This window comes from Mycoplasmopsis bovirhinis (assembly GCF_900660515.1).
Classification (GTDB): Bacteria; Bacillota_I; Bacilli_A; order Mycoplasmatales; family Metamycoplasmataceae; genus Mycoplasmopsis; species Mycoplasmopsis bovirhinis.
This window is the reverse complement of the sequence record NZ_LR214972.1, coordinates 807,400-865,070: the sequence shown is the minus strand read 5'-3', so window position 1 is coordinate 865,070 and position 57,671 is coordinate 807,400. Positions and strand designations below refer to the sequence as shown.

The 57,671-nt window shown below is 28.7% G+C and carries 50 protein-coding genes, 3 tRNA genes and 2 rRNA genes (2 of these 55 only partly in view); 16 read left to right on the top strand and 39 right to left on the bottom strand.

What is annotated here, in order from left to right; genetic code table 4:
• Positions 1–761 carry the 5' end (the start) of an endopeptidase La gene (gene lon / locus EXC44_RS03645; protein WP_129621867.1) on the bottom strand. The gene continues 1,882 nt to the left of window position 1, outside the view, so 761 of the gene's 2,643 nt are visible here — the first part of the coding sequence; it begins with the start codon at positions 759–761; its stop codon lies off the left edge, out of view.
• Positions 762–1,061: 300 nt separating this feature from the next.
• Here lon and nadE point away from each other — a divergent pair, with 300 nt between their 5' ends.
• The 7 genes from nadE to EXC44_RS03610 all read left to right on the top strand — a co-directional run bounded on the left by nadE (position 1,062) and on the right by EXC44_RS03610 (position 8,942).
• A complete protein-coding gene (gene nadE / locus EXC44_RS03640) occupies positions 1,062–1,853 on the top strand; it encodes an NAD(+) synthase (protein WP_129621866.1) in 792 nt (263 codons plus the stop codon).
• 9 nt (positions 1,854–1,862) lie between these two features.
• Positions 1,863–2,597, top strand: a complete 735-nt coding sequence (locus EXC44_RS03635) for a YebC/PmpR family DNA-binding transcriptional regulator (RefSeq protein ID WP_099309471.1) — start codon at positions 1,863–1,865, stop codon at positions 2,595–2,597.
• Positions 2,597–3,631 carry a ZIP family metal transporter gene (locus EXC44_RS03630; protein WP_129621865.1) on the top strand — a complete coding sequence of 345 codons (1,035 nt, stop codon included), beginning with the start codon at positions 2,597–2,599 and terminating at the stop codon, positions 3,629–3,631. The genes EXC44_RS03635 and EXC44_RS03630 overlap by 1 nt, the downstream gene beginning before the upstream one ends.
• A 104-nt stretch (positions 3,632–3,735) precedes the next feature.
• Entirely contained in the window at positions 3,736–5,736 is a 2,001-nt protein-coding gene (locus EXC44_RS03625; protein WP_120161424.1) for a GGDEF domain-containing protein, read from the top strand.
• Entirely contained in the window at positions 5,717–6,178 is a 462-nt protein-coding gene (rplI, locus tag EXC44_RS03620; protein WP_120161426.1) for a 50S ribosomal protein L9, read from the top strand. Before EXC44_RS03625 ends, rplI begins: the two co-directional genes overlap by 20 nt.
• A complete protein-coding gene (locus tag EXC44_RS03615; RefSeq protein ID WP_129621864.1) occupies positions 6,165–7,646 on the top strand; it encodes a DnaB-like helicase C-terminal domain-containing protein in 1,482 nt (493 codons plus the stop codon). The genes rplI and EXC44_RS03615 overlap by 14 nt, the downstream gene beginning before the upstream one ends.
• 9 nt (positions 7,647–7,655) lie before the next feature.
• Positions 7,656–8,942 carry a CNNM domain-containing protein gene (locus tag EXC44_RS03610; protein WP_120161431.1) on the top strand — a complete coding sequence of 429 codons (1,287 nt, stop codon included), beginning with the start codon at positions 7,656–7,658 and terminating at the stop codon, positions 8,940–8,942.
• A gap of 36 nt (positions 8,943–8,978) precedes the next feature.
• On the opposite strand, the gene EXC44_RS03605 is transcribed toward EXC44_RS03610, so the two are convergent.
• Entirely contained in the window at positions 8,979–11,399 is a 2,421-nt protein-coding gene (locus tag EXC44_RS03605) for an MAG1360 family OppF-related protein (protein ID WP_129621863.1), read from the bottom strand.
• A gap of 6 nt (positions 11,400–11,405) precedes the next feature.
• Positions 11,406–12,407 (bottom strand): folate family ECF transporter S component, encoded by a 1,002-nt coding sequence (locus EXC44_RS03600; protein ID WP_120161435.1) that lies wholly within the window; start codon positions 12,405–12,407, stop codon positions 11,406–11,408.
• A 91-nt stretch (positions 12,408–12,498) separates the two neighbouring features.
• Between EXC44_RS03600 and EXC44_RS03595 the strand changes: the two genes are divergently transcribed.
• Together EXC44_RS03595 and EXC44_RS03590 are read left to right on the top strand one after the other, a co-directional pair.
• Positions 12,499–12,572: transfer RNA gene (locus tag EXC44_RS03595), tRNA-Trp, on the top strand.
• 199 nt (positions 12,573–12,771) lie between these two features.
• Entirely contained in the window at positions 12,772–13,746 is a 975-nt protein-coding gene (locus EXC44_RS03590; RefSeq protein WP_129621862.1) for a hypothetical protein, read from the top strand.
• A gap of 162 nt (positions 13,747–13,908) precedes the next feature.
• Here EXC44_RS03590 and gpmI read toward each other — a convergent pair whose 3' ends face one another.
• From gpmI to tpiA, 33 genes are all read right to left on the bottom strand, one after another.
• Positions 13,909–15,414: a 2,3-bisphosphoglycerate-independent phosphoglycerate mutase gene (gene gpmI / locus EXC44_RS03585; protein WP_129621861.1), complete on the bottom strand. Its 1,506-nt coding sequence runs from the start codon at positions 15,412–15,414 to the stop codon at positions 13,909–13,911.
• A 115-nt stretch (positions 15,415–15,529) separates the two neighbouring features.
• Positions 15,530–17,176 (bottom strand): hypothetical protein, encoded by a 1,647-nt coding sequence (locus tag EXC44_RS03580; RefSeq protein WP_129621860.1) that lies wholly within the window; start codon positions 17,174–17,176, stop codon positions 15,530–15,532.
• Positions 17,177–17,621: 445 nt separating this feature from the next.
• The gene (locus EXC44_RS04020) at positions 17,622–17,900 is read right to left on the bottom strand and encodes a hypothetical protein (RefSeq protein ID WP_223213757.1); all 279 of its coding nucleotides are present in this window, start codon (positions 17,898–17,900) and stop codon (positions 17,622–17,624) included.
• The gene (locus tag EXC44_RS04095) at positions 17,888–18,136 is read right to left on the bottom strand and encodes an IS3 family transposase (protein ID WP_334295155.1); all 249 of its coding nucleotides are present in this window, start codon (positions 18,134–18,136) and stop codon (positions 17,888–17,890) included. Before EXC44_RS04095 ends, EXC44_RS04020 begins: the two co-directional genes overlap by 13 nt.
• Positions 18,137–18,162: 26 nt before the next feature.
• Complete coding sequence (locus EXC44_RS04015; protein WP_223213756.1) at positions 18,163–18,354, bottom strand: hypothetical protein; 192 nt, start codon at positions 18,352–18,354, stop codon at positions 18,163–18,165.
• 264 nt (positions 18,355–18,618) lie between these two features.
• Positions 18,619–19,011: a PTS-dependent dihydroxyacetone kinase phosphotransferase subunit DhaM gene (locus EXC44_RS03570; protein ID WP_120161444.1), complete on the bottom strand. Its 393-nt coding sequence runs from the start codon at positions 19,009–19,011 to the stop codon at positions 18,619–18,621.
• Positions 19,012–19,013: 2 nt separating this feature from the next.
• Positions 19,014–19,625, bottom strand: coding sequence for a dihydroxyacetone kinase subunit DhaL (dhaL, locus tag EXC44_RS03565; protein ID WP_129621859.1), 612 nt, complete (start codon positions 19,623–19,625; stop codon positions 19,014–19,016).
• Between the two features lie 3 nt (positions 19,626–19,628).
• Entirely contained in the window at positions 19,629–20,600 is a 972-nt protein-coding gene (gene dhaK, locus EXC44_RS03560) for a dihydroxyacetone kinase subunit DhaK (protein WP_129621858.1), read from the bottom strand.
• An 81-nt stretch (positions 20,601–20,681) separates the two neighbouring features.
• Positions 20,682–21,428, bottom strand: coding sequence for an MIP/aquaporin family protein (locus tag EXC44_RS03555; RefSeq protein WP_129621857.1), 747 nt, complete (start codon positions 21,426–21,428; stop codon positions 20,682–20,684).
• An 8-nt stretch (positions 21,429–21,436) separates the two neighbouring features.
• Positions 21,437–22,954, bottom strand: coding sequence for a glycerol kinase GlpK (gene glpK / locus EXC44_RS03550; protein WP_129621856.1), 1,518 nt, complete (start codon positions 22,952–22,954; stop codon positions 21,437–21,439).
• Positions 22,955–22,963: 9 nt separating this feature from the next.
• On the bottom strand, positions 22,964–24,118 hold the full coding sequence (gene glpO, locus EXC44_RS03545; protein WP_129621855.1) for a type 2 glycerol-3-phosphate oxidase: 1,155 nt from the start codon (positions 24,116–24,118) through the stop codon (positions 22,964–22,966).
• A 241-nt stretch (positions 24,119–24,359) separates the two neighbouring features.
• Positions 24,360–24,569 (bottom strand): 50S ribosomal protein L31, encoded by a 210-nt coding sequence (gene rpmE / locus EXC44_RS03540; protein WP_099309488.1) that lies wholly within the window; start codon positions 24,567–24,569, stop codon positions 24,360–24,362.
• Positions 24,570–24,587: 18 nt separating this feature from the next.
• Positions 24,588–25,187, bottom strand: coding sequence for a 30S ribosomal protein S4 (rpsD, locus tag EXC44_RS03535; RefSeq protein ID WP_120161458.1), 600 nt, complete (start codon positions 25,185–25,187; stop codon positions 24,588–24,590).
• 241 nt (positions 25,188–25,428) lie between these two features.
• Entirely contained in the window at positions 25,429–26,208 is a 780-nt protein-coding gene (locus EXC44_RS03530) for a hypothetical protein (RefSeq protein ID WP_129621854.1), read from the bottom strand.
• A 12-nt stretch (positions 26,209–26,220) separates the two neighbouring features.
• Positions 26,221–27,039, bottom strand: a complete 819-nt coding sequence (locus tag EXC44_RS03525; protein ID WP_129621853.1) for a hypothetical protein — start codon at positions 27,037–27,039, stop codon at positions 26,221–26,223.
• Positions 27,040–27,048: 9 nt separating this feature from the next.
• Positions 27,049–27,429 carry a hypothetical protein gene (locus EXC44_RS03520; RefSeq protein ID WP_129621852.1) on the bottom strand — a complete coding sequence of 127 codons (381 nt, stop codon included), beginning with the start codon at positions 27,427–27,429 and terminating at the stop codon, positions 27,049–27,051.
• A 406-nt stretch (positions 27,430–27,835) separates the two neighbouring features.
• Entirely contained in the window at positions 27,836–29,158 is a 1,323-nt protein-coding gene (locus EXC44_RS03515; RefSeq protein ID WP_129621851.1) for a hypothetical protein, read from the bottom strand.
• A complete protein-coding gene (locus EXC44_RS03510) occupies positions 29,148–29,999 on the bottom strand; it encodes a hypothetical protein (protein WP_129621850.1) in 852 nt (283 codons plus the stop codon). Before EXC44_RS03510 ends, EXC44_RS03515 begins: the two co-directional genes overlap by 11 nt.
• 965 nt (positions 30,000–30,964) lie before the next feature.
• Entirely contained in the window at positions 30,965–31,720 is a 756-nt protein-coding gene (locus EXC44_RS03505; protein WP_129621849.1) for a hypothetical protein, read from the bottom strand.
• 53 nt (positions 31,721–31,773) lie between these two features.
• Positions 31,774–32,418: a hypothetical protein gene (locus tag EXC44_RS03500; protein ID WP_129621848.1), complete on the bottom strand. Its 645-nt coding sequence runs from the start codon at positions 32,416–32,418 to the stop codon at positions 31,774–31,776.
• A 63-nt stretch (positions 32,419–32,481) separates the two neighbouring features.
• Positions 32,482–32,763: a hypothetical protein gene (locus EXC44_RS03495; RefSeq protein WP_129621847.1), complete on the bottom strand. Its 282-nt coding sequence runs from the start codon at positions 32,761–32,763 to the stop codon at positions 32,482–32,484.
• 80 nt (positions 32,764–32,843) lie between these two features.
• A complete protein-coding gene (locus EXC44_RS03490) occupies positions 32,844–33,050 on the bottom strand; it encodes a hypothetical protein (RefSeq protein WP_129621846.1) in 207 nt (68 codons plus the stop codon).
• On the bottom strand, positions 33,041–33,691 hold the full coding sequence (locus EXC44_RS03485) for a hypothetical protein (RefSeq protein ID WP_129621845.1): 651 nt from the start codon (positions 33,689–33,691) through the stop codon (positions 33,041–33,043). The genes EXC44_RS03490 and EXC44_RS03485 overlap by 10 nt, the downstream gene beginning before the upstream one ends.
• 463 nt (positions 33,692–34,154) lie before the next feature.
• On the bottom strand, positions 34,155–35,129 hold the full coding sequence (locus tag EXC44_RS03480; protein WP_223213766.1) for a PfkB family carbohydrate kinase: 975 nt from the start codon (positions 35,127–35,129) through the stop codon (positions 34,155–34,157).
• 12 nt (positions 35,130–35,141) lie between these two features.
• On the bottom strand, positions 35,142–36,665 hold the full coding sequence (locus tag EXC44_RS03475) for a glycoside hydrolase family 32 protein (RefSeq protein ID WP_129621843.1): 1,524 nt from the start codon (positions 36,663–36,665) through the stop codon (positions 35,142–35,144).
• The gene (locus EXC44_RS03470) at positions 36,652–37,848 is read right to left on the bottom strand and encodes a PTS transporter subunit EIIC (protein ID WP_223213765.1); all 1,197 of its coding nucleotides are present in this window, start codon (positions 37,846–37,848) and stop codon (positions 36,652–36,654) included. Before EXC44_RS03470 ends, EXC44_RS03475 begins: the two co-directional genes overlap by 14 nt.
• A gap of 64 nt (positions 37,849–37,912) precedes the next feature.
• Positions 37,913–38,218 (bottom strand): glucose PTS transporter subunit EIIB, encoded by a 306-nt coding sequence (locus EXC44_RS04070; protein ID WP_129621841.1) that lies wholly within the window; start codon positions 38,216–38,218, stop codon positions 37,913–37,915.
• Between the two features lie 725 nt (positions 38,219–38,943).
• Positions 38,944–41,832, bottom strand: a 23S ribosomal RNA gene (locus EXC44_RS03460).
• Between the two features lie 290 nt (positions 41,833–42,122).
• A 16S ribosomal RNA gene (locus tag EXC44_RS03455) occupies positions 42,123–43,631 on the bottom strand.
• Together the 16S and 23S rRNA genes form the textbook arrangement of a ribosomal RNA operon.
• A gap of 178 nt (positions 43,632–43,809) precedes the next feature.
• Positions 43,810–44,226, bottom strand: a complete 417-nt coding sequence (locus EXC44_RS03450; protein ID WP_129621840.1) for a PDDEXK nuclease domain-containing protein — start codon at positions 44,224–44,226, stop codon at positions 43,810–43,812.
• A gap of 169 nt (positions 44,227–44,395) precedes the next feature.
• Positions 44,396–44,471 (bottom strand) — tRNA-His (locus EXC44_RS03445).
• 49 nt (positions 44,472–44,520) lie between these two features.
• A tRNA-Leu gene (locus EXC44_RS03440) sits at positions 44,521–44,605 on the bottom strand.
• A 77-nt stretch (positions 44,606–44,682) separates the two neighbouring features.
• The gene (gene tpiA / locus EXC44_RS03435) at positions 44,683–45,417 is read right to left on the bottom strand and encodes a triose-phosphate isomerase (RefSeq protein WP_129621839.1); all 735 of its coding nucleotides are present in this window, start codon (positions 45,415–45,417) and stop codon (positions 44,683–44,685) included.
• A gap of 89 nt (positions 45,418–45,506) precedes the next feature.
• Between tpiA and recU the strand changes: the two genes are divergently transcribed.
• Positions 45,507–45,989 (top strand): Holliday junction resolvase RecU, encoded by a 483-nt coding sequence (recU, locus tag EXC44_RS03430; protein ID WP_099309504.1) that lies wholly within the window; start codon positions 45,507–45,509, stop codon positions 45,987–45,989.
• Position 45,990: 1 nt separating this feature from the next.
• Here the strand turns inward: recU and EXC44_RS03425 are convergent, their stop codons facing one another.
• Positions 45,991–46,281 (bottom strand): HU family DNA-binding protein, encoded by a 291-nt coding sequence (locus EXC44_RS03425; RefSeq protein WP_099309505.1) that lies wholly within the window; start codon positions 46,279–46,281, stop codon positions 45,991–45,993.
• A gap of 116 nt (positions 46,282–46,397) precedes the next feature.
• Complete coding sequence (locus tag EXC44_RS03420) at positions 46,398–47,717, bottom strand: hypothetical protein (RefSeq protein ID WP_129621838.1); 1,320 nt, start codon at positions 47,715–47,717, stop codon at positions 46,398–46,400.
• Positions 47,718–47,850: 133 nt separating this feature from the next.
• Between EXC44_RS03420 and EXC44_RS03415 the strand changes: the two genes are divergently transcribed.
• The 6 genes from EXC44_RS03415 to EXC44_RS03390 all read left to right on the top strand — a co-directional run bounded on the left by EXC44_RS03415 (position 47,851) and on the right by EXC44_RS03390 (position 56,625).
• Positions 47,851–49,086, top strand: coding sequence for a replication-associated recombination protein A (locus EXC44_RS03415; protein ID WP_129621837.1), 1,236 nt, complete (start codon positions 47,851–47,853; stop codon positions 49,084–49,086).
• Position 49,087: 1 nt separating this feature from the next.
• Positions 49,088–50,038: a phenylalanine--tRNA ligase subunit alpha gene (pheS, locus tag EXC44_RS03410; RefSeq protein WP_129621902.1), complete on the top strand. Its 951-nt coding sequence runs from the start codon at positions 49,088–49,090 to the stop codon at positions 50,036–50,038.
• Positions 50,028–50,657, top strand: coding sequence for a uracil-DNA glycosylase (locus EXC44_RS03405; RefSeq protein WP_223213755.1), 630 nt, complete (start codon positions 50,028–50,030; stop codon positions 50,655–50,657). The genes pheS and EXC44_RS03405 overlap by 11 nt, the downstream gene beginning before the upstream one ends.
• 45 nt (positions 50,658–50,702) lie before the next feature.
• Complete coding sequence (locus EXC44_RS03400) at positions 50,703–52,871, top strand: phenylalanine--tRNA ligase subunit beta (protein WP_129621836.1); 2,169 nt, start codon at positions 50,703–50,705, stop codon at positions 52,869–52,871.
• Positions 52,872–52,873: 2 nt separating this feature from the next.
• The gene (gene glyA, locus EXC44_RS03395; RefSeq protein WP_129621835.1) at positions 52,874–54,142 is read left to right on the top strand and encodes a serine hydroxymethyltransferase; all 1,269 of its coding nucleotides are present in this window, start codon (positions 52,874–52,876) and stop codon (positions 54,140–54,142) included.
• Positions 54,143–54,603: 461 nt separating this feature from the next.
• Positions 54,604–56,625 (top strand): hypothetical protein, encoded by a 2,022-nt coding sequence (locus EXC44_RS03390; protein ID WP_129621834.1) that lies wholly within the window; start codon positions 54,604–54,606, stop codon positions 56,623–56,625.
• An 838-nt stretch (positions 56,626–57,463) separates the two neighbouring features.
• Here the strand turns inward: EXC44_RS03390 and tsf are convergent.
• On the bottom strand, positions 57,464–57,671 hold the 3' portion of the coding sequence (gene tsf, locus EXC44_RS03385) for a translation elongation factor Ts (protein WP_129621833.1). 674 nt of this gene lie beyond the right edge of the window; only the last 208 of its 882 coding nucleotides appear in the window; its start codon lies off the right edge, out of view; its stop codon occupies positions 57,464–57,466.

Genomic DNA, 57,671 nt, shown 5'->3' with positions numbered 1-57,671 from the left:
ATTTCTTGCAATTCAGCAATACCAAAATCATCAAACATCATTTCACGGTCAAAATATGAATTATTAAAATGTGAAACAGTAGTTAAAATAAATTCTTGAATTCTTTCAAATTGATGTTTTTTAGGGTGGAATTCACTATATTTATCTTGCAAGTCATCAATATAATTTAAAGTTGCAGATAAATCAGAATGAGCTTGGTTATTAAAGAAAACTGATTCAAAAGATTTGCTGTTTTCTGCATCTCTTTCAATTGGATTTTTTAATGATCGAAAAATATCATAAAATCTTAAAAGATCTCTTTCAAATTCATTTTCTGAAAGATGTAAAAAAACTTTTAATTCATCTCTTACTCCAATAACTCCAAAAGAAATTGCACTTAAATCGTATTTTTTAGCAATACGTTCATAATCAGTTTGTTTATAAAACTTAAATGGGTTTTTAGCATTTTTTTCGTCAAAAGCAATTAAACCAATATCATCAACATCAAAATAACTTTTTGCTTTAAAAACTAATTTATGAACTTGTCCTTGGTTGGACTTTAATTCTTTCAGTTCAATAAACGATGCTAAAATAGCTCGTGAGTCAATTGAATTTTTTTGATCACTATAAACAATAACAAAACTATCTCCTGGTTGAAAGCGAGCAAAAACTAAGTGATCACCCGGGTTTAAAAAAGCTTGCTCAATAATTGCTCCAGGTAAACATGCTTTATGTTTTTCTAAAACAATGGCACGTAAAGTTAATTTATTTTCTTCTTTCATATTATCTCCTCTAATTATGGTTAGTATCTAAAAACTAAAATTATATTTAGATTAAAGATCTCTAAATTATGTAAAATATTATTTATATCTATTTCGAATAATTATTATAAAGTAAAACTTAATAATTTTTATAATATTATTTAAATTTCTCCTGCTTATTATACATAAAAGTTGCATAGATACCTATAAATAATTAAAGATAATTCATTAAACTAACAAAAACTGCACATTTTAATATCGATTTTAAATTTATATATTAAAATATAATAATAAAATCTTTATTTGAATAGGAGTAAAATAATGAGTAAAATTAGTAATTATAATGGTAAGGATGTTTTTTATAACCAAGAAATTGCCTTAAATTATTTACAAAAAATCCAAAACTTCTTAAAAAAACATTTAAAAAAAGCTAAAGCTAAAGGATTTGTTGTTGGTATTAGTAGCGGAATTGATTCAAGTCTTGTTTATGCAATTGCCAAATCAGTGGCGCCAGAAACTACTTTAGGTGTAGTTATGCCAATTGTGAACATGACAAAAGAAGATTTAAATCATATTAAATTATTAGAAGCACAGTTTAATGATAGTTTTCAAAGAGTTGATTTAACTAATAGTTTCAACGCTTTAACAAATGAGCTTAAACTTAAAAATCTTTTAGCGGTTTCCAATATTAAACCAAGACTTCGCATGAGCACTTTATATGCTCTTGCCCAAGAAAATAATTATTTAGTTTTAGGTACGGATAATGCTGATGAAACATATATCGGTTATTTTACTAAATTTGGTGATGGCGGAGCTGATCTATTACCAATTTCAAACCTAACTAAGGGTGAAGTAAAATATTTAGCAAGCTTATTAAATATTCCTAAAGAAATTATAACTAAAGATCCTTCAGCAGGACTATGACAAGGTCAAACTGATGAGCTTGAGCTTGGTTTTAGTTATGGTGATTTAGACTTCTATCTTAATCATCTTCACGACCTTAAAGCATTAAAGAAATATTTAAGTCAAGAAACCATTGCAAAAATCGAATATAAACATAAAATCTCACAACACAAAAGAGATAAAATATATACAGTTAAAAATCTAAAATAGGAGGAAATTATGGCAGGACATTCACACTCAGCCAATATTGCACACCGTAAAGGCGCTCAAGATGCAGCTCGTGGAAAAATTTTTCAAAAATTGTCAAAAGAAATTTTTGTAGCAGCTTCACTTGGACCAGATCCAGATATGAACCCAGCTTTAAAATTAGCCATTTCTAAGGCTAAGGCAAAAAACATGCCTAAAGATAACATTGAAAGAGCTATTGCAAAAGCTAAAGGAGCTAAAAATTCTGAAACTTACACTGAATTATTATTTAATGCCACTGTGAGTGGCGGAGCAACGTTTATTGTTATTACCTTAAGTGATAATATTAATAGAGTTAAATCAAATATTCAAGCATATTTTAATAAACAAAATGCAACATTAGGAAAAACCGGGCAAATTCCGTTTGCTTTTGATAAAAAAGGAATAATTGAATTTAGTAAAGAAAATCTTTCTTCTGATGAAGTTACTTTTGTCGCTTTAGAAAATAGTGCTGAAGATATTCAAGAAACTGATAATTCATATATTTTAACTTGTATTCCAGAAAATTTCAGTGATTTAAAAAATGCACTTGAAACTTCACTAAATATCGAAAATTTCACTCAATGTGAAGTAACATATATTCCAAATATGTATGTTGAATATGACAGCGAAAAGGAAAAGAAATTACTTGATTTTATTGAAAAACTTAAAGATGATGACGATGTGCAAGAAGTGTACCATAACATTGAAATCAAACATAATTTATAATGCAGTGAATTGAAACTTTATATAACTCATTATATAATAATTTAAATAATGAAATAATTGCAAAACTATTATTAATTTTGGTTTTTTTAGGTACAATGCTTCTAATACCAATCTTAATTGCATTATTTTTACCATTTTTAAATAAATATTTAAATAAAAAATCCTTTAGCATTTATCTCTACGCTTTTTCAACAGGATTTTTTATTGTTTTAGCTACTTTTGGTTTTTTACGTGAAGCTCTAGAAAATTCATACTTATTTGTTTCTAAAACTTTTGGACGAGAATATACTAGAACTATTCTTTATGGCTACAATATTTTATTTGTTGTAGTTGGTTTAATCATTGGTTTAATTTTTGCATTTGTTATTAAATTTGTACTTTCATACCAATTTAATAAAAAACTTTTAAAACACAAATCATTGAGTGTTTTTGTCCATGACCATTCTCATGAACACGGGCATAACCACCAACATATCCATGAAGATTATATTTTTAATGCTTCAGATAAAATAGAAATTGCTAATTCAACGATTTTTAAAAAAACAGAAGCAAAATTAAAAATAATTGCGCTCTTGCTTTTATTAACACACCGTATACCTGAAGGTTTACTTTTAGGATATAATCTAAATTTATTTACCCCTAATGAAATTGGTGAGATAAATTATTCTATTACCACAGCATATTTTTTATCTTTAGTTATTCACTTAATTCCCGAAGAAATTGTTTTTTATATTCGCTTAAAAGAAGCAGGGTATTCACCAACTAAAGCATTATTATTATCATTTTTAGGACTATTTTTATTTTTACCTTTTATGATTATTGGAATGTTTGTTGGAGGTGCAATTGATTACTCAGGAAAGGCAATGCTTTATGCAGGTGTTGGGGGAATCTTTATCTTTACTTCTTTAGTTGAATTTTTTCCAGAATTCTACCATGAGCATTTTAGTAAACAAAAATGGCTTTGAACAATTATTGTGTTATTTTTAGGGGTAATAGTAGCCACATTTATCTTATCATTTCATGAGCATAAATAAAAGATCAAATTTCTTGATCTTTTTTTATCAGATTTAGAGCACAAAATCTGTAGATAATGTTATAATTTAATTTATAAAATAAATTAACCATTAAGGAAACAGTAATGAAATTTAATAAAAAATCATTAATTTGAGCTATTCCTATTGCATTAGTTTTATTCTTTAGCATAATATTAATTATTATTTTTGTTCGAGAATTAAATAACCGCGTTGTTGCAATGGTTATTTCTTTGGCAATTTTAGCCATGTTAGCCATTGCAATTATCTTAATTTATAATGCATTAGTAAAACTAGCAAAAAATAAATCTTTAGTAGATAGCTCTTTTAATAAAGTTTTATATGATGTTTTAGATCAAAATAATATTGGTTTGTGTATCTATAATACTAATCATGAGATAATTTGGAGCACAAATTATATTAAAAATACCTTTGGACATGATTTTATTGGCCAAAAGATTCATAATATGATTAAAGCTTTAGACCCAAATTTAGAGAAAGGAAACTTACCATTTGATAAATACTTAAATTTACGTTTTAAAGATTCATTTTTTCAACTACAAATTTTTCCTAGTGAACATATGTTAATTTTTCGTAATGTTACAAGCGAAAATTTATACAAAGCTCAGGCTCAAGAACAAATGCCTGTGCTTGGGGAAATTGAAATTGACAATTATCCACTTTATCAATCAATTTTATCTGAAGAACAATTGTTCAAAATTAATTCAATTTTAATGAATACTTTAAATGAATATTCGCAAAGGTATAATTTTATCTACCGCCAATACACTAACGGTAAATTCTTAATTTTTACTAATGAAGATAGTATTCATAAATTAATTCAAGAGAATTTTAGGTTATTTTTTGATATAAAAAGTGCTATTTCAGATACTTTAATTAAAAAATTAACTATTAGTGGCGGGTTTTCATATGGTTGAGTTTCACTGAAACAAAAAATTGAAAAGGCTAAAAAAGGTTTAACCCAAGCGCAAGCAAGGGGAGGGGATCAAATTGCAATACATACTAATTATGCGCCAGTATTTTTCTTAGGTTCAAACACTGAAGTTTTGAAAGATAATTCCAAAACTAGAATTAGATATTTAACTGAACAATTAGAAGAAAAACTCCTTGATCCAGAAATAAACAATGTGTTTATTTACGGACATTCCTTTGCAGATTTAGATGCAATTGGTTCAGCTTATGCTTTATACGAATTAATAAAACATTACCAAAAAGAAGTTTATATTATTGCTAATACTTTTGACGCTACTACAACACAAATAATTAACGAATATAAACTTAATAAATCTAAGATTATTTTTGATCCTTCATTTGCTATTAAACACACAAATCTTAATAGCTTAGTAATTTTAACTGATGTAGCTGATCCACTAAGAACAGATAATCCAAAAGCAATTGATCAAGTAAAAAGAGATAATATCTTTATCTTCGATCACCACCGATTATTAAAGCAAATTGACTTTGCATTAAAAACAAATTGTTATATTGAAACTACTTCATCAAGTGCTTGTGAAATAGTAACTGAAATCATTATGTTTTTAGAAAATAAATTTACTTTATCAAAACTAGCATCACAAATGCTCTTAAATGGTATCTTTTTAGATACTAGTCAATTTTCTAAGTCTGTTACACCAAGAACTTTTAATGCTGCTTCTTGGTTACAAGGCTTAAATGCTAGTTCCTCAAAAAGTGTTGAAGCTTTAAAAATTGATAGTAAAACTAAGGATAAAATTCAACTTTTAATTGCAAACATTACCGAAATTAAAAAAGGCTATTATTTAGCTTATTCTGATTTAGAAGCAACTAATGATGAAATATCAATTGCGGCTAATGAAATTTTACGCATTAAAGGGCGCATTGCCTCATTTGTAGTAGCTAAATTAGCAACTTCGAAAAATACTTATAAATTAAGCGCGCGCGGGATTAATACAAATGTTCAAATTATTTGTGAAGCTGTTGGTGGCGGAGGTCATTTTAATACAGCAGCTGCAACAAGTGATGAAGAATTAAATGATTTTGTTGATAATATAAAACACGCTATCGCCACAACCAGGAGATTAATTAAATATGAAAGTAATACTAATTAAAGATTGTCAAGATGGTAAAGCCAATACCATTGTTGAAGTTTCAGCTGGATATGCAACAAACTTTTTAATCAAAAAAGGCTACGCCGTTGCATATACGGAAAAAAATATCGCTAAGTTAAATAGAGAATTAGATAATTTATTGGCTGAAGAATACTCCAAAAGATCAAATGCTTTTCAACTTAAAGCACAACTTGAAGAACTTGAATTACAATTTAGCTTAACATCTAATAAAGATAAAAACGGTAATTTAAATGTCCATGGCTCAATTTCAGCAAAAGATATTGATAAAAAACTAAAAGAATTAGGTTTTAACTTACCAAAACATGCTTTGCAAAAAATTCACCTTGTGTCTTTTGGATGACATGAAATAACTGTTCATTTATATAAAGAAATTCAAGCAAAGCTCAAAATATTTTTAAATATTACTCATGAAAAAAAATAAATATAAAAATATTTGGAAATACAAAAACTTTGAAACCTTTGAACATTTACAAAATCCTCAGACTTTATTCCATGATTTTTTAACTGAACAAATGGTTTTAAATTTTATGATTAATGATGCAGAAAGACAACAAACTGCCACACAATATTTAACTAAAGATCATTTCTTTTTTGAAGAAAATAAACAACTATTTGAATTCATTAATGAAAGGCGTAATAAAAACATCAACGGGGTAGGTGTGTTTAATGATTATTATGATATTATTAATTTTATAGAATCAGAAGATTTAAAATTACGATATCCTAAGGTTAACAGTTCTTTAGTAAATGAAATTAACTCATTATTTGTCAATCCTGATAATTTTTTAGAAAAACTTGAGCAACTAATTGAGTTAACTAAAATGCGTAATTTAGAAACTTTTTACCAAGCTTCCTTGCAAGCTTTACATACAAAAAAAGATTTAAACTTTTCAGATTCAATTCAAGATTTTAGTGTTTTTTTAGAGCAAAATTATTCAAATGCTTTGCAAAATAGTTCATTTATTTCGTTTAAAGAAGCAACCGATGAATTTGATGAATTAATCACTAATGGGATAGCTAATGATATTTCTGAAGGTTTAAAAACAGGATATGAAGTATTAGATAATTTAATTAAAGGCTTTAAACCAGGTCAATTAATTATTCTAGCAGCAAGGCCAGGGGTGGGTAAAACAGCATTAGCTTTAAATATTGCTAAAAATCTAACTCAAGAAGAAATAGTTGATCAAAATGGACAAATTCTCAGACCTAATAGCTGCGCTTTTATTTCTTTAGAAATGCCTTATGTTGAATTAACAATGCGCTTTTATTCCTCGCTTGCTTCAATTAATTTAGGTAAATTACAAAAACCTAAATTATTAGAACAAAATGAAATTGTCTTATTGCGCTCAGTTATCTCTAGAAATAAAAATACGACTAATTTACATTTTGATGATAATACTTCAAGTAAAATTTCTGATTTAGTTTGAAAAATAAAGCAACTTCATAAAGAAATTCAAACTACTAATCATAATGGACTTAGTTTATTAATTATTGACTACCTGCAACTAATTTCGGGTAATGAATTTAGTGGAAACCGTCAAAATGAAGTAGCACAAATTTCAAGAGCTTTAAAACTTTTAGCTCTTGACCTTAAAATCCCAATTTTAGCATTATCGCAATTATCTCGTAGCGTTGAATCTCGGGAAAATAAGCGCCCGCAATTAAGTGATTTAAGAGAATCAGGAGCCATTGAACAAGATGCTGATATTGTGATTTTTTTAAGTCGTAGTAATACCAAACAACAATCAAATAATGATGAAACATACTCTAATTATAATACTCATATTATCACTGATGTTTCAGTAGCTAAAAATAGAAATGGACCTACCGGGGAAGGTGATTTACTTTACGAAGGATCTAAAGTTACCTTTTATGAACGCAAATACTAGGAGCAAATAATGGATAGTTACTATAGGTATGCACAAGCAAACCAAACTACACAAACAATAAATAATTTAAATATTCATTTATTTGTTTGAATTATTATTGCACTATTAATCTTATTTTTATTTAGTGCAATTTATTCTGGCTGTGAAACAGCCTATTCTTCACTTTCAGCAGTTAAAATTCACGAGATGAAAGAAAATAAGGAAAAAGGTGCAAAATTAATTGAAAAACATAATAAACGATTTAACCGTATTTTAACTACAATTTTAATTGCTAATAACTTAGTTAATGTAGCTTCAGCTACATTAACTTCCTACATGCTTGGGCTAATTTTAAGTAGTGAAACAAGTAGATTAATTATTTCAATTTTCTTAGTAACTCCTTTGTTAGTAATTTTTGGCGAAATTACTCCAAAATTAATTGCTAAAAAAACTCCTAAGAAATATCTCCAATTTTTTAGTTGGTATATTGATATTAATTATTGAATCTTTTGAATTTTAACTTGACCTTTTTCTAAATTAACTAAAAAAGTCTATGTGACTAACTCAGAAGAAGATCTTAAAAGTATTATTAACCTAGCACAAGAAGAAGGTGTTTTGCAAGCAGGTGAAAGCATGCTAGCCCAAAAAGCTTTAGACTTAGATTCTACCAAGGTCTCTTCGCATTATGTTAAACTAAAAGACGTTACAACTATTAGTTTTAAAGCTAATGTTAAAGAAGCTTTAGATATCTTTAAAGACACTAATTATTCGCGTCTTCCAGTAGAACATGATGGGCAATTAATTGGTATATTATTGCTAAAAGATATCTTTCACTTACAACGCGGAAAAATCATTAATTATATTAAAAGAGTGCCAAATGTTTCAGCTAACTCCATTTTATCAAGTGCTTTAGAGAAAATTAGATCCCAAAGGGCTCAAATGGCCTTTGTTGTTGAAAATAACTACTCTTCAGATATTATTGGGATAATTACTATTGAAGATATCATCGAAGAAATAGTTGGCGAAATTTATGATGAATATGATGACGACCAAAAGATCTACGAAATTTCATTAGAAAAAGCCCGCATCGAAGAAGATGTAAAAATGCGTGAATTATTTAAACAATTAGAAATAGACGAAGAGTTACTAAAAGAAGAAGAATTAGACATGTATTTATATAAATGGTTAACTGATAAAACCCAAAAACCTAAATTATATAAAAATTCTCGTTATGTTTTAGCTGAGACAATTGCTTTTAAAATCATTGAAAGTCAAAGCAAACAAAAAAATCCTATCATTGAAATTTCCAAATTATAAAATTCGGAGTTATAAAGCTCCGAATTTTCTTTATCTTTAAAAATTATGTTCGTGATCTAAATTATTAAAATTTTCTTCTTTAGTTTTTGTAAGCCAATTCCAGTAATCTTTAAGTAATTTACGGTTATTTTCTAAATTATATAAACTAGGTAAATTTTCATAATAATCGATTGCAAATTCTAAATTATTTAAAAATGAATAAAAACTTAATTCAGAATCTTCAATGGTTGCTTCATTAGCTTCAGGTTTTGAAAAATAAGTCCAAGCTATAAATTCTGATCATTTTGCAAAAATATAGTGATAGTCGTCTTGATTAATGTGAATAAAATTATGGGTAATCAAAGAATTATAATTAAAATTGAAAGTTTGCTCATAACCTAAACATAAAGTTTTAACTATTGGGTTAATTGGATTAGTTAAAATATCTTGAGTATTACCCATTTCTAAAAGTTTATAATCATTAAAAATATAAATTTCAGAATAATAGTTTTTTAAAAATTCAAAATCGCTACTAATAAAAACATAGTTAAAATTATAAACTTTTGATAAATTAACTAAGATACGATTTATTTCAACTTTAAAAGCTTGATTAATTTGCATAACTTCATCACGAACAAAAATAACTTTTAAGTTTTTAAGTGAATAAAATCCAATTTGTAATTTAAAGATAGTTAAATCATCTAATTTGTTTCAAGGAGTAAAAAAATCACTTAAGGATAATGATAGAAGTTTATAAACTTTAATAAAATTTAAAATAGCTAAATACTTTTGTTTAAAACTTCCCTTAGAGGTAGTTTGAGAAGCAAAGAATTTAGATAATTTATCAATATAATCAAAACCAAATTCAACTAAATATAATGCATATTTTAAGGAATTTATTTCGTTAAAATATTTCTTCATTTCATCAGGAACAGGTCGTTTAGATAAAAATTTATAAAAAGTTTTATAAAATTTACTTGGGATTTTTTTATAAATTTTTAAATTATTCAATGATCTTGCTAATTTTAATTCTTTATTTTCTAAAGTTGCTTTGAATAATTCTTCTTCTTTATGATAGTTTCAAGCAAGCTCAGCTTGGTTAAATTTAATTTGCTCACTAAGGTGCAAAATATGATTATTGTATTTTTCGTTAGTTTCTGCAGTTTTATTTAAAGTAGTTTTTAATACTTCTAATTTGTATCTTTCTAAAGCAGTAATAGAATTATTTAAATTATTTAAATTTTCATTAGAAAGATTATAAAAAGAGGTATAAGGAATGTGAAATTCATACTTGATAATTCTTTTTAAAGTTATTAATTCTTTAGGTAACAAACGATTTTTAAACTCTAGATTTAGATTATACTTTTCAAAAAAAATAACAGCTTCTTGGTTAATGTGATTTTCTAAATCAAAAATAATATCGTCATCTAAGTATCAAAATAAATCTTGGTGTTTATACCAAAATCACAAGATTTTTTTTAATAAATATTTTGATTTATATAGATCATAAAGTTTATTGAAATCTTTTTTATTAACCTTAATTTCTTTTTTTATTAACTTTAATTTATATTTAGTTTTCAAAATAATAGAATTAAGAAAGGCTTGATTTTTCTTTTGCAATAATTCTTTATGTTTTTGCAAATATTTTAATTCATAAACTAAATCTTTAAGTTTAAATTGATTATAAACCTTAATTAAGGTTTGTGAATAAATTTTTTTTGATCAATACACATCCTTTGAATTTTGCATAATATCTAATTGCATTAAGGCATTTTGATTTGTAACTAACATTTCTTGTACTTTATAATTATCAATGTTAAATTCCTTAAAAAATTCAATAAAGATATTGGAAATTTCAGTTTCATAATTTTTAATCCAACTATATGCATCTTTGATTAATGCTTCTAGATTATTTTTTTGTTTAGTTTTAAGAATATATTTTTTTTGAAACAAAATTAAAAGACGGTCGTATTCTTTACAAATCGCTTGTAATTTAGTAGTAAAGAAATAAATTTTAGGAAAGAAATAGTTTTTTACACTAGTGATAAATTTAGGACTAAAAATATCATTTGTTTCCTTATTCAAAGTATTTTTAGCAATCAATAAACTTTCTTTTCAATATAAATTAAAAAAGTTCTCATGAGTCATCTTGTTTTTAAAATCTTTTAAATTAATATAAGCTAAATCTTTTAGTGGATTTTTAATTTTAATATCTTTAGGCAAAGTTTGATTATTATAACTAAATAAAAAGACATTTGAATTATGATCTTTTTGTACAAAGTTTCATAAAGTTTCAAATGTTAGATTTTTATTTTGCATAGGTAAGTAAAAAGCGGTTGCTTTTTTATCAAGATAAATTTCAGGAACGTAAATTTCATGTTCTAAGTTTTTAACTTTACTTTTATTGTTTCAAATAATTTTTGAAGTTTTAGGGTTTAAAAAAATATTTGAAAGAATTAATAAATTTTTTTTTGTCATATTTACCTATTTATATGATAAAGCACTATTTTTGTTAATGATGCGGTAAATAATAATATATGAAAAATACACAACAAAGATATTAAACCAAATTTTAATTGGACTAAGTAAGATATGTTGGGTTAATCAAATAAAGACATCTTCTTTGTTTGATCCACCAAATGAAAATAAATCAGCATAAGATAAAATTGGTAAATTAGCTAATTCTAAAATAGCACTAAATGAAATAATTGGCAGTAAGGTGTTGTATAAATGTGCTTTGAATTTAAAACGACCAAAAATCACAAATAACATCATTGATAAACTACCAAATGACATTAAGATAAATAAAATTCGTTTATCTGTAATAAATGAACGATTAATAATATCTTGTGGCGAATAATTAATAATTGATAAAATAATTCCTAATGATAAAGTTAAAATTATAATTGAAACTAATAAATTAATATTCATTAATAAAGAATTGTTTTGTTCTTTATTAATCTGTGAGCGTTTTTGATCATAATTAATGATCTGCAAACTATATTCATGAGCTTTAGCTAAATTACCAAGCAGCTTTGCTTCTTGGTACTTAACTCCTAATAATTTAATTTTATGGTTGATTTTATCAACTTTATACTTAGGGCTAAATGATTCTTTTAAAAAGTACATAAAATAAACACTAAAAACTCCCGGGATAAACCCATTTATACCAGCAGCTACAGTATATAAAAAGTTATAACCAACAGGCGGAACAAATAAAATTGATAAAAAGTCACTAATTAAGCCAACGAATAACCCTGTCCAAGGACCAAAAATAAATCCGGTTATTTTAATTGGCAAACTAATAAATGAAATTTTAAACGAAGGAATAATAACTAATGGCATAATTTGTACAACAACAATAGCAAAACTTACAGATATTGCAATTAAAATTGCCACAAAAGCCATTTTCTTCAAGGTTCACCTTGGAAAAAGTGAAATATCGTTAAAACTAATTTTCATGATTTTATTGGCCATTTTTCTCATGCTTTAATTATACCATTAGTTAAAATAAATTTAAATAATATCACTATTAAAATTTTAATAATAAGATATAATTTACTAAATTAAAAAAAAGGGGGGTTTAGTATAATGGTAGTGCTACAGTCTCCAAAACTGCAAGTAAGGGTTCGATTCCTTTAACCCCCGCCAATATAAAATGTAATAAGTAAGTATGCTATTCTCATGCACAAGCAAGTAAATTTTATTCCGCTTGCTTGTGCATGAGAATATTTTTTTTTAAAAAGTTTAAATTTACTTAGTCTTTTAAATAAACAAAGATTGTAAATAAAATAACTTGTTTTGCATTTAAAAATTCCAAACTTGATTTTTCAATAATTAGTAATATTGTTTGAAGTGTCCTAATTGCATTAGGACACTTATTTTTATAATATTTTTAACCCTCCAAGACAAAACCTTAGTTGAAACTGCAAATAGTGCATTTAATGAATTATCTAATGAAAGTAAAACTAAATTAGCAAGTACTAAAACTTTACTTGATGATTTAGTTGCTCAATTACCTAAACTTGAAACTTTAAAATCACAGCTGCAAACTATTATTGATACTAGAGTTTTAATTCAAGAAGAAAAAACTAAGTTTACAACTTTAGTAAATAATGAGAAAACTTTAAAAGAATATAATAATTTAAAAGATTCTACTTTTGAAGAATACTTTAAGAAAGTTCATGAAGAAATTAAAGCTAAAATTTCTACAGAACTTGGTGACAATCAAGATGCTAAAGATTTAATTGCAAAAGCTGATGAAATCTTTAAAAAGGAAAATTGAACTGACCAAGAAATGAAAGCTTTAGAAGAGCAAATTAAAACAGCTAAAGCTAATAATGCACAATACCAGCTAATTTTTAGTACTTTCACTAAAGAACCTACTGTAGATCAAGAAAATAATAGCATTGTGTTTTATTTGAAATATGACCAGAATAAATTAAATGAATTTGCTTCTAAATTTGTAAAAGTAAAAGTTGTGTTAAACCAAGGTAGTGAAGAATATATACAAGAAACTACAAGACCTATCCAGAATCCTATTTGGCAAGGTAATGACTTAGTAGAAAAATTAGCTATTAGAACAGGTAAAAAAGTTACTTTAGGTAACTACAAAAATCCTCAATATACAGAACAAGGGACAGCAAAAGGGAAAAATGTAACTGATAAAAATTCTTCAGACAATTCTACCAATGCTACAAATACTAATTTCACTGCTACAATTTACTTTAAGGATGAAAATGATAATGAGTATAAATATGCTGTAATAACCTATAAAGCGGATCCAGCTAAAAATAAACAAGCTTCTAGCAATTCTTCTTCTTAATGGAAGTTTTAAAATATACAATTAACCAGCAGATAATTTAAATTATCTGCTGGTTTTAATTAAATCATTTTATATATAAAAATTGCCGCTCAAAAGCTTATTTTTTGATTTCGCTAACAATATTCATAAAACAAAAAAGATAGATTTTATTCTATCTTTTTTTTACTTTATTAATAATGAAGCTTGATCCATTTCTTTTGGTTGTTTAATACCCATATAATCTAAAACTGTTGGAGCAATGTTTGATAATATACCATCTTTAAGTTTAACGCTTTTATCGGTGCAAATTAACATAACTGGGCTGCTAGTATGTTTAGTAGCAGGATTACCTCGCTGATCTTGGGTAATTTCTGCATTACCATGATCTGCTGTAATAAAGACTGTAACATCATTTTTGTTAGCTCATTCTATAACCCTTGCAAATTGGGTATCTAAAAATTCTACTGCTTTAATAGTGGCTTCTAAATCACCAGTATGACCAACCATATCTGGATTAGCATAGTTCATAATGGTTAAATCATAACTCAAAGCATTCTTTAAAAGTTCATCAGTAATTCCTTCTGCAGACATTTGTGGAGCAGAAGCATATGACTCTACTTTTAAAGAATCTACCATAATTCTTTTAGAATTTCTAAATTGTATATCTTTACCACCATCCATAAAGAATGTAACATGAGCATATTTTTGAGTTTCTGCAATACGAAGTTGTGTTTTATTTTCAAGTTCTAAAACTTTTCCAATTGGCATTGGAATATCCATTTCGCTAAAAGCAATAAGGGTATCTAAACCTTCATATTTCATCATTGAAACAAATTTATTGATTTTAACTTGTTTTGGCGCTTTAACATCATATAAATTTGAATTAATAAATAAATGGGTTAATTGACGTGCTCGGTCAGGTCTAAAATTAAAGAAAATAATTGAATCATGATCTTTAACAAAATAATCTTTTGTTAAAGAATTATTGATTGCTGGTTTAAAAAATTCATCTGAGATTTCTTGCTTATATTGATCTTCAACATAAGCAAGAATATCACTATAACTTTCTTTAGTTTCCCCTAAAGTAGCATTATAAGCTTCAAAAACCCTATCAAACATTTTATCACGATCCATGGCATAAAATCTTCCAGAAATTGAAGCTATGTGGTAACCATATTCAGTGCAAATTGCTTGCAATTTGCTTAATGATTCTTTAATTGATCTAGGAGCTACGTCTCTTCCATCGCCAAATACATGTATAGCGACTTTTTTAAGTCCATAGCTATAAGCTGCATGTAATAATTCAAATAAATGATCTTCTAATGAATGAACCCCACCACTAGATAAAAGTCCCATTAAATGCAAGGTAGTATTGTTTTTCAAGACATCTCGAAAAACTTCAACAAAAGCTTTAGTGTCTTTGTATGTACCATCATTTAAAGCTTTTTTAATTAATGATAAGCCAGTATAAACAATGGTACCAGCTCCAATATTTAAATGGCCTACTTCTGAATTACCCATTTGTCCTTCAGGAAGGCCGACAGCTTGTCCTGAAGCTTGAATAAGAGAATTTGGGTAAGAAGCAAATAAATAATCAAAGGTTGGAGTTTTAGCTAAAGCAAACCCATTACCTTGTGTTTGCTCTCTAAGACCTAAACCATCAATAACAATTAAAACTGTTTTTTTCAAATTTCTCCTTATATAATTTTGATTGTAAAATAAGTTATATTATACTAAATAAATAAAAATTATGTTTAAAAATAACCCATTTAAATGAGTTATTTTAAGAATAATTAAAGATATCTTATGCAGCAGCAGCAGCAGCAGGTTCAGTTGTTTTAGTTTTAGGATTATGGATTAGAACTTGGTATTTATATTCATTATCCTGTTCATCTTTAAAGTATATTGTTGCTGTAAATTGAGTTTGTGAGGCTTTTTTTCCTGTAGTTCCTGTAGTTCCTGTAGTTCCTGTAGTTATTTTAAGTTTTACAATAACATTGTTGTGTTCATCTCTTGTAAGTTCACGAATAAAATAACTTGTTTCTTGTTCATAGTTTTGTCCTTCTTGTCTAATAACTACTTTTACCTTAGGGAATTTTTCATTGAATTTATTGATTTGTTCTATATTTTCTTTCAAATAAAACACAATGCTATTATTTTCTTGATCTACAGTAGGTTCTTTAGTGAAAGTACTAAAAATTAGCTGGTATTGTGCATTATTAGCTTTAGCTGTTTTAATTTGCTCTTCTAAAGCTTTCATTTCTTGGTCAGTTCAATTTTCCTTTTTAAAGATTTCATCAGCTTTTGCAATTAAATCTTTAGCATCTTGATTGTCACCAAGTTCTGTAGAAATTTTAGCTTTAATTTCTTCATGAACTTTCTTAAAGTATTCTTCAAAAGTAGAATCTTTTAAATTATTATATTCTTTTAAAGTTTTCTCATTATTTACTAAAGTTGTAAACTTAGTTTTTTCTTCTTGAATTAAAACTCTAGTATCAATAATAGTTTGCAGCTGTGATTTTAAAGTTTCAAGTTTAGGTAATTGAGCAACTAAATCATCAAGTAAAGTTTTAGTACTTGCTAATTTAGTTTTACTTTCATTAGATAATTCATTAAATGCACTATTTGCAGTTTCAACTAAGGTTTTGTCTTGGAGGGTTAAAGCTTCAACAGTAAAGTTTAAAGCAACGCTATGATCAGCATTAAATTTGTTTTCTTGTTCAAGATTTTGAATTTTAACTTTAAGTTCATCTAGTAAGCTTTTTTCACTGCTTAAAAGGTTTTTAATAGCTTGATCAAATTTATCGTATCAATTTAATGCATATTCAACATCACTTTTATCACTAACTTGCACTGAAGCCTTAGATTTAGCTAAAATATTAGCATTATCTTGTTTGAATTTATCAGCTTCTGAAGTATTATGATCATTTAAGGCTTTGGCTGATTCTAAATCGTTAATTTGTTTTCTAAGATCATCTAATAAAGTTTTTTCACTTTGTAATTTTGTAATTCCATCGATAATAGTTCCAACAACTTGACTATAGTTAGTTAAAGCAGCATCAACTGCAGCTTTATCTGAAATAGCTACAGTTGTTTTAGTTTTAGCTAAAGCAGCACTATTATCAGATTTAAACTTAGCAATTTTTTCTAAGTCTTGGATTTGTAAGTTAAGTTGATCCATTTTAACTTTTTCGTTAACTAACTTAGCTTGTTCTTGTGGTGTTAATTGCGCATAAGCACTTAAAGCTGATTGTAATGTTGCTTTATCATTTATTGTAATATTAGCAACAGTTTTAGTTAAAACTGTTTGATTATTTTTCTTAAAATTATCTGCAGGTGTAACTTCATTTGCTTTACCTTTGCTAGTTACTGCAATAATTGCAGCAGTAGCCACAACAGCACCACCAAATGTAAGTCCTCCACCTAATAAGATTCATTGTTTTTTTGTCATTTGTACTCCTGTTTAAATATAAAATTTATTAAATTTAGTAATATATTAATTATTAATTGAATTACTATAAAAAATTATATAGATTTTTCAAAAAAAAAAAAAAAAAACATTATTATTTTAAAATACTTAATAAAGCCTAAAAAAGTAAAACAAACACCGTTTTAAACTGGGAAATTTTTTCCGGACGGTTTTACCTTCCCCAACCATTCCTTTTGGCTTAGCCAAATGGTATGGTTGGGTAAGGTTTTTTATCTTATTTTTTTATAGTTATATCAGTTTATAAATTCTTTAATTTTTTGTGATAATTCAATAAAAGTAAATCTTTTACATGTTTGTTCAAAATTTAGGAAAATCTCGCTTTTAAGAATGGAAAAGAAATACTTGATTTCACGATTATCAAGACTATTGCCAATTCTTGATATTGATATTCTACCTTTTAGGGATTCTATTTTTTAGTATATTCAAGTGATGAGTAAGCAGAACCATGGTCAGAATGTAAAATAAAATAATTTTTAAATTTTGTATTACTGATATTATTCAAAACTAGTTCGGTATCATTTTTAAGTGATAATTCATAGGTCACAAACTTAGTTTTGTGATCAATAATTGCTGATAAATAAATGTGATTCTGTTTAATATCTTTTGGTGCTTGTATGTAGGTTACGACTGTTGCATATATATTATCGTTGCATGAATTATAATCTCTTTTTACTAAATCAGGCACTTTAACACATGTATTTTTAGACTCTTTTGTTTTACGTTTTTGTCTAACAAATGTTTCAATTTAAGCTTTTTCATATAATTTCCTAGGGTTCTAGGATTTATGTCAATATTGTATTCTTGGAAAATATATTTAGCGAGTCTTCTACGTCCATACCTCTCTTTATTTTCAACAAAACTTTGAAAAATTATTTCTTTATGTTTAATCTTTAACTCTTTAGCTTTATGATTATGTTTCAATTTCTCATAATATGTAGATCTTGCTATTAAAAAAATTTTGCTTTCTTTTTTGACGACAGATTTTCAATTTCTTTAATATTTTTAATGTCTGCATCAATATTATTTTCATTAAAAATTCGATAGTAGTATTTTATAACTGCATCTTTTTCATCATCTTTAAGCATATCAATTCATGTATAATCAAGAACTTTCTTTATCTTTCTTAGGTGATTTACCACTTTGAGATTCTATGTTCATATTTAAATTATATAATTTTCTTTTCTTTAACATATTTCTCAGTTATCAAAACAGTAATTTTCAAATTCTGCTTTAGTTATAGTTAAGCTCAAATATTTATCCTATGAGTCAAAAATTTGGACTCATTCTTTAGTCTTTAAATGTCTCATAAATACCTCTTTTTCTCTATATTAAAAATATTCGGATTTTATCCGAATATTTTTTCCCTGTCTATTTTATTAAGTTAATGGTGTTTGTTAAATAAGTTATTTAGCTATTTTTTCTTCGCTTGCTTGCTTTACTTCATTAAAGCTTGCTCCTGCATTAGCTAAAACATAAGCAGCAAAGGTATTTTCAACAAAAGCTCCCTTAGCTACGTAAATTTCTTTGTTTGAAACTAAGTTAGTTATTGCTTGAGCTCCTAAGGTTGCTGAGCCTAAATCTGAATAAATGAAAATTTCATTTATCTCAGAATTTGCTTCAATAGCTTCTAAAATTTGCATTGGCTCAGTCCCTAGTTCTGTTCCTTGGTTTACTCCGCCTAACGCAATAATTTTAATATTATCATTATTAATTGGTAGCATCTTAGTTAAATACTCTTTCAAAGTATTAGCTAAATTATAATAATGACTAATTAAAATAAATAATTTTTTATTCATTATTATAATCCCTTCACTAATGATCTTAAGATAATAGCAGTCGTATAAGCTCCTGGGTCAATTGAACCATAGGAGCGATCTTTAAGATATGAAGCTCTTCCTCTCGTGGCAACCATATCTTTAGTTGCGATCACTAAAGTTTCTAAATATTTTAATAATTCTATTCTAATTGAATCGTTAAACTTAGGGTACTCAAAGACTTTAAGACTAAAAGGTCTTCAAATATCATACATAGTTTTATCATTTAATTTACATTTACCTAAAGTTTCTAAGGTATCTGCAAAACTTTTGGTAAAGTTTTGGAAGGAAGCCCATGAAATTGTTTCTAAATCCTTAAAAGCTTTTGAGCCATTTAAAAACGACATTCCATATAAAGGACCTGAAGCACCCCCTACTTTAGCCATTAAGGTTTTTCCTACTAAGGCAAAATACTGTTCTAAGTTTAAATTATTTGTATCTAAGGCAATTGCGGCTGCAAAGCCCCTAGAAATATTATAACCATGATCGCCATCACCAATGGCTTGGTCTAATTCTGATATATAATCAATTTGGTTAGTCAATTCATCATGAATTGACTTAATTATTTCTTTAGCTTTAGATAAATTTATTTTCAAGTTTTAACCTCTGTTTCCTCTTTTTAATAAATCTTTTAATTCGCTATCTAATTTAAGCAAAGAAAGCGAGATTCCTTGCATTTCTAAGGAAGTCATAAAGTTACCTACTTTAGTTTGGTAAATAGTAATATTCAATGATGCTAAATATTCTAATGCATCATTAGCTGCTATATATAATTCAAGTTCAGGAGTGCCTCCTAAGCCATTAACTAATAAAGCAACTTCTGCATTTTGATAATCAAAATCTTTAAGAATTAAATCAAGCATTTCCTTAATTAATTCTTGTGATCTTTTCATCTTAGTTCTTTTGATTCCTGGCTCACCATGAATTCCAAGACCAAATTCAATTTCATCTCCTGGTAAATTAAAGGATTCTTTACCAGTTGTTGGGATAATTATTGAATTAAGGCTTAATCCAAAACTGCGCACATTATCAACAACTTTTTGTGCCACACGTTTTACTTCACTTAAACCTGCTCCTCTTTGTGCCATTGCCCCAGCAATTTTGTGCACAAAGACTGTTCCAGCTATTCCCCTTCTACCAATAGTTCAAGTTGAATTTTCGACAGCAACATCATCATTAACTAAAACTGTTTCAACTGCTTTGCCACTAGCTTGAGCAAGTTGTTGCGCTATTTCAAAATTAAGTTTATCCCCTGTATAGTTTTTAATGATTAATAAAGTTCCAACTTTTGAATCTAAAGCATTAATTGCTGCTTCAACTTGGTCGGGAGTTGGAGAGGTAAATATTTCTCCTGCAACTGCCGCGCTTAACATACCTTTACCAATATATCCTAGGTGCGATGGTTCATGTCCTGAACCTCCACCTGAAATTAAAGCAACTTTATTTGGGTCATAAGTTTTATCATATAAAACATTATAACCTTCAACTCTTTGTAATTTTGGATTAGTTTTAACTATTCCTTGAAGCATTTGTTCGATAATTGCTTCTTTTTGATTAATAAATTTTTTCACTGTTCCTCTTTAAATAATTTTTAGATAAGCATGAATAAATTTGTGCAAGATTAATGCACAAATTTAATTATATCTTATTTTTTAAACCGCAAGAGCAATTGCTCCAATTATTGCCCCACCAAGCATTGGAGCTAATACTGGTACTCATGAATATGATCAATTAGCACCAACATGTTCTTTTTGTCTTGGACCAAATAAAGTTCTTTCCATTAAAAAGTACACAATTCTTGGACCAAGGTCTCTAGCTGGGTTGATTGCATATCCAGTTGATGACCCTAATGACATACCAATTACCATAACAAGTAAAGCAACTGGAAGTGGACCTTGAGCTCAACTAATTAAAGCAAAGTGTGTGCTTCCTAAAGCTAAGATAACTCCAACAAGTAATAAAGTACCAACTAATTCATAAGCAAAGTTAAAAATAACTGCGTTTTCTTTCACATTATCATAAGCTGGTCCTGTACAGTGAGCTGCACGCACTGAGGATAAATCTGTTTCTTGAATGTGTTTTCAATTAATAAAGTTTAAGATAATTTGCCCAGCCATTGCACCTAAAATTTGCAATGGAATAAATGCTAATTCATGGTAGTTTTTAAACTTACCTGCAAGTAATGAAAAAATTGTTACAGCTGGGTTTAAATGAGCTGGGCCACCCATTGCTATTGCAACTGTTGCAGCAACTAATACTGCAAGACCTCATGCTAAGGCAATAACTACTCATTTTCCTGGTTGGTTAGCAAACATACGTTTTGCAGAAACGCTGTAAACTACTCCATTACCAAAGATAATAAGAATCATTGTTCCAATAAATTCTGATAAATATAACATACGTTTTCCTATTCTAAATCTTTAATTCAATTTAATGTTCGTTTAACTGATTCATTTCAGCCTTTAAGAAGTTTAGCAACTTCTTCTTGGCTAAGCTCTGGTTCAAAAACTTTGTCTGGTAAGTTAAGAGTTTTTACTTCCTCAATGTTTTTCCAATATCCAACAGCTAGTCCAGCAAGGTATGCTGCTCCTAAACCTGTAGTTTCGATATTAGATGGTCTTTGGACTTTAACATTTGAAATTGATGATTGAAACTGCATTAAGTAATTTGATTTTGAAGCTCCACCATCAACTTTTAATGAAATAATGGGTTTTCCTAAATCTTTGGCCATAGCTTGTATTAAATCATTTGATTGGTAAGCAATTGAATCTAAGGTCGTTTTAACTAAATGCTCACGTTTAGTTCCTCTTTCAAGTCCAAAGATTGCACCACGAGAATATGAATCTCAATATGGTGCACCAAGACCAGTAAATGAAGGAACTAAGTAAACTCTTTGGTCATCTTTAACTAATGAAGCAAAGAAGTCTGATTCAGCGGCATCGTAAATAATTTTAATTGAATCTCTTAATCATTTTATTGCTGCGCCAGCAATAAAGACTGATCCTTCTAGGGCATAAACAGTTGGTTGGTTACCAAGTTTTCATGCAATAGTAGTTAAAAGTTTATTTTGTGATTTAATAGCAGTTGTACCGGTATTAACTAAAGTAAAACATCCTGTTCCGTAAGTATTTTTTACCATACCTACTTCAGTACACATTTGACCAAATAAAGCAGATTGTTGGTCACCAGCTACTCCGGTAATTGGCACTTTACCAAGTGCTTTATTTGACCATAAGGTTGGTTTAACATAACCATAATGTTCAGAAGAAGATTTTACTTCCGGTAAAATTGAGCGAGGAATTTCAAATAAATCTAAAATTTCTTGGTCTCAATCTAAAGTGTGAATATTATAAAGCATTGTTCTTGAAGCATTAGATACATCAGTTGCATGTACTAATCCATCAGTTAATTTTCAAATTAACCATGTATCAATTGTTCCGGCTAATAATTTACCTTGGGCAAGTTTTTCCTGTGCCTCTGGAACATTTTTTAAAATTCAACGAATTTTAGTTCCGCTAAAATATGGATTAATAATTAAACCTGTTTTAGCGGTAATTTTTTCGTTTCATTCTGTTGACAATAAAGTATCACAATATTCAGAAGTTCTACGATCTTGCCAAACAATAGCATTGTATACTGGTAAGCCAGTTTCTTTATCTCATAAAACAATTGTTTCTCTTTGGTTAGTAATTCCTAAAGCAGCAATATCATGTGATTTAATTTTTGCTTTATGCTTTGCGCTTTGCATTGTTGATAATTGCACATTTCAAATTTGAAGTGGATCGTGTTCTACTCATCCTGATTTAGGGAAGTGTTGATCAAACTCCACTTGACTACTTGCCACAATTTGCCCTTCATGATTAATAATTAAACTACGGCATGAAGTAGTACCTGAGTCTAAGGTAATAACATATTTATTTTGCATTTAAACTCCTTAAAATTTAATTTTAAATTTTGGATTATAATTTGGATCTTTTTCCAAGGTTAATCCAGCTTCTTGTACTAATTTTGCAATTTCTAGTGCAATAGCTGGGGCTGAGGCGATAGCAGGAGATTGCATTCCTGCAGCATTAATGAATTTTTTATTATCTTTAGCTGAACGTATCACAAAGTCATTAGTTTCAATGTCAATTGGACGAGAGCCAGCTAAAGTCATTTCGGTTTTATCCATTCTAATTGACGGAATAATTTCTTTTCCAATTTGACCAATATATTCAAATTTTTCTTTAGTGACTAATCTAGTTTCTTCTTTTGGCACATTTTCTTGTGCTGTTGGCCCTACTAAAATTCTTCCATCAAGCATAGGAGCAACAATTACTCCCTTTCCGTGAATTGTTGGAACTTTGAAACAAATTGAATTAACAATTCCTGCTTCAGAACGAGATAAAATTCGATATTCACCGCGGCGAGTAGTTTGTTTAAAATCACCATATCCTGCTTTTTCAGCTAATACATCAGCATAATGACCAGCAGCATTAATAACTACTTTTGCAATGATATTTTCACCATTAGCTAAAGCAATATTAAATTCATCATTTATATATTTAATATCTGTTACTTTAGCATTAGTTCTTAATTCTGTGCCATTTTGCTCACTTGCTCCCATAAAAGCATAAGTTGCTCTTACTGGATCAATGGCATACGAGCTAGTACATAATAATGCACCAACAACTTTAGGATTGACATTTGGTTCCCGTCTCAATACTTCTTCTTTGTCAATAACTTGCAAGAATTCTTTTGGAACTTTATTTGTTAAACCTCTTTCATAAAGCATGTGCACATGATCCATTTCCTCTTGGTTAAAAGCTAAAATAAGCGAATCAACTTTTACATGGGGAAAAGTTAAATCTTTAAAAATTTTTTCACGTCAAAGTTGGTTACCAAGCACATTTAAACGTGCCTCAATTTTGTGTGGTTCAGGGTCAAAACCTCCATGGATTGCTCCTGAATTACCCTTGGATGTTTCATCCGCAAAGATTGGATTTTTTTCTAGTAAAGTGGTTTTAAGTTTGTATTGTGAAAGCTCATAGGCAATAGCCCCACCAATAATTCCTCCACCAACAATTACTATGTCGTATTTGTTTTGCATATATCTCCATAAATTAAAATTGATTATATTTAAAATAGGTGTATGTAAGTATATATTTAAATTTAGAGTTGAAAGTTACATACATTTTAATTATTACATATTTTTTACTGAAAACTCTAACAAAACACTTATAGTTGACTAGTCATCTGAAAATAATTTCCACATTTTTATGCATATTTTAAGGTTTAAATATCTAAAAACTAAGAAAATTAAAGAAAAAACTAGCATATGATAGTTTTTGTTATTTTGACATTTTTTCTAAACGTTTGTTAAATTTATCAATTCTTCCGGTAGCTTTTACTTGGGTTCTATTTCCAGTAAATACAGCATGGCAACCTGAGCAAACATCAACTGAAAAGTTTTTTCTTACTGATTTAAAAACAAATTTAGTTGCACATGTAGAACAAGCAATTTGCACTTCATGATATTCTGGGTGAAGATTCTTTTTCATAATATTCCTTATTAATTATTATTTTGAGTAGAACTCAACAATCAAGGCATCTTTGATTTCTTGATGAATTTCAGTTCTTTCTGGTAATCTATCTAATTTAAAGGCAAAATCTTTTCTAGTTAATCATGCAGCTGCTTCTTTAGTTTGTAAAGCTTCAACAATTTGTTTGTTTGCACGTGATTTTTCTTTTAATTCAATTGTATCACCTAATGATACTAAAATTGAAGGAATGTTTGCTTTTTTACCATTTAAAGTGAAGTGTCCGTGGTTAACTAATTGACGAGCTTGTCTTCTAGTTGTTGCAAAACCAGCTCTATAAACTAAGTTATCTAAACGTATTTCTAATAATTGAAGTAAGTTTGTACCAGTAACACCTTTTAATTTAGTAGCCTTTTGGAAAGTTTTACGTAATTGTTTTTCGCTTACACCAAATAAATGTTTTACCTTTTGTTTTTCATATAAGTGTAAACCGTAATCTGATAATTTAACTCTACGTGTCCCATGTTGTCCAGGAGCATATGTTCTTTTTTTCCCTTTAGCGAATTCTTTTCCGCTTTCAAGAATTGAGAAACCTAGACGACGAGATTTTTTAAATACAGGTCCTGTATATCTTGACATATTATTTCCTCTTTTCTATTGTGCACTATTTTAAGAGGGCTCATTTCTACTTTAAATTAATTTTAACTTAATGTGTTCAATTAAATTCAGCTTCTTTACTAACAAAATTAGCACGTTAAAATTAGGTTTAACCCTTAAAGTATAATAAGCTGCTGTTTATAATGCTTTGCTATTATAACATAATTTATAGTATTGTTAAATAAGTTTTTAAGAGTTATTTTAACTTTTCTGAACTATAAAATTAGTGCTCTTCTTTAGAGTTCAAATTTCTTTTTTTATTTATCTTGCGATAAGATTTTAAGTTAATTAAAACTAAATTATATGGAAAGATACTTAAAAAATAATGGTATTGTTCTTTTGTTGCAAAGATATCATTATCAAATTGATCATAATTAATTTCATGAATAAAACTATTAAAAACAAATCACGAACAATATATAAATAATCTCTTAGTTTGCTTTTTAGTAAAATTAAGTTTTTTTAAAAAATAATCATTTGGTTCAAAATAATTTTGATCTGGTAAATTTTTATTTTCTTCTCTTCATTGATCAATTTTATCCAAATTAATTCATAAAATAATTCAACGATTAAAATAAACTGAATAAAAATAAATACTCACTAAAACTAACAAAACTATTATTAAAACATACGTTATGATAATAATAGTTTCATTGACTTCTAATAATCTTAAAAAATTCATCATAACATCACTAAAAAATAGTAATGAAGCCATTATCAAACCATGAATTCTCCAAAGTCAATTCAAAGTTATTACATTTTTGCGGTAGCTAAGTTCATATTTTTCAAAAATTTTATGCACAGCGTCAAAAAATCAATCTTCAAGCTTAAGTCTTCGTCTTTGAAAATATTTTTGGGTGTACTCTGTTGATATAAAAAATAAATTTGCTTGGCCAATAAGGTTGCTTCTTGAATTTTTAATATAAATAAATAAAAAAATACTTAAAATTAACCATATTAGAAATAAAATAAACCAAAAAGCAAACATGATCGCATATTTCATCTTTAAAACCTTTTACTTTCTTTCTTTATATATAAAGTATTTTTTAGCTTTATTATCACAAATCATTGATCAAGGAAGAATTTGCTTAAAATATGCTCACTCTTGTTTTGTAGTAAAAATATTTTCATTGACATTTTTATATTTTAAATTATTTGTAAATTTATAGCATTTACCTTGTTCAATTAAAAATAATTTTGATGGTAAATTATCTAAATTATTTAAAACAAGACTTAGTTCTCTTGTATCATCTAATTCTTGGTTAAAGGTTTTTCACTTTGTATATAATTTTTTAAAATGGAAACTTGAAATAATAAATTTATTAGTATTAAACTTATAAATAAATAAAAATATTACACCTGTACAAAGAGTTCCAATAAATACAGTTATGCTTTGATTTAAATAATGATCTTTACTAAGGTAAACAACATGCATTATTGCATAAACATATAGTAAAATAAAAATTAACAAGATAAATTGGTCTCAAAAGCGTAATCTTTTGAATTTTAGCGATGCTAAATAATCTTGGTATTCATCGTGTAATAAATCAATAACTTTAAAATATTTTTGCTTTATTTTTATTTTATTTTCCATAAAAAATTTAATTGTATTACCATTAAATAAATTATAAATATGGAAAAAAGGTAATTTTCACTTACGAAATTTAAAAGTTTTATACCAAATATAAAAGATAGTTAATAAAACAAGTAATGCAGATGTTAAAATAGTATTTCAAAGAGGTGGTCGAAACATAAATCAAAGAAAACTATCAAGTAATGATCCTGGTTTAAAATCAGTTGATTCATTAATTTTAAAAAAAATTTGTGAAAGCATTTTTTCCTTTTATTTATCTAAATTTTTAATAAAGTTTTGAGTAACTTTTGTTGCATTTATTTTAATGGTGTTATAAGGCAATACCATTAAAAAATATAAATATTGTTCATAAGAAGCAAAATACTCTTTAGCTTCATTATTATAAGCAATCTTAAATTTAAAGAAATATCAAAATTTTTGGTCTCTCGAAATCAAAAAATTTCTTGGTTTTGGTTTGTTTGAAATTTCCTTAAGTTCGGGCAATGAAATAAAAATTTTTTCATTGCTAAAATCTTTGTTTTTGTTTTTCCATCTTTCAATATTATTAACACTTAACTCTGTTATTGCTAAATATTTTCAGTAAATGATTCTTAAAATTCATGCTGAAAATATAAAAGTGAATAAAAGCAATAAATAAAAAACTAAGCCTAAAACTAAAAAAGTTCCAAAATATTCAGCATTTGGAGTAATAAATTCAAAATATGCTATAGGTATTAAAAAACTAAAGAAGATAATTGCTAAAAAAATTATAATGTTTGCATTTTGGAAGTAATTTAGTGAAATTTCTATTTTTTATATTTTAGCTTTTGGTCATTAAAGATTTTTATTAAAGCTTCAAAATAAAAATCCTCTAATTTTATTTCTTTTTTAATGTAGTAATTTTGAGTTTCTTTTTTTGCTATAAAAAATAAATTTGGAAAAAAGTGGATATTGTTCTTATGATTTATTTTTAAATATAAAAAAATATACAAAATTAACAATAATCATAATATAAATAATATAATTCAAACACTAAGAATAAGTTCAAATCTCATTTTTAACCTAAATTATCTTCTAGCAATTTGTTGCTATGTTTACTTCTAAGATATTCATATGAATATCTTAGGTTGTTCTTAGTTACAGTTCTTCTAACTTTTATTAAAGTATAACTTTCCAGTTCATACTTACTCATAGAAAGCATTTCTTTTCTACTAAAAATTTTGCCATCTATTAGTCGTTTAAAAAACACATTAGTTCCCCCTGTTCCACCACTTTTATAAGCATAGTTTTGTCTAGTCTCAGAAACTACAACTACTTTATTTAGTTTTTTAAAATTAACTCATTGGTCATTATAGTTTTTTCTCATTAATTCAATTTGTTTTGCTTCTGACAACAAATTCTTTAGTTCCTGCTCATCACCATCAAGTTGAACAGAATTTTTAACAAGGCCTAAAAAGTCATATCCAAAACTAAAATAACTAAAACCTTTTGATAAAGTTTTTGCAAAAATAGAATTTGCAATTTGTTTTTTACCAGCAAGTTGAATCATTGATACTGCTAAATCTAGTCCTAATTTAGCAGTATCAGTAATTACATCATTAAAGTTTCCTTTTTCTAATTTACCCAATAATTCTAATTGCTTTTTTATAGCATTAATTTTAATTTTTCGATATTCTTTTATGGCGCTAAGCAAAATTGCTAGAGCTCCAGCTGATGCAGCAGCAAAAGCTAATGGCGGCACAAAAAAAGCAATAAAGCTACTAAAAACAGCGAGAGCGCTTAGTGTAACAATGGCAACTTGTATATTTCTATTTATTTGTTTTTCTTCAAATAATTTTGTTTGTAGCTCAGATTTTACTTTAAAAAGTTTTTGATATTTTTCTAAGAGTATATGTATAACTTTAGAAGTACCTGGGTCATTATTTATATAAGTATTATATTGTGTTAAAAGACGTTCTGGTGCTTTTTGTAGTTCTTTTGCAACTTTCGTAGTCTTAACTTCTTTTGAAATTTTAACTAACTCATTATTGTATTTTTCAACTAAATTTGATTTTTTTAAAAATGATTTTACATGTTTGTTAGTTAATAGTTTGTTACTTTTTTCTAAATCCAGATTATCAGTTACTTTAGTTAAAAAAGTATGTTTTATTTTGTGATTTTTTTCAGTATTTTTGGTTTGTGATAAATCATTAATATGATCATAATCTTTTAAAGTAGTCTGAACAGTTAGCAAAACATTATTAACTAAATTAGTTTGACTTTGCTCTGAAATATTGCTTTCTTGGATTCTTTGTGTATTAGTAGCAACACTAGTAACAGCACCAAAATTAGCAACCTGGATTATATCTAAATTAGAAATTAAAGCTTTTTTAAAATTCATTTATTATTACCCTACCTGTTTTATTTCACGTCAAGAGATCTAATGGCATAATTTTATTAAAATATTCAAAATCATCTAAAGTTTTAAAGATATTTTGATTTGAATTTTTATATTTCCAATTTATCTTAACTTTAATTAATTTATTTGATAAGTCTTTAAAAAATAATTTTTTATTTGTATTATAAATAGTTAATAATTTATCATTATATATATTTAAAAAATTACATTTTATATCTAACTTAGAATTAAATACTTCTCACTCTTTAAGTTTTTGTTTATAATCCACATCTTCAATAACATACTTTTTAATATTTATTTTAATTAAAATAATGTAATAGATAAAGTTTAATGTAGGTGTTAAAAGAAATATAATAATGCTTGTTATATAATATTCAACATTAATAATAAATAAACTTAAAATTATATTTAAAACACTATTAATTCAAATAAATAAGGTCAAGATATTTTCTGAACTAATAAAGTTTATAGTCTTCTTTCAATATACTTGATTTAAAAATTTATTATAATCTTCTAAGACTAAGTTTATTATTTCAAAATATTTATGATCTATTTTTAGTTTATTTTTAATAAAAAAACTTTTTGTATTTCCATTCAAAATATTGTAAATGTGAAAAAATGGTAATTTAAACTTAGTTATCAATAAATATTTTTTGGTAAGTGAAAATATGATAAGTAAAGCGAGAATAATAGTTACACTAATTAAAACTGTATCTGAATAATCATATTTTAATAAAATTCAAAAATTATTTGGATCATTGCTTCACGTACTTTTAGGTCCAAAATTAATAAAATTTGAAGCTCGAAAAATTCCTTTGTACAAAATAACTCCTAACTTTATTTATTATACTATATTTCAATTTAACAACATAAAGTATCATGTTCATAAATTCGCTAAAAATATAAACCCCTCCTAGATTCACATTATCTAGAAGGGGTTTTGTTATTAAGTCTAAAAAGCAAAATTTATTATAAATAATGTTTAAATTATGTGTTATATCATTTAGTAACTTTATCACTAAAGTATGTAGGCTTTGTTTATCACTTGAAATATTTTATTGTATTTGAATATGTAAATTGTTTTTAATTAAGAATGCTTCGCAAATATTAGATGCTTTATTAAATATGCAACAGGTATTCATTAAGTTAATTCATCATGATCTTAATAAGCACTAATTCAATTTATTTTTAGTATATTATTTTCATAAATAGGAATTATAAATCATGCTTTAGAAGTTTTAATATTATTAGTACTAGGTATAATAAAAATATAATTATTTTTAGAACTTCGTATGCATCTTGGTATTTAAATGCAATTCATAAAATAAGTTTTAATACCTTTGTTGAATAACTAGCTAGTTTAATTTAATTCTTTAAATCTTTTTATAATATAAGTATCAAATTCATCCTCAGTTTCAAATTCTTATAAAATTAGTTGCTCTATAGCAATAATTCTTTATATCTTCTAAATAAAGAGGATAATTATCAAAGAAAGTTCTATTAAATGTATCTATGTTTAGTTGCATATATTAATATTTTTATATAACATCATTATCTTCTAATTATTCTTTTAGTACAAAGGTAACTAGTTTATAAATATTTTTATATTTAAGAAAAAGTTTATCATACATTTGTTAAATTTGATTTTTAATAAATGTTAAAGAGCAAGAAAATGTAGTTAAAGGTAAATTTATAAAAACTAACCTAGTTAAATAGGTTAGAAATTTTTTTCATTATCATATTTATATTCAGAACTAAAATTAGATTTTAATTAATATGTAATTTAAACTAAAATGTTTTAAAGAAATCAAATGATACTTTTTTAGAATTTAGTTTAATTTTATCATAAGGTAAAATAGCTGAAAAATACAAGTATTTTTCTGGTGTATCAAAAATTTCTTTAACTACTACTTGATAATTTATTTGATAACTAAAACAACCTCTAAATAAACTTTTATTTGCAATTTTAATTTTTTGAGGATTTTGAAATTTTTGGTGATATATACTTTTTAGCTCTTCTAAAGTAATAAAATTATTACCAGAAAGTTTGTCATTAGTTCTTTTTCAATTTTGAATCAAAGCTCAATCAATTTGTAAAATTCTATAAGTAGTATAATAATCATTATTTAAATACATTGTTTTCAAAATAAGTATAATAATAAAAAAACCAAAGATAGAAATTCCAACAATATATCCTAAAGATAAATGTTCCAAAACAAAAATAATAAAGTAACTGAAAAATACTACTAAAAGGCCAGTCATAGGATAAATTGTTTTAATTACATATAAGAGTTTGAGTTTTCTTTGATAAAAGTATTTGTATTGGTCAATAATAGATTCCAAAAATTCAAAAAATCAATCTTCAAGTTTAAGTGCATTCTTCTCGAAATACCCTTGAGTATCTTTAGTTGCAATAAAGTATAAATTAGCAGTTAGTAAGTTTAAATATCTTGTTTTTTTGTATTGATATATAACAAAAATACTAACTAAAATTCATATGATAATCAAAAAAATTCAAATAACAATCATTGAGACAAAAAACATTTTTATCCTAAGTTATCATTTAAGGTTTTATTGCTCTTTTTGCTTCTTATATACTAGTATGAATAAGTTTTATTATTTTTTGTAACGGTTCTTTTAACTTTTATTAAATTATAACTAGCTAATTCATATTTGCTCATAGCAAGCATTTGCTTACGGGTAAAGATTTTCCCATCAATTAGACGCTTGAATATCATATTGGTTCCTCCAGTGCCACCATCTTGGTATGCTTTAATTTGCGGTGTTTCTGAAACAACAACTATTTTATTTAATTTCTTAAATTCTTCTCACTGAGCAGTGTTTTCTTTTTTTAAGTCTTGAAGCTGTGTCTTTTTATCAAAAATTCTTCTTAAATCATCGTAATCTTTTTTTAGATCTTCGAATGATTGAAAAAGTGAAACTATATCATAACTTATGCTAAGGCCAGATAGAATGTTTTCTCCTGCTTTTGTTAAAACTTTTGAAGTTAATTCATAAGCGGTATTAATTTGATTAACTATTAAATAAACATCAAGAGACATTTTAGCAGTAGTTTTTAATGTCTCGTTATAAGAAGTTGTATTAATTTGTTCAAGTCATTTTAAACTTTGGTGAATTGAATTAGCTCTTGTGACATTATAATCTCTAATATAGCCTAAAGCCCAAGCTAAAGTGCTAAAACAAGCACTAACAAGAGCCGAAACAGGAAACAAGAAAGCCAAAATACTAGATACAACTACTAAAGCCGTTAGAGTTACAATAGCTATATTATAAATTTTAATTATTTATTGTTCATTTCTTAGTTGTGAATGTAAGAATTTTTGTTCTTTCAAGAGTTCAAATTGCCTTTGATACATTACATTAATTACTTTTGAAGTATTTTGATCATTATTAATTGTTCAATTTTCTTCGGTTTTTATTTGTTTTGGAACAGTATATATTTTAGTTACTCTAGGTTTTTCTCGAAGATTCTTTTTTAATTCAGTATTGTATTTCTCTAAAAAATTAGCTTTATAAATTAAAGCTTTAGGAGTCAAATCAATTTGATTATTATTTTTAATTCGCACTTGAAATTGTGAAATAACATTCTCTATTAAGATTGTTTTAGTTCGTTTGAAGCACGATTAGAACTATGATCAAGCAAAGCTTATAGGTTTCTGGGATTTTGATTAACTAAATCTTGAATTGAGTTTTGTATCGTAGGTATTAAATTATTTAAAAATTCTTGTTCGTTGAAATTAGTTTTCAAATTGATATTTTCTATTTTTGCTGTGTTAGTTACACTAGTTGCAGTTGCAAAATTTGTAACTTGAATAATATCTAAATTTGAAATAAAAGCTTTTTTTAATTTCATATTGCCTTATCACTTTCTTTTGTTTTATAAATTTTATCTCATGGCAGTAAGTATAAAAATTCCAAATAAGATAGTTGAGTTTTAAAAATTTCTGGGTCATAATTATTTGTGTTTAAGTTAAGTGTAAAATGAAACTTTTGATTCAAATGATTTTTAATAAATATCTTAACTTTTGTTTTATTAAACACATTATTAGGCATTATTATTTGATTTCATTCTTTAAATTCAGTTAAATTATTATTTAGTAACTTTCATTCTTGTAGTGACTCGTAAATTTTTATATTTTTAATTAAAAACTTATTATTATATTTTTTATAAGCAAGGACTATGTAAATAAAATACATAATACATATTATTAGGATAAGTAGATGTTGGGCAACATACTGTCCTTCGTAACTAAAGTTGATTAAAACAACACCAGCAGAAGTAATTGTAGTTAAAACAAACATAACTGAAGTATCAGTTTTTCTTATACTATTATCATTTATTTTCTCAAGGTATTTATCATATTTGCGAATAAGATTTTTAATTATTTCAAAATTTTCTGGAGGAAGTTTAATTTTATTTTTAATAAAGAAATCTTTTGTAGATCCGTTAAGTAAATTATAAATATGTAATAATGGAAGTTTTTGCTTTTTCAAATCAAGATAGTAATTTAAATAATAAAATATTAAAGATGACAACATAAGCAAAATAAAAACTGTAACTATTAAATAGGTATAATTAAAAAGATATATAAATTCTTCTTTGTCCAACCAATGTCATTTGCCAAAATTAATAAATGCATAACTAGGTCCTTGTGATATTTGACTCCTTTACAATAAATTTACGTTATTAAATATATTTAATAAATTGCTCGTATTATACCATAAAAAATTTATGATTATTTAAAAAGCAATATGCTTGTAACTTAAGCATATTGCTTTAATTTATTTTCTAGGTCTAAAAACAAAATAAATTCCTAATACAAAGAAAGTTAAAATTCCACCAACACCTAAAGGGATAACTAGAAAATTATATCAATTGTTATTTAAACCCTCAATAATAAAACATAGTACTAATCCTGTTATTAACCCTAAAATAAATACAACTGGAACTAAAATTTTAATTATTTTTTGAAACATTTATAAATTCTTCTTTAAATCTTTTAAGTAGTCTTTTTCTTGCGGCCTTTACTTTAAAATCATAATTTGAACTAGGTAATGACCTAGCGCCAAGTTTAGTGACAACATAACCTGCAACTAAATTAGCATCAAAAATAATGTTAATTAAATTTTCATCAATAACAATTTCTTTTAAGTTAGCATTTTTATCTTCAAATCATTTATCAATAAAAGTACCAAAAAAAGCATCACCAGCACCAGTTGAATCAACTTGCCTTACTTTTTTAGATTCCACAATAAAATATCTTTTATCTTTGTAAACTAATGTTCCATGTGAACCTAAGGTTATAAGAAAAAGTTTATTTGGGTAATTCTCTAATACTTTAAAACTTTGTTCTAAAGATTTAGTGTTGGTTATTAAAAATAATTCTTCTTCAGATAATTTAATAAAATCTGCATAGTTAAGGAATTCTTTAGCTTTTACTAAAAAAACTTCTAAATTATCTTGATAAAGTGCCTTACGATAATTAGGATCAAAGAAAATTTTCTTATTTTCTTTTTTGGCTTTTTTTACCAATTGTAGATAAGAATTATAAAGTTTACCACGTAAAAAGGCAGTTGCTGAAGTTAAAACTAAAGCATCAAAGTTAAGATTTTTAACTAGCTGATAGTCTAATTCAGCATCGGCAGCCCTTAAAAATTTAAAGCTTCTTTCTCCAGTTTGGTCTAAAGTAACAATGGCTTTTGTGGTAGGTTTATCTTTGCTTAGAAATAAATAATCCTTAGTTAATTTTGCTTTATCAAAAGAATTTAAAATTGCAAAATTAACATCATTTCCAATTGTACCAGTAAAAATTGTATTTTGATCTTGAAATTGAATTACAGCAGCAACATTTAATGCAGCTCCACCTACTTGCACTTCAATTTTTTGATTTGCAAAATGATATTCATCATAAAGAGCTTCACCAGGAGCTAAAATCTTTGCTCTTTACCCTCAGTTAATATTTAAATTTTCGATTTTTCTAGTATAACCATAAAATTCGCTGTTTAAAGTTAAATTAACTGTTCCAGTTATAAAGTATTTAGTAGTTAAAACGTATTCACCATCATTTAAATATATTTCTAGTAATGATGCATCTTGAATAATGGTTAATGATTTAATTTCTTTTATTGCTCTTGTTATAATATTTGGATAATTTGGTGCAAAGCTAAAGGACATATTAGTGCGATCAATTGTTAAAATACCTTCATTATAACTAAATTTAAGATTATCACGTTTTGAATTATTAAATTCAAAAGATCATTTCTTGATTTTTGGGTTTAAATAAATGAGGTTTTGTCTTTGAGTTAGCTTTGTTACTTTAGTACTAATAGCTTCAAAATTACCAAAAAGTTGTTCAAATTCTTTTATATATTTTGAATATAATTTATTATCTTTAATTCAATAGTTTCTTGGTAAAGTTAATGAATGAGCATAGTTTTTTTCAAAAGTAGCCACTGAGTCAGTATCAGGTGTTCCAGCTCAAGCAATTGAAGTAAGTTTTTTATCATTAGAATTATTCAAAATTTGCGGCGCATAAAAATCAAAACCAAGGTCTAATAAATCTCATGATTCAACATTAAAACTCAAATTGTCTCAATCCATTAAACCTAAGAGATAAATAGACATATCTCTATTTTGATTATCTTTATAATAAAAATAAGAACCTTGTGTTGAAATAAAAATCACATCTTTGTCGTCATTTCTAGCAAAGCTAGGACACTCGAGCATGAATGCTTCTTCTAATTCCTTAGGTGCGTTAATAAACTTAATTTCTCCAGCTCAAGTAAAATCTGAGTCAGGATTAACAGAACTATAAACAACAATTTTTCCTTTCAAAGCTAAGTTTTGAGCACCATGTAATAAATAATAAGTGTGTTTGTTTTTAACTATAAAAGGGTCACGAAAATGTCTTGTATATTTAGTTTTATCTACTTCAAATAATAATTTCTTACTTGCTTCAGTAACTTTTCAATCATCATTAAATTTAGCAAACATTGTATTTGAAATATTTTCAAGTGCTTTATATAAATTACCTGTTTTAACATTCCCTGTGTAATATAAATAAAGGTTGTTACCCTCTGAAAAAGCTGATCCTGAATAAATACCACTTGCATCATATTTATTTGAAGGTCTTAATCCTAATCCTTCAAATTTAAAATCTAGAAAGTTTTTGGTGGTAAAATATCCTTGGTGTTTATTAGCATGAATAGGATTAAAGGGGTTTCATTGGTAAAAAATATAGTAAGTATTATTATGATAAACAAAGTTATTTGGATCATTTAAAAGTCCAGAGTAAGAAGAAAGGTGAAGTTTATTAAAATAAACATCACCTTTTGCTTGTTTGAATTTAGCACTTAATTCGGGTAAAATCTCGTCACTATAAACATATGTTTTACCTAAATTTTCTTGCTTAATTTGGTCTAATTTTCTTTGCTTATCATTAAAATTACTTGGTTTAAGAACTTTCATTATCTTTAATAAAAGTTTCTAATGTTTTTTTACCAAATATTTTTGAAAAGACAAATGTTAATGAAGCTGCTGTAATTGAAGACAATACAGAAGCAATTGCAATATTAGCTAGAGGAGAGATTGCTCTGTGGAAGAACATTTTTGACCCTCATGGAACTGCTTTTTCATATTCAGTATAGAAGATTAATAATTTTTCACTTCTTACTGGTGAGAATTGAATAAATCCTAGTCATGAAGCTGAACCTAATGAGCTAGCTACAGCTTGTGACATACCTACTCAATATCCTCCAACACCTGCACCAATTGAAGCTGCAAGCATTGGGAAAAATAATGGAATGTTAGTACCAAACATTGCTGGTTCGGTAATTCCTAAATTAGCAGCAATTCCTGATGATAATGATGAAGAAGCTAGTTTAGGTGATTTTTTGTATAAAATACCAAACATAGTTAGAGCTGCAGCTCCCTGAGCAATATTTGAAACTGTCGCAATTGAGGTAATTCATGTAAACCCTTGTGAAGTAATTAATTGAGCTTCAATTGCAGTAAATCCTTGGTGAAGTCCAGTAACAACTATAAATGGATAAGCCATACGAATTAATAGTCCTCCTAATCCAAAACCAGGGAAGTTAGTGTAAGTAAAGATAGCATTAGCTGCGTATCCTATACCAATTCCGATGTATCTTCCAATTGGTCCAATGAATCAAAAACCAAAGAAAACACTAATTAGAACTGTAAAAAGTGGAATTACTACAATAGCTAAAGCTTCTGGAGTGTACTTTTTAAGTAATTTCTCAACATAGTAAGCTAATGCTATAATAAGTAAAACTGGGAAAATTTGTGCTTGGTAACCAATGAATTTTCATTGGAAGAATTCTGGGGCATTAGGGAAAAGTGCAAAAGCATTTTCTACAGCTTCTTTGTTTGATGAACTTCATCCATTAACAAGAGCTGGAGAAATCATTGTGAGTCCAATTGCTAATCCTAAAAATGGATTACCTCCAAATTTTTTCATAGCTGTATAACCTACTAAAGCAGGCAAGCCATCCAAAATTGCACCACCGATTAAGTCAAAAAAGTTCTTAGCTGCTGTTGCAGAAGCAGACGATGATACTGTTGAAATAAATGATGAAAGTGCTAAAGAAATACCACCTGCAATAAAGACTGGAATTAAAGGTACAAAAATTTCTGAAAATGATCTAACAAGTCATCTTAATAATAAGAATAAGTTGCTTTTAAATGATAATTCTTTATTTCAAAGAATTTGTTTTTGGGTTGCTTGCTTGTATTTGTGGTTGATCTGATAAATAGTTTCTTAAATTATCTACTACTTTATTTACAGTTTCTGGACCATAAATAACTTGTAATTGATCACCTTCTCTAGAAGCACCTTTAGCAAGAGCAACTTTAGATAGTTTTTTCATATCAATTTTTGAATCATCATGAACATAAACTCTAGGTCTTGTAGCACAGTTAAAATATTCTTTAATATTTTCTTTGCCACCTAAGGCATCAATAACTTCTTTTGAAACATTATTTCAATCAAATTTTTTCATATTATTCCTTTCATTTTAGTTAGACAAGATGCAAAAACATGTCTTATTATATAAATGAAAATAATCTTTGTTTAAACATTTTAAATTTTACGCTATTATTTAATAATATTAAATAAAAATAACATAAGCTTTAGATTTAATAGAATTTGATTATCTAAAATTAATTAATATAAAAAAAATTTTCAAGGAAGTTTGAATTTACTAAACTTAATTGAAAGATTTTTGTTTTGTAAAAATTAATTCCAGTGTATAGCCTATGATATCTCCGTTAATAACGCCAAATTCTTTATCATAAAGCAAAGTAAGTTTATCTACAACAATAAAATATGTTGTACTTGAAACAAAAGATCTATTAGATATAGCTAGTATGAATTTATATTTAATGGTTATTTTATATCAATAACTTGGAGATTATCAATTCAAGATTCAAATACTTTAACTGCTACATTTAAAGTTGTTCAAAAAGAATAAAGGTGATTTATAATAAAAATTATTTTTTTGTTAAAATCTACGTTTTTTAAAGTAATTTTACTATTATTATATTTTTTGGAAATTATTAAATGATTTATAAGTTTAAATATATTATTATTTAATCCATTGGAGTGGTAATTAAATTTATTTTCAAAAATCCTTTATATTAAAAACAAAAAACTCCCGTTGGGAGTTATGCTATTTCAAAACTGAATAGTAAACTTTAATTTATTAAAATGTCTTGAATACATTTAACTTTTAAACCTATCAATTTATTAGTAATGGTCAGCTGAATGTATTACTACACTTACACTTCCATCCTATCAACCTCGTAGTCTACAAGGAATTTCAAGGGAATACTTATCTTTGAGGAGGCTTCCCACTTAGATGCTTTCAGCGGTTATCCCTTCCGTACTTAGCTACCCAGCTATGCTCCTGGCGGAACAACTGGAACACCAGCGGTACGTCCACTCCGGTCCTCTCGTACTAAGAGCAGCTCTCATCAATATTCCAACGCCCACATCAGATAGGGACCGAACTGTCTCACGACGTTCTGAACCCAGCTCGCGTACCGCTTTAATTGGCGAACAGCCAAACCCTTGGAACCGACTCCAGCTCCAGGATGCGATGAGCCGACATCGAGGTGCCAAACCTTGCCGTCGATGTGATCTCTTGGGCAAGATAAGCCTGTTATCCCCAGGGTAACTTTTATCCGTTGAGCGACTGCCGTTCCATGACGTACAGCCGGATCACTAAGTCCTGCTTTCGCACCTGCTCGACTTGTAGGTCTCGCAGTCAAGCACACTTCTACCTTTGCGCTCTACATACGGTTTCTGACCGTATTGAGTGTACCTTTGAACGCCTCCGTTACCTTTTAGGAGGCGACCGCCCCAGTCAAACTACCCACCACGCACTGTCTCCCCGCCGGATAACGGCGGCAGGTTAGAAACTCAACATACCAAGGGTGGTATTTCAAGGTTGACTCCTTCAAGGCTAGCGCCTTGATCTCACTGTCTCCCACCTATCCTACACATGTTAGGCCAAGTTCCAATACGAAGTTGTAGTAAAGCTCCATGGGGTCTTTTCGTCTTGATGCGGGTACCCAGCGTTTTCACTGGGACCATAATTTCACCGAGTCCAATGTTGAGACAGTTGAGAGATCATTGCGCCTTTCGTGCAGGTCAGTATTTAGCCGACAAGGAATTTCGCTACCTTAGGACCGTTATAGTTACGGCCGCCGTTCACCCGGGCTTCATTTCAACGCTTCGCTAAAGCTAACGCATCCACTTAACCTTCGGGCACTGGGCAGGCTTCACCCCCTATACATCACCTTGCGGTTTAGCAGAGAGCTGTGTTTTTGATAAACAGTTGCCCCTCACAATTTACTGTGGCCAACTTGTTACAGTTGGCACCCCTTTTCGCGAACTTACGGGGTTAATTTGCAGAGTTCCTTAACATTGGTTTTCTCGCTCGCCTTAGAATACTCATCTTGGGAACGTGTGTCCGTTCTCGGTACAGGTACCCTGTTATTTAAACATTTAGAAGCTTTTCTTGGAAGTATGAAATCACACAATTCAGTCCTAAGACCTATGCATCATAGCTCCCGGTATTAGAATACGCATTTAACTATATTCACCAGTTACTATTTACCCCTAAATCCATTAATAGGTAGTGTTATCCTTCTCCGTTACTCCATCACTATAACAAGGTAGTACAGGAATATTAACCTGTTGTCCATCAGATACGCTTTTCAGCCTCTCCTTAGGTCCTGACTAACCCTGGGTGGACGAACCTTCCCCAGGAAACCTTTCCCAATAGGCGTCGTAGATTCTCACTACGAATCGTTACTCATACCGGCATTCTCACTTCTTAACGCTCCACCAGTCCTCACGGTCTGACTTCTCCGCATTAAGAACGCTCCTCTAACGTACTTTTGTACCCGTGGCTTCGGTATTATGTTTTACTCCCGTTACATTATTGGCGCAAGATCTCTTGACTAGTGAGCTATTACGCACTCTTTAAAGGGTGGCTGCTTCTAAGCCAACCTCCTAGTTGTTTATGAAATCTCACAACCTTTCTGACTTAACATAATTTTGGGACCTTAGCCGACGATCTGGGTTGTTGCCCTCGCGAGCCGGGACGTTAGCACCCCGGTTCCGACTGCATGATAATACACAATGGTATTCGGAGTTTGATTATAGTCAGTACCGCTAGGCGCGGCCATTCCATATTCAGTGCTCTACCACCAAAGTTTAACATCACACGCTAGCCCTAAAGCTATTTCGAGGAGAACCAGCTATCTCCAAGTTCGATTGGAATTTCTCCGCTATTCACAAGTCATCCGGGCACTTTTCAGCGTACTACGGTTCGGCCCTCCACTTGGTATTACCCAAGCTTCAGCCTGCTCATGAATAGATCACCTGGTTTCGGGTATATATCAACATACTAAACGCCCTATTAAGACTCGATTTCTCTACGGCTCCGCTTTTTTCTGCTTAACCTCGCATGTTAACATAACTCGCCGGTCCATACTGCAAGATGTACACCATCAGCCATTAACGGCCTCTGACTAATTGTAAGTAAGTGGTTTCAGATTCTATTTCACTCCCCTCCCGGGGTTCTTTTCACCTTTCCCTCACGGTACTAGTTCACTATCGGTGTCTGATTAGTATTTAGCCTTACCAGATGGTCCTGGCGGATTCAGACAGGGTTTCACGTGCCCCGCCCTACTCAGGATACTATCAAAAGTTTTTGTTATTTCGCATACGGGAGTCTCACCCTCTATGCTATAGTTTCCCAACTATTTCTGCTATAACAAAAATTTGTGACTTTATGTAGATAGTCCTACAACCCCACCCGAAGGTGGTTTGGGCTCTTCCAAGTTCGCTCGCCGCTACTAATGGAATCATTATTTATTTTCTTTTCCTGTTGCTACTAAGATGTTTCAGTTCACAACGTGTCTCGCATTCAAGACTATTTTATTCATCTTGAAGCAGTTAGACATTACTCTAACTAGGTTTCCCCATTCGGAAATCCCCGTATCGTAGCTCATATCCAGCTCCACGAGGCTTATCGCAGGTAATCACGTCCTTCATCGACTTCCAGACCCAAGGCATCCACCACTCACTCTTACTTATTTAAAAGTTCAATATTTACCTATTGTTGTTGATGTATTCAAAGACATTTTAATAAATTATTTATAAAATAATTACTCGGTAATCACAAAACAAATTTACTAATTTATTTTATTGATGTCGTTGTTATATTAATTTATCTTTACTATTCAGTTTTCAAAGAACATTGAGAGAAGTTCTCTCAAAACTAGATATACTTGTTGGGTTATCTCAACCATGACATTAAATAAGAAATGATAACCTTATGTAATAATTGGTAATTGTTACTAAAGCAAATTGTAACTTAATGTACTCCGTAGAAAGGAGGTAATCCATCCCCACGTTCTCGTAGGGATACCTTGTTACGACTTCACCCCAGTCACCGGCCCTGCCTTAGGCAGTTGTCTCCGTAGTTAACAAAACCGACTTCGGGCATTACCAGCTCCCATGGTGTGACGGGCGGTGTGTACAAGACCCGAGAACGTATTCACCGTAGCGTAGCTGATCTACGATTACTAGCGATTCCGACTTCATGTAGTCGAGTTGCAGACTACAATCCGAACTGAGAATAGTTTTTTGAGATTTGCTTGATGTCACCATGTTGCTTCTCTTTGTACTATCCATTGTAGCACGTGTGTTGCCCCACTCGTAAGAGGCATGATGATTTGACGTCGTCCCCACCTTCCTCCCAATTACTCGGGCAGTCTCCCTAAAAAATTAACTAAGGACAAGGGTTGCGCTCGTTGCAGGACTTAACCGAACATCTCACGACACGAGCTGACGACAACCATGCACCATCTGTCATTCTGTTAACCTCTGCTATATCTCTATAGCTTTGCAGAAGATGTCAAGAGTGGGTAAGGTTCTACGCGTATCTTCAAATTAAACCACATGCTCCACCGCTTGTGCGGATCCCCGTCAATTCCTTTAAGTTTCACTCTTGCGAGCATACTACTCAGGCGGATGATTTAATGCGTTAGCTGCGCCGATAGACCTCTCTATCAGCTAATCATCATCGTTTACAGCGTGGACTACCAGGGTATCTAATCCTGTTTGCTCCCCACGCTTTCGTCTCTCAGTGTCAATATGTGCCCAGTTAGCTGCCTTCGCCAAATTGGTGTTCTTCCTAATATCTACGCATTTCACCGCTTCACTAGGAATTCCGCTAACCTCTACACAATTCTAGCATGCCAGTATCCAACGCAATTTGGGGTTGAGCCCCAAGTTTTCACGCCAGACTTAACATACAACCTACAGACGCTTTACGCCCAATAATTCCGGATAACGCTTGCAACCTATGTATTACCGCGGCTGCTGGCACATAGTTAGCCGTTGCTTTCTGACAAGGTACCGTCAAGGCACTAGCATTTCCTCTAATGCTTTTTCTTCCCTTATAACAGCAGTTTACAACCCGAAGGCCGTCATCCTGCACGCTGTGTCGCTCCATCAGACTTTCGTCCATTGTGGAAAATTCCCTACTGCTGCCTCCCGTAGGAGTCTGGGCCGTATCTCAGTCCCAGTGTGGCGGATCAGTCTCTCAACCCCGCTAAACATCATTGCCTTGGTAAGCCATTACCTTACCAACTAGCTAATGTTCCGCACCCCAATCTCTTAGTGAAGCTTTAAGGCTTCTTTTATATATAAGTCATGCGACTTATATAAGTATCCGGTATTAGCGATAATTTCTCACCGTTATCCCAATCTAAGAGGTATGTTAAGTACGTGTTACTCACCCATTCGCCGCTAAGTTCTAAAGAACTTCGCTCGACATGCATGTATTAGGCACACAGCCAGCGTTCATCCTGAGCCAGGATCAAACTCTCGAAAAAATTGACTGTCATGTTTTGTGTATATCTAGTTTTCAAAGAACTTCATGCTGCTTTTTAAAAAGCGCAAGAATATTATAATACAAAAAAAATTAAAAACCAAAATATTTTTTAATTTTTTTGCTTAACACCTTTTTACTTGATTTGCTGTAAATTATAACTATTTTAATCTACAAATAATTTATTGCAATTCTTCAAGTAAATTGAATAAATCTGGTTTTATTATATTATATATATTAAGGCCAAAATTAGATTCAAGATTTATAATTTTTAAATTTTTTTTGTTTATTTTTTTATTTAATAAAACTATTATTCCAATTAAGTTGGTTGCTTGATTATTTGCTAATTTATTTTTATAAGAGTTAAGATAAATTTGCATTTTACCTATATCTGTTTTGTTGATTCTGGTAAATTTAAAATTAATTAAAAGATATGAATTTAAAACCTCATGAAATAAAACTAAATCTAAATAAAAATTTAAACCAGCAACGACAATTGGTTTTTTTGTCTCAACTAAGTTATAGCCTTTATTTAAATTTTGTAAATAATTTACAGTTTTATTAGCTAAATCTATTTTACTTTGTTTTAATTTAGTCATTAATCACCCCTTTTCCAAATCTATTAAAAAGTTAAAAAATATTTTAAGAGAGTAAGAAAAAGGAACAAATTAAAATAAATAAATTAAAAGCAGCAAGAATACTGCTTTTTAAATCAATATTAATATAACTATTATATTTATTATTAGTTATATTAATTAATAAAAAGATTGGGGCGGTTGACGGGATTCGAACCCGCGCATGACGGGACCACAACCCGCTGTGTTAACCACTTCACCACAACCGCCATACTGCTATAAAATTATAGCACACTAAAAAATATTACAAAATTATTTTGGTGCCCAAGACAGGAGTTGAACCTGCACGGATTGCTCCACTAGATCCTTAGTCTAGCGTGTCTGCCAATTTCACCACTCGGGCATGCAAGTATTATAACATAATTTTAAATAATTAATAAAAAATATCCTAACTTTTTTAGCCGGATATTTTGTTAAAAATTATTTTCCTAAAGTTAAAAGTTGTAGAAAACTTTCTGGTTCAAGTGATGCTCCACCAACTAAAAAACCATTGATATCTTTTTGAGCAGCAAGTTCAATAATATTTTGTGGTGAAACGCTTCCTCCATATTGCACAACTAAGTCATTAGATGTAATTTGGTGAATAAACTCACAAACCTCTTGGGCAATTGCGGCAGTTGCAACCTTACCAGTTCCAATTGCTCATACCGGTTCATAAGCAACTACAATTTTTGAAAGATCTAAATCATTTACTGATCCTTCAACTTGTTTTCTAACAACTTCTTTAGTTAAGCCTTGTTCATATTCTTCTAAAGTTTCACCAACACAAATCACAGGTGTTAAACCTTGTGCTAAGGCTAATTTAGCTTTTGCATAAACAGTTTTATTACATTCATTATGGTAAGTTCGACGTTCTGAATGACCTAAAATAACATATTTAACATTTAAATCAAGAAGCATGTTAGCCGATACTTCTCCAGTATAAGCTCCTTTTTCATGTTTAGACACATCTTGAGCCGCTAAATTTAGAGCTGTAACTTTATTTTGTTTAAATGCACTTAAATTAACAAATGGTGAAGCAATAGCAAAAGTAACATTATTTGCAACAAAATCTTTCTTTTGTTTATATAAGGTTTCAAACTTGTTAAGAAAATCAAGGGTTTGTGAATAAGTTTTATTCATTTTTCAATTACCAATAATTAGTAATTTGTTCATTAAATCCTCCTTCTAAATATCTAAGTGATCTTATTTTATCAAAATTGTTATTATTTTGTTTTTTTTATTCAAAATATTATTTGGATAATATGATAAAAAATCGTGGCATGTTTTTAGAAAAAATTATTAACCAAACAATTAATTATTATTGGGAAAATAATTATGCTTTTATTAATAAAAAAAATTTAGATATTTCTTTGAAAAAAATCGCAAGCAAAGATAAAAGAATTATCGTAGATCAAGGGATAATTAGTAAAAAATCTACAGTTGATTATATCGGCATGTACCAAGGAAGATTTGTGTGTTTTGAAGCAAAAAGTTGTAATGAAGATCGTTTTGATTTAAATAATTTAAAACCACATCAATTAAATTATTTAAAACTTATTAAATTACATGGTGGATTAGCTTTTGTGATCTTATTTTTCAGTAACCATGATTTATTTTTAAAAGTTGATATTGAATATTTATGTGAATTATTAGAGCAAAAACAAAAGAGTATTAAAATGCAAGAAATAAAAAGAAACTCTAAAATATTAAATTTAGAGTTTCCTGGCATTTTAAATATTTTCTAAATTATTTAAAATCGATTAAATCGCGTAAGTATTTAGATGGTTTATATTTAACCACTCTTTTACGTGGTACAATTTGTTCTTCTTTTGTAAATCTATTAGTAATTGTACGTTGCGGTTTTACTACAGTTGAAAAAATTCCAAAATCAGCTAATCTAACTGAATCTTCAGCTAATAATTGTTCTTTAAGAACAAAAAGCATTTCATCAAGAAGAGCATCAACTTGCTTTGGTGTTAAATTTAACGATTCTTCAACTCTTTCTGCAACTAGTGCAACAAATTCTTTTTTTGTCATCTTGTCTCCTAAATAATTTATTTATATCTATGAATTATTATAATCTAATTTTGTAAAAACATAATTAGAAAATTAGCTTACGTATACTATTATACACAATATTTAATTTAATAAAATTATTCAACTTCAGAATTTACTGTTTGTTGCGGAGCATTAGTTAGAAATGTTTTCTTGGTTTCATTTAAAGTAATATCTTGATTATTATATTTTAATGAGGTTATAGTAATAGTTTGATCTTTTGGTAAATCATAAATATAAGCGCTTAAAATATTATTAGATAATTTAAATGTGATGTCTTCATAGCTAAATGTTTTTAAATCAAATCTTATTTCTAATTTGCTAGCATTAAAACTAATAATATTTGTATTTAGTGTTAAAGTTAAATTACCACTAACAGTTGACTTATCAGAATCATCTGCAACAAACTCGACTTTTTCTAAATTAAGATTATTTTGTATTGGTGCATTACTTGAGTTATTATTTGAATTATTTCCTTGGTCATGATTTTGACCTTGGCCAGCACCATCATGATGTTCATGCTCATCAGAATTATTAGAAGTTACATCTTCTTTAGCTATACCTTGAGCATAAATATTTTCAGGTTTAACTCCAGCTTTAAAAGTAATTGATTCAGATGGTAAATTAATAGTTGTACCATTATATTCTAACTTTAAAATACTATAATCAAAATTTTTAACTAAATCATAAAGTTCAAAAATTACTTTATTATCTTTGTATTTTGTGTGCCATAAATTAGCATTAAAAATCCCATCATAGTCTTCATCAACTTTATCTTTCGGGTAACTAATATGTAATTTTAAAGCTTGTTTTTCTGCTTCACTAGGTGCATTGTTAAAAGTAACTACAATACCTAGTGAAGTATGATCAGTATCATTAAAATCAAAAGTTACAGAATTTACTTTAAAACTTCCAGCATTACTTAAACTAGGGTTTGAGTCTTTTGTTTGGTTAGTTTCTTTTGACTTATTTGATCCAGAATCATCATTTATAGGTTTTTTTTGTACTTGATTATTATCATTAGAATTTTTGTTTTGTTTTAACTTATTTATTTTAGTAACTAATTGATCTAATAAAGTTTTTTGATCAACTAAATTACCTTTAATATTTTGTTCAAAATTATTATATGCCTCTAGTGCGGCATTAACTTTAGTTTCATCTTCTAAAGCAACAGAATCTTGAGTTTTCGCTAAAATTTCAGCATGAGCTTGCTTATAATTATTAACAGCAGTTAAGGTTGAATCTGGATTACTTGGAGTTGGAGTTGGAGTGTTATTGCCAACATTATTACGATAATCAATTCTTTCTCCAAAATTAGGGTTATTAGGGTCTTGTTGCTTGGAACAAGAAGTTATAATCATTAAAGGGATTATTCCTATAATAATAGGAGCGATAATTTTTTTATAAATTTTTTTCATATGTGTCTCTTTCTATTGTTGTACTATATTACTGTGCAGTAATATTATATAAGTTTTTTCCTGTTTGCAAAATAATTAAACTAATTAGTTAGATTATACAAGCAAAAAAAATATATATAATATAATTAATAAAATGATTAACAAAAATCTTGCAAATTACTTACGGCCTCAAAGTTTAAGCGAAATTATTGGCCAAGATCATCTAAAAGAATTGTTAAATAAAATTGCAAATCAAAAAATAAGAGTTAGCTTATTATTTTTTGGTGAAAGTGGCATTGGCAAAACTTCAACTGCTTTTGCTTTAGCTAATCAAATGCAACTTAACTATGGATATTTCAATGCTTCAGTTGGTTCGAAAAACGAATTAATTGAATTGTTGCAAAAGAATGAAATTTTAATTATTGATGAAATTCACCGTTTAAATAAAGATAAACAAGAAATCTTATTATCTTATTTAGAATTTGACAAAATAATTATTTATGCCACAACAACAGAAAATCCATATTTTAAGGTTGTTCCTGCAATTAGAAGCAGAGTGCAAATCTTACAATTTTATAAACTATCAATTGAGCAAATTGTTTTAGGGCTTAGGAAAATTGTTGATGAATACTTTCCTGATCTAAATATTTCAGATCAAAAATTGTCATTACTTGCTAATTATTCTTCAGGAGATTATCGTTCTAGTATTAATAACTTGCAAATGCTTGGACATCTAAAAAATGACCTAAGCGAAATAACTGAAAAAGATTTAAAAACAATTATCCCAAATATTAATTTTTATAGTGATCAAAATTCTTGAGAACATTATAATAATTTATCAGCTTTTCATAAGTCAGTGCGTGGCAGTGATGTTAATGCTGCTTTATATTATGGTTTTTTAATTTTATCTAGTGGTGATTATGATGGTTTATTTCGCAGAATGCTTGCTTTAGCTTATGAAGATATAGGATTAGCTAACTTAGCAATTGGTCCAAGGGTTTTAGCAGCAATACAAACTTTTGAACGTCTTGGAATGCCTGAGGGAGAATTGCCTATTGCTTTAGCAATATGTGACTTAGCATTTTCTCCTAAGAGTAATTCAACATATTTAGCTAAAGAAAAAGTTAAAAATATTATTTTAGGGCAAGGTAAAATTTATCACATTCCAGCACACTTGCGCGATGCACATTATTCATCAGCTAATAAACTAGGTGATGGAATAGGTTATAAATATCCACATGATTTTGATAATAATTGAGTCCCACAAATGTATTTACCTAAAGAATTACGCAATGAAATATTTTATATCCCTGGAGCAAACAAGTATGAGCAAGACGTTAAAAAATATTGGGAAATTTTGAAAACCAAATGAAAGGAAACAAATAAATAATATGCTTAATTTAGATCTAATTAATAATATTGAAGATTTAAAAAAACTCAAAGCTAATTTATATAATAATGAGAGTGAGATTTTTAAATTGCAACAACAAATCAAAACAGCATCAATTGAGCAAAAAAAAGAACTTGGTAAACAAATTAATATTTTAAAAAAGCAATATGAAGATTTTTTTGGCAAAGCTGAGCAAAAAATTAAATTATTAGAAATTAACCAAAAAATTAATTCAGAATATGTTGATATTAATATACCTAATTTAAAACCAGGTTCATTAAATCCTATTACAATAATTGAAGAAAGACTAAAAGATTGATTTATCCAACATGGTTATTACCAGCAATTTGACACTGAAATTGTTTCTGATTTATATAACTTTGAAAAACTTAATATACCAAATGATCATCCAGCACGCGGAATGCATGATTCATTATATATTAATGCAACAACATTATTAAGAACACATAACACGGGAATAAGTGCCAAAGTTTTAGAAGAAAATAAAAATAAAGAATTAGGAACTTTTTCAATTGGAAAAGTATACCGCAATGATGAAGATGATGCAACGCATTCACACCAATTTACCCAGCTAGATTTTGTTGCAGTTGGTAAATTAAGTTTTCCAAACTTAATTTGAACCTTAAAATCTTTATTATCTTATGTTTTAGAACAAGAAATAAATCTTAGATTAAGACCAAGTTATTTTCCTTTTACTGAACCAAGTGTTGAAGTAGATATTTACTATAACAACCGCTGAATCGAAATATTAGGAGCAGGGATGCTTCATCCTAAGGTTTTGGAACTAGCAGGTTATACAAACGATTTTAACGGATTTGCCGCTGGTCTTGGAATTGAACGAATCACTATGATTAAATATGGCTTTAATGATATTAGAGATTTATACAAAAATGATTTAAGAATTATGGAGCAATTCAACCATGAAAGATAGTTTTTTAAAAATTTTACAAACAGAAGGAAGAAACCCATATTTTGAAATTATCTTAAATCATTTAGCCCAAGGTAATAAAGAAAATAAATTAATTTTCCCGCACCAAACAGAAATGTTTCGTGCCTTTGAATTTTTTCAAGTTCACGAAACAAAATTAATTATTTTAGGTCAAGATCCCTATAGTGAATTTGGGGTTGCTGATGGTTTAGCTTTTTCAACACATAATTTAAAAACTCCACCTTCTTTAAATAACATTTTTAAAGAAATAAAGAAAGATTATCCAAATGCAAGTTTTAAAGCTAATTCCTTAGTTCCATGAGCTAAACAAAATATTTTATTATTAAATGCTTCTTTAACAGTATTAGAAAATAAACCTAATTCACATAAAAATATCGGTTGGCAAAATTTTGCAGCTGCTGTAATACACGAAGTAGTAAGAATTAATAAAAATGTGATTATTCTTGCTTTAGGTAATTATGCTCATAAAGTTGTTGATAATGCCTTATATTTAGTAAATTTTGATTCTAAAAATTTATTTAAATTATCACATCCTTCACCCTTAGGATACCCCATAGTTTTAAAGATTCACATGTCTTTAAAAAAATTAATGATCGTTTAGAGCAATTAAATTTAGAGCAAATTAACTGAAATTTATAGGAGGAATATGATTTTATCATTAAAACATTTAAATAATTATTTACCAAAGTTAAATTTAGAACCTAAACAATTAGAAATTGCACTTAATGAATTAGGTTTTGAAGTTGAAAGTATTAAGCCATTTAGTAATGTTTCAGGCGTTATATTTGCTAAAGTTCTTAGTGTAACTTTAAACCCTAATTCAGATCGTTTAGATGTTGTTGAATTAGAAACAAAAAATGGCAAAATAACTATTCAAACTACAAATCGGATTTTAAAGCAAGGCGACTTAGTAATTTGCTTTCCAGTAGGAGCTTCAAAAGATGGTATAACCTTTAAAGAAGTAAAACTTAAAGGAATTCCATCGCAAGGAATGATGGCATCATGATCTGAAATAGGGTATAAATACAATTTATTAACTGAAACAGATGAATTATTAGTTTTACCAGGTGACTTTGCTTCGATTAATGATGATGCAATGGAATTATTAGGATTAAACGATTATCTTATTGAAATTACAACCACAGCTAATCGAAATGATGCTAATTCATATTATTTTTTAGCTAAAGAATTAGCAGCATATTTTCAAACAAGTTTTAAGCCAAGTTTTGAAAAAAATCTAAAAGCTTCTTTTACTTCAAACTTTAAAGTAAACAAAAACCGAGCTAACGAATTATCATTTTTAGAAGTTCATGGGAAAAAAGAAACTTCTTTAGCTGAAAAAATGCTATTAGCAAAGCATGATATTTCGAGTTTATATGATTGGTCAGTCAATTTAACTAACCTTACTTTATTAGAAATAGGGGCAAGTGCTCATGTTTATGATGCAACTACTTTAACAAAGAATTTAAGTTGCGAAGTTTATTCAGGTCAACTTGAAATTTTAGGTAATAAAGAAGTAAATTTAAAAAATGTATTAACAATTAAAGATGATAATGGTCCAATTTCACTTGCTTCAGTAATTGGTTTGGAAAAAACTAAAGCAACATTTAACACTAAGCAATATTTATTTGAAGTAGGGATCTTTGATTCTAAATATGTGCGCCATGGTTCAAAAGAAATTAAATTAACAACTAATGCTTCAAACCAAGCCTCAAGAATTATCTCTCAATATATCGCATCTTTAGCAATGCAATATATTCAAGCTAAAACTAGTGATTTACAAGTTTCACAAATTATTAATCCAATTAATTTACCAAATAAAAAATCAATTGAATTTGATGAGCAAAAACTAACTATTTATGCAGGCACAAATAATTTAAGTATTTTTGAAAAAGCTAAAAATCAATTAACATCTTTAGATTTTGAATTTAAAGATAATAAAGTTCTAGTTCCAAACTATCGTTATGATATTAACTATTTTGAAGATATTATCGAAGAAATCTTTAGATTTTATTCATACCAAAATTTTGAACCAAAACAAATCAAAATAACACCATTAAAAACTCAAAGTAACAAAAAAAACAAACAATATTGATTACATAATGGTTATAATGAGACAAGGACCTTTAGTTTAGTCTCAAAAGACAAAAACTTTTTAAATCCGTTAGGGTGAAAAGAAAATATCGATTTAATGACTTTTGTTTCAAAAGAACGAGAATCAATTCGTAAGTCAATTATTACTTCATTACAAGAAGTAATAATTTATAATAAAAAACGTAAATTAGAGCAAATTAACATTTTTGAACATGGAATGGTTGTATCAGAAAAATTTGTTTATGGGCTAGCTTCCACTACTAAATCATTTCATGAATTAAAACAAGATATTATTAACTTTTTGAACCTTGAATTAAATTTTGAAAAGTTTGATAATGATCCATATATTCATCCTAATGTTTCAGCTAAAATTTACTTTAAAAATCAATACATAGGTTGAATTGGTAAAATTCATCCTATGTATGATGATACTAGTGCTTATTATGCTGAATTCTTTCTTCCTGATAATTTTCCTAAGGCAACTTTATTTAATAATATTAACTTTGAGCCAATGAAAACTATTGATTTAACTTTTGAATTGCAAAATAACCAATCAATTCAAGATTATTTAGAAAAAATCTATAAAGTTTGCAAACCATATGAAATTAAAGTTATTGATGATTATCAAAAAGTTTCATCACATAATTTAACTATTAGGATAACCGATTATGAATCAGTTATAAACCAAATTAATCAAATATTTAACCAAGGAGGTAATTAATTATGTATCAAAAAATTACCTTGGCTGACAAAGTCATCCAAGATGCAATTAATAGTGAACTAAAACGTCAAGAAGATCATGTTGAATTAATAGCTTCAGAAAACTTCGTTTCTGAAGATGTCTTAAAAGCTCAGGGAAGTATTTTAACAAATAAATATGGTGAAGGATATCCAAATGCAAGATATTATGGTGGGTGTGAAAATGTTGATATTATTGAGCAAACTGCTATAAACAGGCTTAAAGAACTCTTTGGAGTTGAATATGCTAATGTACAACCATATTCTGGCTCAACAGCTAATGCAGCAGCAATTGCTGCAGTAGTTCCTAGTGGTGGCAAGATAATGGGATTATCTTTAAATTGCGGTGGACATTTAACCCATGGTTATAAAATTAGCTTTAGCGGAATTTTTTATGATTCAATTTCATATGATTTAAATCCAGAAGGATTTTTAGATTATGATGCAATTGAAAGATTAGCTATGCAAGAAAAACCAGATCTAATTATTTGTGGTTATTCAGCATATTCAAGAACTATTGATTTCAAAAGATTTAAAGAAATTGCAGACAAAGTAGGAGCAAAATTAATGGCTGATATAGCACATATCGCTGGTTTAATTGTAGCAGGTGTGCACCCTTCACCAGTAGGTTATGCTGATATTATTACCTCTACGACTCATAAAACCTTACGTGGTGGTCGTGGGGGGATAATTATGACTAATGATCCAGAAATTGCTAAAAAAGTTAACCGTTGGGTATTTCCAGGTTATCAAGGAGGTCCATTATTTCATGCAATTGCCGGAAAAGCAGTGTCTTTTTATGAAGCATTGCAACCTCAATTTAAAACGTATGCACAAAACATTGTTAAAAATACCCAAACCATGGCTCAAAAATTTAAATACCTTGGTGCTAAAATCATCAGTGGTGGCAGTGATAACCACTTATTTATGATAGATGTTTTTGAAACATATGGTATTAATGGTCTGCAAGCTGAAACATTATTACACAAATTAAATATTACTTTAAATAAAAATTCAATTCCATTTGATAAACTTAACCCTCGTTTAGGAAGCGGAATTAGAATTGGTACTGCTGCCATGACAAGTAGAGATTTTAAATATTGAGAAGAATTAGCAAGTATTATTCATAACGTTTTATCAAAATATGAATATTTTAATTCCGAAACAAATGAAGCATTAAAAGAACTTAAAAGTTATAAATCACAAGTTCTTGAATATCTTAAGGAAGCTCCAATCAAAAAATCTTATTTATAAATTTATATACTTTAAAAGCAACATTCAACTTATTGAATGTTGCTTTTTTTGAATTCTATATTCTCTATAATCAAACTTAATTCTAATACTTTTAAAAATTCCTATGGAAAATATATGGAAATAATTATTTATAATAAATATATACTTATTAAGTATAAATAACTTAAATTAATATGTTTTTACTATTCATACCCTTCTTTTTAATCTTAACCAATCAAAACATAATTACAAGTATTCAACTTTTCGCATATATATATATATATATTACAATTAACACAAGGATATGTCATTTAAACAAGATATTTTACCTTAATAACATTACCCCTGTTTAAGTATAATAATCAAATTAATAGTCATTTATCTTATTGTTATTAATATAAATAAATATATTGTTGTAAATTAACATATCCTTACATAAATATCTATTTTTTATAATAAATTAAACAATAAGAAGGACAAAAATGAAATTACGTAAATTCATATTAATATCAACAAATATATTAACAATCTCGACACTTGCAGCTGTAAGTTGCACTAGTGAACAAGATCCTAAACCAACCCCTCCGGTCCAAAGTGATCCAGGAAATGGTAATCAAAACCAAGGAAGTAGTGAAAATACTGGTAATAATAAGAGGCAAAACCCAGGGGATCAAACTCCACCATCAAACGACACTGGAAATAGTGGATCTAATACTCAAACACCTCCGTCAGATAGCCTAGGTAATGGATCAAGTCAAGATCCAAATAAAGGCGAAAAACCTGGAGATAATTCATCTGATAACCAAAACACAGGTAATGGAAATAATAACCATCAAACTCCACCAAATAATTCTGATAATGGGGATAATCAAAAACCAATAAATAGTAATCCTGCGGATCAAACTCCACTTGATGAAAGCAATTCAACAGGTGGAAACCCAAATTCTTCAGATCAAGATCAAAATAAAAATGGAGATCCAGAAAAAGGCAAAGTACAACCTGATCGGCCAGGAGGACCAGATTTTAGTGGAACAAATGAAACAGGTGGGGATCCTAATACTAAAGTAGAATTACCTCAAAATAAAAGTGGTGAAAAAGTAGAGGAAGAAAGAAATGACTCTATAGTAATACGTACAGATGAACCCGGTGGCACAGGTGAAGCTGGTAAAGATGGTTCAGGATCAGAAGATGCTGGCACAGGTGAAGCTGGCAAAGATGGTTCAGGATCAGAAGATGCTGGCACAGGTGAAGCTGGTAAAGATGGTTCAGGATCAGAAGATGCTGGCACAGGTGAAGCTGGTAAAGATGGTTCAGGATCAGAAGATGCTGGCACAGGTGAAGCTGGTAAAGATGGTTCAGGATCAGAAGATGCTGGCACAGGTGAAGCTGGCAAAGATGGTTCAGGATCAGAAGATGCTGGCACAGGTGAAGCTGGTAAAGATGGTTCAGGATCAGAAGATGCTGGCACAGGTGAAGCTGGCAAAGATGGTTCAGGATCAGAAGATGCTGGCACAGGTGAAGCTGGTAAAGATGGTTCAGGATCAGAAGATGCTGGCACAGGTGAAGCTGGTAAAGATGGTTCAGGATCAGAAGATGCTGGCACAGGTGAAGCTGGTAAAGATGGTTCAGGATCAGAAGATGCTGGCACAGGTGAAGCTGGCAAAGATGGTTCAGGATCAGAAGATGCTGGCACAGGTGAAGCTGGTAAAGATGGTTCAGGATCAGAAGATGCTGGCACAGGTGAAGCTGGTAAAGATGGTTCAGGATCAGAAGATGCTGGCACAGGTGAAGCTGGTAAAGATGGTTCAGGATCAGAAGATGCTGGCACAGGTGAAGCTGGCAAAGATGGTTCAGGATCAGAAGATGCTGGCACAGGTGAAGCTGGTAAAGATGGTTCAGGATCAGAAGATGCTGGCACAGGTGAAGCTGGCAAAGATGGTTCAGGATCAGAAGATGCTGGCACAGGTGAAGCTGGTAAAGATGGTTCAGGATCAGAAGATGCTGGCACAGGTGAAGCTGGTAAAGATGGTTCAGGATCAGAAGATGCTGGCACAGGTGAAGCTGGCAAAGATGGTTCAGGATCAGAAGATGCTGGCACAGGTGAAGCTGGTAAAGATGGTTCAGGATCAGAAGATGCTGGCACAGGTGAAGCTGGCAAAGATGGTTCAGGATCAGAAGATGCTGGCACAGGTGAAGCTGGTAAAGATGGTTCAGGATCAGAAGATGCTGGCACAGGTGAAGCTGGTAAAGATGGTTCAGGATCAGAAGATGCTGGCACAGGTGAAGCTGGTAAAGATGGTTCAGGATCAGAAGATGCTGGCACAGGTGAAGCTGGCAAAGATGGTTCAGGATCAGAAGATGCTGGCACAGGTGAAGCTGGTAAAGATGGTTCAGGATCAGAAGATGCTGGCACAGGTGAAGCTGGTAAAGATGGTTCAGGATCAGAAGATGCTGGCACAGGTGAAGCTGGCAAAGATGGTTCAGGATCAGAACAAAAAAGTTAACATGAAAATGTTAACTTTTTTTACCATTCCTTAATACCAACGAAAAAATTTGATTCTATTTAACAAATATCACCAAAAACAAAAAAATACAAAGGAAAAATATAAAGCTATAATTAATAAAAAATAAAAGTATTATAATTCAGGTATGGATGACTTATTACTGACAAAGAAAGGGGAAGCCATAAAAAGCAAGTGGTAAACCTAACAAAAACAGAGAACCAAATTGAGATATCTTTGATCATTATTATAATGATCAAAACAATCGAAATATTTATGCAACTGATGTTTCATATAAAAGCACCAATAAACGTGTTAGAATCACACGTTTATTGGTCTACAATTTTGACTCAAAAAACTAAGCAAATTGTCGGATTTAAATTACCACAAAGTAATAATCTCGAACTAGTTATGAATAATTTAAATTCATTAAAACATTGTAAACCCAAAATTTTTATTATTCACTCAGATCATGGCTTTCAATATACACATCCGAGATATATTAATGAAGTTCAAAATCTAGGTGGGATTATTTTGCTATCTATTGTCGGGAATTCAAGAAATCAAATATTGTTTTGGAATCATTAAAACTTAAATTATTAAATGATTTAGATTATTCAAAAATAACATTCAATGAACTAAATGATATGATACAAGAATATATAGTTTGTATAATAATGATCGAATTCAACCGAACTTAAACTGAAAATGGCACAGGAATTTGCTATGACGTTATAGTTGATTAAAATGTTAAATTTTCTTCTCCCAGTTGATATTAAAGCTTGTTTTTAAATAATTAAGTATAAAAAATAACATTCAGGAAACTGAATGTTATGTAATATTACTTAGCCACCATACTTGCAACATCAGCTGCAAAGTTTGATTGAACTTTTTCAATCCCTTCTCCAACTTCAAATCTTGCAACTTCAACTAGTTTATCACCGTGGTTAGCTAAATATTTTTCAACTGATAAAGAATCTTCCATGACAAAAGCTTGTTTTTCTAAAACAAATTCTGATAATTGTTTAGCTAACCAACCTTCTTTAATT